This window comes from Delftia sp. (assembly GCF_059499305.1).
The window spans coordinates 56,745-110,863 of the sequence record NZ_JCABYI010000008.1 but is presented as its reverse complement, the minus strand read 5'-3'; the positions used below and the strand labels follow the sequence as shown (position 1 = coordinate 110,863).

Below are 54,119 nucleotides of genomic sequence, written 5' to 3'. Positions count from 1 at the left end.
CAGGTCCAGGAACTGCAGGCCGCGGTTCGTGTACTTCTTGGCGATGGAGATCACCAGGCGCAGGTTGGCCTCGATCATCTCCTTCTTGGCGTCACGGCTGGCGCGCTCGCCGTCGTTCATGCGCTTGTTGATGCGCTTGAGCTCGTCCAGCGGCACGACCACGCGCGATTGCAGGTCGATCAGGTTCTGCTGCAGTTCCTGCACGGGCGGGACATTGCGCTCCAGCACGCTGCTCCAGGGCTTGCCGGCCGCGACCTGCTCCACCACCCACTGCAGGTTCAGCAGGTTGGGCGGGAACTGGGCGATGAAGGTTTCCTGCGGCATGCCGCACTTGTCCACGATGATCTTGCGCAGCTCGCGTTCCTTCTTGCGCACGTCATCGACCTGGGCACGCACGAGGTCGCACAGCTTCTCGATGGTCTTGGCCGTGAAGCGGATGGTCATCAGCTCTTCGGTCAGGGCCTTCTGCACCTTGATGTACGTGGGCGTGCCGTAGCCTTCCTTGTCGTACACCTTGTGCATCTTGTCGAAGTTCTCGCGCATGGCGTCGAAGCGGCGCAGCGCCTCGTTCTTGAGTTCTTCGAGCTTCTTGGTCAGTGCCTTGGAGCCGCCCTTGCCGTCGTCGTCGTCCTCTTCGTCGTATTCGTCGAAGTCTTCTTCGGCCACGTAGTCGTCGTTCTCATTGGCGTTGACGAAACCGTCGACGATGGTGGAGATGACGACCTTGCCTTCGCGGATTTCCTCGGACATGGCCAGGATTTCTGCGATGGTGGCGGGCGAGGCCGAGATGGCCTCCATCATGTCCATCAGGCCGCCTTCGATGCGCTTGGCGATTTCGATCTCGCCTTCGCGCGTCAGCAGCTCCACCGTGCCCATTTCGCGCATGTACATGCGCACGGGGTCGGTGGTGCGGCCGAATTCGGAGTCCACCGTGGACAGGGCGGCTTCGGCCTCTTCCTCGGCTTCCTCTTCGGTGGTGGCGGATTGGCCCGTGTTGTTCAGCAGCAGGGTTTCCGCGTCGGGGGTCTGCTCGTAGACGGCCACGCCCATGTCGTTGAGCATGGAGATCACGACTTCCAGCGTCTCGGCATCGACCAGCTTGTCGGGCAGGTGGTCGTTGATTTCGCTGTGCGTCAGGTAGCCGCGCGTCTTGCCCAGCTTGATCAGCGCCTTCAGGCGCTGGCGGCGGGTGGACATTTCCTCTTCGGTCAGGACGGTTTCGTCCAGGCCGAATTCCTTCATCAAGGCACGTTCCTTGGCCTTGCTGATCTTCATGCGCAGGGGCTTGACCTTTTCAGCCGGGGCCGAGGAGGCCTCGACCTCGACTTCCACTTCGGTCTCGACTTCGCCTTCCACTTCGCCATCGATGTCGCCATCGATGTCCGACAGGTCGGCGTCGTCCATGTCGTCGCCCGCTTCCTTGGCCTTGGGCTTGCGGCCGCGCTTGGCGGGGGTCTTGGCTGCAGCGGTGGAAGTGGCGGCCTTGGCCGGCGCCTTCTTGGCGGCAGCAGGCTTCTTTTCTGTCTGGGCGGGGGCGTCGTCGCCTTCGGCTGCCTTCTTGCGGCCACGCTTGGGCGTCGCGGCGGCGAGCAGTTCGTCGGCCATGGCTTTGAGTTCGGCTTGGGACTTGGTTACCACGTCGGTATCTTTCTTTGCTTTGGCCGCAGATGCGGCGCTCTTCGGTCCTGCAGCGGCTTTGCCGGCACCGGCCTTGACGGCCGGGGCTGAAGAGGTTGTCGAAGTCTTGGGCTTCGCTGGAGCTTCGGGGGCCTGCTTGGACTTCACGGACTTTGAAACGGGCATGAGCACCTCACGGTCGGGAGCGAACACACACAAAGGGAAACTCAAACAAGCGCCGCCTAAGCGCGCGCGGACGGACTAGGCCCGCCAGGGAAGCGTACATATTCCAGGCAAGATGTCTGGGCGATCATTTGGTGTGCAGTCCTTGCGGGAAATTGGGCCGTGCAGTTGCTGCAATCACGTGAGTTCGTCACGGGGCCCGGTCCGGAGGTGCTGCTGTCGCTCTTGCCGATAGCCCCCAATTATATCTGCTTACCTCGATTTCAAGAGGAAGTGCGCATCTGGTTTTCCAGGGCCTGCTGTCGGGCAAAGAGATCGCGATAGCGCTGGGCGGCGCTGGGGTCCCGTGCCATGTCGCGCAAGGCTTCGTCGATCTGGGCCTTGATGTGGACGATGACCATGCGATTGAGGACATCACGCAACTCACGGCGCAGCTCGGGCAGTTCGCCCTCGGGATGCGCGTGGGGGCCGCTCATGAGCCTGTCTGCCAGCGTTTCGTGAGGCAGGCCGCGCAGTTGTTCGCGCAGCACGGCAAAGGGCCGGGCCCCGGATTCCTGGAACTGTGCCTCCATCCAGCGGAACATGGCGCCATGTTCGCCTGAGCAGTGCGCCAGTGCCTCGAAGTCCTCGTGGGTGAGTTCTTCCATGAATTCCATGTGCGCCATGAGCAGGCGTGCCGCCTGGTCGGTGCGTGTGGCTGGCGCGCCACGCGGGCCCATGGGGGGCGGGTTGAAGTCGGCCCGGCCATTCTTGTCCCAGGGTTTGCGCGGCCAGGGCTTTTTGCCGCCGCGCCCGGGCTCGCCGCTGCGCCAGCCGCCCGCGCCGCTTCCATGGCCGCCACGCTCGTGCCAGCCCGAAGGCGCGCCGTATTCGACAGGCTGGCCCCAGTCGGGCGCGGCCGGTGCATGGCCGGCCTGCTGGCCCGGATGGGAAGCACCGCCGGCCATGGAGCCCCGCGCCGGGCCGCTGCGAGCGGCTTCCTGCGACCACAGGTCGGAGAGGTCGCGCGCATCGAGCTGCACGAGTTCGGCGATCTCGCCCAGCAGCTGGCGCTTGAGCGCGCCGTCAGGCAGGGCCGTCCACAGGGGGCGGGCATTGCTGGCCATGTGGGCACGGCCTTCGGCCTGGCCCAGGTCGCAGCCTTCGCTGGCCGCCTCGATGAGAAAGCGGCTCAGCGGCAGCGCGTCGCCCACGTAGCGGGCAAAGGCTTCGCTGCCGTATTCGCGGATGAAGCTGTCCGGGTCGTGTTCGGCGGGCAGGAAGAGGAATTTGACGCTGCGCGTGTCGCTGGCATAGGGCAGGGCCGCATCGAGCGCCTTGCGCGCGGCGCGCCGGCCCGCCCCGTCGCCGTCGAAGCTGAAAACGACGGCGTCAGTAAATCGAAACAGTTTGTGAATGTGATCGGGCGTGCAGGCCGTGCCCAGCGTGGCGACGGCGTTGGCAAAGCCCAGCTGGGCCAGGGCCACCACGTCCATATAGCCTTCGGTGACCAGCGCATAGCCCATGTCGCGCAGGGCGGTGCGGGCCTCGAACAGGCCGTAGAGTTCGCGCCCCTTGTGAAACACCGGGGTTTCGGGCGAATTCAGGTATTTGGGCTTCTCGTCGCCGAAGACGCGGCCGCCGAAGCCTATGCACTCGCCCTTGACGTTGCGGATGGGAAACATCAGCCGGTCGCGGAAGCGGTCGTAGCGCTTGCCGTCGTCCTCGCCGACGATGACCAGGCCCGATTCTTCGAGCTGCGGATCGTCGTAATGCGCAAAGACGCTGGCCAGGTTGCGCCAGCCGGCGGGCGCGTAGCCCAGGCCGAAGCGCCTGGCGGTCTCGCCCGAGACACCGCGGCGCTTGAGGTATTCGATGGCCTGGGGGGAGGCCTTCAGGTGCTTGCGGAAAGATTCGCCGGCCTTTTCCAGCACGTCGGTGAGAGTGGCCTGTTTCTGCTTCTGGGCGGCCTGGCGCTCGCGCTCGGCCGGGCTGATGTCGTCCTGCGGCACCTGCAGGCCGACCTGGCCGGCAAGATCCTGAACCGCTTCGACGAAGCCCATGCCGGCATGGTCCATCAGAAAACCGATGGCGTTGCCGTTCTTGCCGCAGCCGAAGCAGTGATAGAACTGCTTGCTGGGGCTGACGGTGAAGGAAGGCGACTTCTCGCTGTGGAAAGGGCACAGGCCCATGAAGTTGGCGCCGCCCTTCCTGAGCTGTACGTAACGGCCCACGATGTCGACCACGTCGACGCGCGCGAGCAACTCCTGGATGAACGATTGGGGAATGGACACCCGCGTATTGTGCCTTCGCGGGGCCATCCGGCCGTGCCCCGGGGGCACTGGCCGGCAGCGCCCGGCCCTCAGCCCAGGCGCTGGAAGGTCAGCGTGAAGGCCACGCCATCGCGCGTGTTGTGGGCCCTGATCGTGCCGCCCATCTTGGCCATGTAGGTCCTGGCCACGAACAGGCCCTGTCCCCGGTGCTCGGCGCCGCTGGCGGCAGAAGGCTCCTGGGGCGCGGACACCCCCAGCTCGAAGATGCGCTCCAGCAGGTCCTCCGCAATGGTGGCGCCCTGGTTGTGCAGCGTGGCGCTGGCGGTGGACTCGGAGGCCGACAGCGACAGCGTGATGGCCGTGCCGGCCGGACGGTAGCTGTCGGCATTGCGCAGGATGTGGGTGACCACGTCCTCCAGGGCAAATTCGTCGGCGCGCACGATCACGGCGCCGGCGGCTCCCGCGCTCCCGCTCTTGTTCCCGCCTTCGTAGACCACATCGGCAATGCCCGCATAGTGCGCGTTGGCCGCCACGTGGCTGAGGAAGGCGTCCAGGTCCAGCCGGCCCTCCGGCACGGTGGCGGCCTGCAGCGCCTCGGCCGGCGATGCCGTGCCGTAGAGCACATGCACGGCCTGCTGCATGCGCTGCACATAGCGGTGGCCGGGGTCGTCGGGGCCGTACAGCACCATCAGCGATTGCAGGGGCGACATGATCTCGTGGCCCACGGCATGCCACATGTCCCGCTCCTGCTGGGCGCGCAGCTGCTCGCGCTGCAGGTCGTCCTTCACGCGCTGCAGCAGGTCGGCCAGGCCGCCGGCCAGAATGCCCAGCTCGTCGGAACCACGCAGGTCCGACACTTCGAGGTCGCCCAGGCGTGGGCCGACATGGCCGTCCTGCACGTTGTACGACACGGCGGCGGCGCGCCGGGTGAGGGCGGTCACGCGGCGGATCAGCCCCAGCTCGACGATCAGCCAGGCCAGCGCAATGGCGGCCAGCATGGCGCCCAGGTACCAGGACAGGCGCGTGGCCACGGCGGCCAGGCCCTGCTCCACATCGCGCGGGTGGCCGGTGAAGCTGACGGTGTAGTTGCCCGTGGGCGTGTCCAGAATGTCCTGGCCCGTGGGCACGGCCGGGGTCATGGTGGCGGCGGAGACGCCGGCCGCATGCAGCGGCAGCCAGCTGATCAGGCGCAGCAGCCAGGGCGCCGACGGCGCGGCCTGCACATCCACGCCCTTGAGGGTGATGGCGCTGGCCTCGTCGGCACCCACCTTGCGGATCTGCACGCGCTCGCCGGGCAGCAGGCTGCGCGAGATGTCGTTGAGCGAGGCGGCCAGCTGCGCCCCCGGCGCATTGCTGTCGAACAGGGGCGCGGCCGCCTCGCCCGGGGCCAGCATTTCCACGCGCACACGCATGCTGCCCAGGTCTTCGGGCGGCCAGACGGGGCGCACGTCCCTGCGAAACAGGGCCTCGCGGAACAGCTCGACCGGCAGGCGGATGGAGTAGTGCGTGCGGCGCAGGCAATCGGCTGCAGGGGGCGTCTTGTCATTGCCCGCATGGCCCTGCACGCCAGGCGGCAGGTCGCGGCAATGGCCGTTCTGCCAGAGCCAGCCACGGAAATCGCGCACGGGCCGCGCGCGGGCGTCAAGCTGGGGCGTGCCGTTGTCCACAAAGCCGGTGAGCCGGCCGTGCTCGCCGTTGCCGGACTTGTTGCCCAGCTGCGGCATGGCCTCATAGGGGGCGATCCAGCGGTAGGTGCTGCCGCGCATGTCCAGCGTGATGCGGGCGCGGTGCGCCTGGGCGGGCTCGCGCGAGCCGCGTTCGCGCGGTGTCAGCTCGCCTGCGAAGAAGCTGCCCACCAGATAGATGAAGCCGCCTGCGTAGGGGTTGTTGCCGATCGCTGCGCACAGCGAGGCGCCATCGGGATACTGCACCGAGCAGCCGGCCATCTCCACGGCCTGCTGGGACTTTTGCGGATCGTCGAAGTCGATGGCCGCATAGGGCAGCAGCAGCGGCGCCAGCGGCGTCACGCCCTGGCCCAGGTGGCCGGCGTTGAGCAGGGCCAGCCGGCCCGAAGGATGGCGCAGCCGCGCCATGACCTCGGCCTGGCTGCGCACAAAGCCGTGCTGGTAGGCCTGCCAGGCGCGTTCCTTCTCGTCCTTGAGCACCACCACGCTCAGCGCCACCGTGGCCACGGCCAGCAGCACGAACACGCCGCGCAGCAGGATGCGCTGGCGGAAGGCGGCCAGGCCCAGGCGCGGAACTTCCAGCCGGGGCAGCTCCAGTTTGGGGTTGAGCAGGCGCTTCATGCGCGGGCGGCGGCGCCGGCCTGGCCCACCCAGCGAAAGCCGCGCATGGGCACGTTCTCTATGCCTTCGAAGCCCGGGTCCACCTCGCGCAGGGCCTCGCGGATGGTGCTGACGTGCTTGCGCACGTTGTCGCGGTTGCGGCCGCTTTTGACCACCTCGAACAGCTCGTCGTAGGACACCACTTCGCCGCTGCGCTGGTGCAGCGTGGCCAGGATGCGCTGGGCCGTCAGCGGCAGGTTGATGCGCTCGCCGCGCCAGGTGGGCGTGCGCTGCCACAGCGGGTCCAGCACCAGGGCGTCGCCTGCAGTCGCTGCGGCTGCCTGCGCGGCCACGGGCGCCGCACGCTGCGTGGTGCGCAGGATGTCCAGGAAGGTCTCGATGAAGTCGGCCTCCTCGAAGGTGGTCTTTTGCAGGTAGTCCCAGGCGTCCAGCGCTTTCATGATGCTGCGGTAGATGGCGGCCGGCATGGCCGACACCACCAGCACCGGCGTGCCCTGGCCCAGCTTGTTGATGGCGTTGATCAGGGCCACGCCGGCATGGCGCTCGCGGCCCAGCTCGATGTCCAGCACCACGGCGTCGTAGTGCTCGCGGGCCAGGGCGGCCTCGGCCTCGTCGCGCGTGAACCACTGGTCGATCACGATGCCGCTGCGCGCACTGCGTATCCATCCCGCCAACTGGTTGCTGGTGGGAAGGTCGTCTTCGATCACGGCGATACGGGTCATGGGGCTGTGCAGGGGTGGGGTCGGGGAGGCCGCCGTGGCGGTGTTCGCGGGATTATCTCGGCCCTGCGCCGGCCCGGGTGTGAGTTTTTCTTCCGGGGCCGGAGCGTTTGCGCCGCCGGTGTGAGCGCTTTGGTCCGTGCGCTGCGTTGTTGCTTCCGGGGTGGATCCGAACAATCGGTCCTCAATGAGCCACCCCTGTTTCCGGTGCCTCAGAAACAACCAACAACAGCCATCACAGCCGAGAGAGAGAACACCATGAAAGCCACCTGGAACCGCATCATGCAGGCCCTGACGGGCCGCAAGTCCGCCCGCCTGGACGGAGCCGGCACCGCCGATTCCTCCGAGCCTGCAGCCGACGCCGGCACGCTGCCGTGCAACGCGCCCCGCCGCCAGCCCGTGGACTGGGCAGTCCTGCTGCCCACGGCACGTACCGTGCGCTGGCTGGCCATCGGCGCCGTGGTGGTGGCGGCCGGCCTGGTGGTGGTGCGCAACCCGCCCGTGCAGCACCTGGAGCAGGGCACGCTGGGCGTGCGCCTGAACCAGTTCACGGGCTCCGTCAGCCTGTGGCGCGATGGCAGCGTGTGGGTGGTTCCGGGCCTGCACACGGTGCGCGTGTTCTCCCTGCGCGACCAGAGCTACCGTCCGGAGGCCATGCGCCAGGCCAATGGCAGCGCCCCCCTGCAGTCGGTCGAGGGCCTGTCCTTGGGTCTGGACCTGAACGTGCGCTATGCGCTTGATCCCGCATCGCCCGCCGTCAAGGCCGGCAACCTGCCTCTGGACATAGGCGGCGACATCGTGGAGCCCGCCGTGCAGGGCCTGGTCTACAAGGTGTTCGCACGCTACACCGTGCGCGAGATTTTCTCGACCAAGCGTGCCGAGATCGCCCAGATCATGGAAACCGAACTGCGCACGCGCCTGGCGGCCGACGGCGTCACGCTGCGCAGCATCCAGATCGGCAAGGTGGACCTGCCCGCCGAGTACCGCCGCGGCATGGACAGCCTGCTGGCCGAGGAGCTGGCCTCCGAGAAGATGCGCTACACGCTGGAGCTCAAGGACAAGCGCGTCAAGGAAACCGAGCTGGACGCCAATGCCGACAAGGTGCGTCGCGAAGTGGCCGCCGAAGCCGCCGCACGCGAGCAGGTGATTGCGGCGCGTGCTCAGGAAGAGGCCATGAAGCATGTGCTGCCCTTCAAGCAGCGCCAGATCGAGCAGCGCCAGCTGGAGGCCGAGGCCGAGCGCGTGGCCCGCGTGAAAGCTGCCGAGGGCAGCGCCCAGGCCCGCCGCATCGAGGCCAATGGCGAAGCCGATGCACGCCAGAAGCTGGCCGAGGCCGAGGCCTTCCGCATGGACCGCCTGGGCAAGGTCAACGCCGAGCAGATGGCGCGCGAAGGCACCCTGGTCACGCGCTACCCGCTGCTCATCCAGAAGACGCTGGCCGACAAGCTCTCGGACAAGATCCAGGTCATCATCGCGCCCCCGCCGACCAATGGCGACTTCATCGGCGCGGCCCTGCTGGGCGGCAGCCGCAATGCACAGGCCGGCGCAGCCTCCGTGGCGGCCGAAGATGCCAACGCAGCCGTTCAGGAGCAATAAGCCATGCTGACCGTATCGACCTTGGCCGCCGCAGCGCTGGCCACCGGCATGGGCAGCGCCATCGTGGTGCAGGACCAGGCCAGCCTGCGCGCCGCGCCGCGCGATGGCGCCCAGCAGCAGGCCAGCCTGTGGCAGGGCGAGGTACTGGAGATCAGGGGCGAACGCCTGGACTACCTCCAGGTCTGGGACCACAAGCGCGAGCGCGGCGGCTTCATCCGCGCCAGCGATGTGCGCCGTGTGGCCCTGACAGAGGCCGATGCCCCCGCGCTGCTGGCCGTGCTGCGCTTCGTGCAGGACACGCCCGGTGCCGAGGCGCTGGGCATCGGCCTGGCGGCCGCCTACCTGCAGGCCGCGTCCGCCAGGACCCTGGCTGGCGCCGAAGGCGCGCAGGCCTTCGACGCACTGGGCGGCTTTGCCGACCGGCTGGCGCGGCGCGCCTCCGCCGCTGCGCCCGGCAAGGCCTCGGGCGCCACGCTGTCGGCCCACCTGGATGTGGCCAGCGGCTACGGCCTGCGCTTTGCGACCCATGAGGTCGAAGGCCGCATGCAGGTCTGCTACGAAGGGGAATTCTTCCGCCGCGTGCTCGCCATGCCCGCTGCCGACGCGCCGCAGCGCGCCCGCGCCGCCCTGGCGCTGACACGGCCCGAATGCGTGGACCCCGATCTGCCGGCCCATGAGCGCGCCCGTCTGTACGCCTGGCAGGCCGATGTGCTGGAGCGCGTGGATGTGACCGGCCTGCCGCCCTACCTGCGCGGCCGCGTGCAGATGCGCCGCGCCAGCGTGTGGGGCGCGCTGGCCTTTCAGCAGGCGCGCAAAAGCATGGCCGACCCTGCCGTGGCGGCATCGGCCGCCCGGGCGCTGGCCGAGTTCACGGGCGTCAGCAAGTCCGAGCTGCCCGATGAAGACCAGAGCGCCTACAACGACGCGGCCATGCGGGTGAGCGCCGTGCGCTGGGCGCTGGCGCCTGTTGCTGCTGCGGCTCCTGCTGCCGGAGCCCGCCCGACGCTGCTGACCGAGCCCGGTGCTGCCGGCGAAACCTGCGTGCTGCTGGTGGACGCCCAGCACGGCGCCAAGGCCCCTTTGCTGCGCCGCTGCACCTATGGCCTGGTGTGGGCTGCATCGGCCAGCACCAACCGCGAGGGCACGGCCGTGGCCCTGGCCGTGCAGCCGCTGGAAGGCTGGCGCGAACTGTGGGTGCTGCGCAAGACCGAAGGCGGCTGGCTGGCCGATGTGCTTCCCCCCGCCGCCACCGCGCCGGAGACCGGCGTGGCCGAATGGGCGGGCTGGGTGCCTGGCGGCCAGCTGATGCTGGTGGCGCGCGAGGCCCGTGGCCAGGGCCGCTACCGCAAGAGCTTCGAAGTGGTGCGGCTGGACGGCCTGGCCACCGAGCGCGTGACCGGCGATGTGTCTGCCCTGCCGCTGTTCCAGCGCTGGCAGGACCCGGCCTGGAAGCGCCAGTCCCTGAGCCTGCGCTGAAGCAAAAAAAAGCCTGCACCGGTGGGGTGCAGGCTCGTCTCCAACGATGCCTGGAGCGTTGCCAGGCGACTCCTCTAGGAACTCCTTGTTCGCCTTCCAGCGGTGCTGGCCGGCGAATCCAAGCGGCGATTCTACGAGTGAAGCCGGGGCCGTGCGGCCGAGTCATCTGATAAATGATGTCTTATAGAGGACTGTGGTTGTGCAGTCGCCTGGGGGACAGGCTGGGGCACGTCCGCAGGCAGGTCAAGTGATTGTTTTGCATGACTATTTTCAATTTCCATGAAATTCTGAAAGTTGTGATGCCCTGCAAAGACCATGCATGCCGCTTTGGTTATCCGGGCCTGTGCGGTGGCGCGCCCGGTGGTCGCGCATCAAGCTTGTGTAAGCCTGTCTTGCTATATCTTCAGGTTTCGCCAGTCTGCAATGGCAGACCTGCATCACACCAAGAACCCCAGCGAACCGGAGACCACGATGACCCACATTTACGACCAGCACCTGGACCGCAACAGCGCCAACCATGCGCCGCTCAGCCCCTTGGGCTTCATCGCCCGCACGGCCGAGGTCTATCCCGATCGGCTGGCCGTGGTCCACGGCACGCTGCGCCGCCACTGGGGCGAGACCTATGCGCGCTGCCGCCAGCTGGCCAGCAGCCTGCACAAGGCGGGCGTGGGCAAGAACGACACCGTGGCCGTGATGCTGCCCAATACGCCGCCCATGGTGGAGGCGCATTTCGGCGTGCCCATGGCGGGGGCCGTGCTCAATGCGCTGAACACGCGGCTGGATGCGGAAACCATCGCCTTCATGCTGGATCACGGCGAGGCCAAGGTGCTGATCGTGGACCCGGAGTTCACGGGCGTGGTGGCCAAGGCGCTGAAGCTGCGCCAGCGCAGCGCGCCGCTGCTGGTGATCCAGGTCGAGGACGCGCTGTACGGCCCGGCCGCCGAGCAGGTGGGCAGCCTGGACTACGACGATTTCGTGGCCGGCGGCGATGCCGGTTTCGACTGGCAGCTGCCCGCCGACGAGTGGGACGCCATTGCGCTGAACTACACCAGCGGCACCACGGGCAACCCCAAGGGCGTGGTCTACCACCACCGGGGGGCGGCCATCAATGCCATCAGCAATGTGCTGGAGTGGGACATGCCCAAGCACGCCGTCTACCTGTGGACCTTGCCCATGTTCCATTGCAACGGCTGGTGCTTTCCGTGGACGGTGGCGGCACGGGCGGGGGTCAATGTCTGCCTGCGCAGGGTGGAGGCGCAGGCCATCTTCGACGCCATCCGCAACCACGGCGTCACGCATTACTGCGGCGCGCCCATCGTGCACGGCCTGCTGGTCAATGCGCCGGCCGCCATGAAGGAGGGAGTGCCCGCCGGGGTCAAGGCCATGGTGGCGGGCGCGGCGCCGCCGGCGTCGATGATCGAGGGCATGGAGCAGCTGGGCTTCGACATCACCCATGTCTACGGCCTGACCGAGGTCTATGGCCCGGCCACGGTCTGCGCCAAGCACGCAGCCTGGGATGGGCTGGACATCGGCGAACGCGCGCGCCTCAATTCCCGCCAGGGCGTGCGCTACCACCTGCAGCGCTCGGCCAGCGTGCTCGATCCGGAGACCATGGAACCCGTGCCCCATGACGGCCAGACCATGGGCGAGATCATGTTCCAGGGCAACATCGCCATGAAGGGCTACTTGAAGAACCCGCAGGCCACGGACGAGGCCTTCCGCGGCGGCTGGTTCCACACGGGCGACCTGGCCGTGCAGCATCCGGACGGCTATATACAGATCAAGGACCGCAGCAAGGACATCATCATCTCGGGCGGGGAGAACATCTCGTCCATCGAGGTCGAGGACGTGCTCTACCGCCACCCGGCCGTGCTGGCCGCCGCCGTGGTGGCCAAGCCCGATCCCAAGTGGGGCGAGACGCCCTGCGCCTTCATCGAGCTGAAGGCCGGCGCGCAGACCACGGCCGAAGACATCGTGGCCCACTGCAAGAAGCACCTGGCCGGCTACAAGGTGCCGCGTGCCGTGGTCTTTGGCGAGTTGCCCAAGACCAGCACGGGCAAGATCCAGAAGTTCGAGCTGCGCCGCCAGGCCGGGTCGGTCCAGGCCATCACGGGCTGAGGGCCAGGCCGCAGCGCGGGCAGCGGCTCAGTGTCCGGCCGTCTTGGAAAACAGCTGGATGACCAGCACGCCCGCCACGATCAGGCCCATGCCCGCCAGCGCGGGCAGGTCCAGCGTCTGGCCCTGCCAGAGCCATCCGACCAGGGAGATCAGCACGATGCCCGCGCCCGACCAGATCGCATAGGCCACGCCCGTGGGCACCGTGCGCAGCGTCAGCGACAGGAAGTAGAAGGCCAGCGCGTAGCCCAGGACCGTGACCACGCTGGGCCACAGCCGCGTGAAGCCTTCGGACTGCTTGAGGCAGGAGGTGGCCGCCACCTCAGCGACGATGGCCAGGCCCAGGTATAGGTAGTTGGACGCCATGCTCAGATGGCCGCGTAGTTGCCCGTGCCCTCGGGCCAGCGCGTGAGCACGTCGAAGCCCGTGTCGGTCACCACCACCATGTGCTCCCACTGGGCGGACAGCGACTTGTCGTTGGTGATCACCGTCCAGCCGTCGGCCAGTTCGCGCGTGGCAGCCTTGCCGGCGTTGAGCATGGGCTCGATGGTGAAGATCATGCCGGCCTCCAGCACCATGCCCTGGCCGGGCTGGCCGTAGTGCAGCACCTGGGGGTCGTCGTGGTAGACCTTGCTGATGCCGTGGCCGCAGTACTCGCGCACCACGCTGAAGCGCTCGCGCTGGGCCACGGTCTGGATGGCATGGCCGATGTCGCCCAGCGTGGCGCCGGGGCGCACGGCGCGGATACCGGCCAGCAGGGCCTCGTAGGTGGTCTCCACCAGGCGGCGCGCCTGGTTGGAGGGCTGGCCCACGTAGTACATGCGGCTGGTGTCGCCGATCCAGCCCTCGGGCGTGGTCACGGCCACATCGACATTGAGGATGTCGCCCTCGCGCAGGATCTGACGGGCGTCGGGGATGCCGTGGCAGACCACGTGGTTGGGCGAGGTGCAGACCGTCTTCGGAAAGCCGTGGTAGCCCACGTTGGTGGGCACGCAGCGCAGTTCGTCGACGATGAAGTCATGGCAGAGCCTGTCCAGGTGCTCGGTGCTGACGCCTGGCTGCACGTGGGGCACCAGCATCTGCAGGACGCGGGCGGCCAGGCCACCGGCCTTGCGTGATTGCCCGATATCGAGGGCATCGTGCAGCGGAACGCTGCGCAGCTTGGCGCCCCTCATTGCAGGCCTTCCGACAGGCGCACGGGGCGCGGGCGGCGTGCTGCCGTATCGGCGGGAGCCGGCGCCGCTTCGGGCTCGCCCAGCTTCAGCGTGGCCGCGGCCTCTTGCAGCAGCAGGGCGCAGATGCCTGCGTAGTCGAGATGGGGATGGTGTTCGGCCAGCTGGCCGACACGCAGCCAATGCTCGGCCTGGGCGTTGATGGATCGACCCAGGGCCGCGCTGGACAGGCGGATCTGGTCGTGCAATTGGTCGGATATTTTGACGATTCCCATGGGGTGGCGATCATACGGGGAATATACGTTTCGTATATTGACAATCGCAAATCGCGGGCCCGGCAGCGGGGCATTCGTGCATGCCTGCAGATGCAGGCCGTCATGTCGTCGGCGATGCTGCGTGACGGACGGGGCGGATGCTCTTGTGTTGATAGCGCAATGATCAGGTCCGGCTGGCCATCCGACAGAGGTGATGTTTTTCCTGCGGCGCGGTCCTGTACAAGACCCTGCTCGGTGTGATCGGCGGTCTTCTATCAGATATCTGTTGCAGATCTAGGGCTTACCCCTAGCAAGTCGCCTGCTACCCAAACTGACAAGAATCAAGACTGTCTGGAAGCGAATGTCCTGCAAGCCGGCGCATGGTGCGGCCGGCCGGGCCTTCCGGCAGGGAGCAGCAATGGGCAAGGAACAAGAAGCGGGTTCGGCAACGGCATCGGGCGGGGCGCGCATCGTCGTCGTGGGCGGTGGCGTGGCGGGGCTGGAGATTGCCACGGCGCTGGGCAAGGGACGCACGGACGCCATCGGCTCGGTGACCCTGGTGGACAGCGATTCGGCCCATGTCTGGAAGCCCATGCTGCACACCATTGCGGCCGGCACGCGCGACCTGGCCCAGCAGCAGACCACCTACCTGGCCCAGGCCAGCGACGCCAGCTTTGCCTACCAGCCCGGCGAAATGTGCGGCCTGGACCGCGAGGCCCGCGAGGTGCTGCTGGCCCCCATCGAGGCGCCCGATGGCCGCGAGATCGTGCCGGGCCGGCGCATTGCCTACGACAGGCTGGTGATCGCCGTGGGCAGCGGCGCCAATGATTTCGGCACGCCGGGCGTGGACGAGCACTGCTTCATGATCGACTCGCGCCGCAAGGCCGATGCCTTCAACAGCGAGATCCGCCTGCGCATGGTGCGCTGCATGACCAGCGGCGAGCAGCTGCGCGTGGCCATCGTGGGCGGCGGCGCCACGGGCGTGGAGCTGGCGGCCGAGCTGGTGCAGCTGGCCGAGAGCGCCCGGGCCTACGGCGCGCTGGGCGAGGCCGCGCGCTTCGGCATCGTGCTGATCGAGGCCGGGCCGCGCCTGCTGCCCGGTTTTCCTGAAGAGATTTCCGAAGCCACGCGCCTGCGGCTGCAGGCCCTGGGCGTTTCGGTGATCGTCAACGGCCGCGTGCAGTCGGCCAGCGAAGAGGGGTTCGTGCTGGCCAGCGGCGAGTTCGTCCCCGCAGGCCTGCGCGTCTGGGCAGCGGGCGTGAAGGCCCCGGCCTTCCTGGCGCAGCTGGGACTGGAGACCACGCAAGGCAACCAGCTCAAGGTCAACGGCCAGTTGCAGACCAGCGACCCCCATGTCTACGCCGTGGGGGATTGCGCCAGCTTCACCCTGCCCGGGGCCAGCGTGCCGCTGCCGCCCACCGCCCAGGTGGCGCACCAGCAGGCCCGCTATCTGGTGGAGACGCTGCCGCGCTTGCTGAAGGAGCCGGGTTTCCGTCCCGAAGGCTTTGCCTACCGCGACTTTGGCGCCCTGGTGTCGCTGGCCCACTACGACGCCTATGGATCGCTGGGCAAATTCGGCCTGTTCAACGGCGGCGTGATCCGCGGGCGCATGGCCATGCTGAGCCACATCATGCTGTACCGCTCGCACCAGGCCCGCATCTACGGCTTTTGGCGCGGCGGGCTGCTGTGGCTGATCGATTTGATGAATTCGCGCCTGCGCCCGTCGATCCGGCTGGACTGAGCGGCCGGGCCCGGCATCAAAGCAGCCCCTCGATGGGCAGCCAGCCCAGCACGCGCAGCATCAGGCTCTTGAATGCACTGCTGCCGGGCTCGGTGGTGGTGGTGAGTGGCGCAGGCGGCGTGCCGCTTTCCGTGGTCCAGCTCAGGCGGCCCTGTGCATCGATCTGCACGTGGTAGGCGGCGGACGGCAGGCTCTGGTCAAGCATGCGGCTCATCTGCGAAGCCATCTCGGGGCTGTCGATCAGCAGGCCCATCTCGGTGTTGAGGTGGGCCGAGCGCGGGTCGAAGTTGAACGAGCCCACGAAGATGCGCTCGCCATCGACCGCAAAAGTCTTCGCATGCAGGCTTGAGCCCGAGCTGCCGGGGCGGCTGCCTGAGCCCACCCCCGCTTTCCCTGCCGATGCCGCTGCGGGCGAACGCGGGCCTGGGCTGGGTTCGTCGTCCTGCCTGCCGATCTGCCGGCGCAGCTCGTACAGCTGCACGCCTTCCTCGATCAGCGGGCGCCGGTAGCGGGCATAGCCGGCATGGACCACGGCCACGTCGGTCGCCTCCAGGCTGTTGGTGAGCACGCGCACGGCAATGCCCTGGCGGCGCAGGCCGGCCAGGGCGCGCACGCCAGCCTCGGTGGGCACGAAGTAGGGTGAGACCAGGTCCAGCTGGCGCTGTGGCTGGCCGATGGCCGGGGTCAGCTGGGTGATCAGCAGGCCCTCCTTGGGCACCTGGCCCAGCACCTTGGCCGGGTCGTCGCTGACCAGGGTGGCGCGGGCCCATTGCAGTGGCAGGCGGCCGGCCAGCAGCTCGCGCGTGAACGGGCTTTGCGCCACGGCGCGCACATAGGCCTGGGCTTCGGGGCGCTGCACTTCGGTGGCCAGGGCCTCGTAGGCGCGCGCCACCGCATAGTCGGGCAGCGGCGGCAGCAGGCTGGCCGCGGGATAGGCCGACGCGCTGGCCCAGTACTGGTCGAAAGCATGTGAAATGTCGGCCACCACCGGCCCCATGGCCACCACGTCCAGGTCGGCGAACAGCACGCCGTCGGTGGCCGCGAAGTACTCGTCGCCTATGTTGCGTCCGCCCACGATGCTGGCCTGGCTGTCGGCCGTGAAGCTCTTGTTGTGCATGCGCCGCTGGGTGCGCGAGAAATCCGTGACATAGCCCAGCGCCTTGGGCGTGCGCTGGGCAAAGGGGTTGAACAGCCGCACCTCGATCTGCGGATGCTGGTCCAGGGCGCCGAGCTGGGTGTCCAGTCCTGCCGTGCCGCCGTCGTCCAGCAGCAGGCGAACGCGCACGCCCCGGTCGGCGGCGCGGCGCAGTTCGTCGAGCAGCAGATGGCCCGTGGTGTCGCCGCGCCAGATGTAGTACTGCACATCCAGCGTGCGCTGTGCCACGCGGGCCAGCAGGGCGCGCGCGGCGTAGGCATTGCGTGCGTCGGACAGCGCGTGGATTGCGGTGAGCCCCGGATGCTGGTCCAGCAGCGGTGCCAGCGCCTGGCCCAGCAGCGTGGCCTGGGCGGCCTCGGGCGGCAGTGCCGTGGATTCGCTGCGGCCGGCCAGGGGCGGCAGGCTGCAGCCTGCCAGCAGCAGGGTCAGGACGAGCGCCTGGGTGGCGGCAAGGGCACGGCGCAGCAGGGGCATGGTGCGTTCGGTGTTCGTAGTGGTCAGTGCAGCCAGCGTATGAACAGCTGGATCACGGTGGCATTGACGATGTCGACGAAGAAGGCGCCCACCATAGGGACGATGAGAAAGGCCTTGTGCGATGGGCCGTACTGGTTGGTGATGGCCTGCATATTGGCCACGGCCGTGGGCGTGGCACCCATGCCGAAACCGCAGTGGCCGGCGGCCAGCACGGCTGCATCGTAGTTGCTGCCCATGATGCGGAAGGTCACCAGCGCGGCATACAGGCCCATGACCAGCGTCTGGGCCGCCAGGATCACCATCAGCGGCGCCGCCAGCCCCGCCAGCTCCCACAGCTTGAGCGACAGCAGGGCCATGGCCAGGTAGATGGACAGCGAGGCATTGCCGAAGACGTCGATGGCCCGGTCGAATACCTGGAAGTGAAAGACATAGTCCAGCGTGTTGCGGATCAGGACGCCACCGGCCAGCGCCCAGACGAAGGTGGGCAGGGAGAACAGGGTGCCGGCGGTGAACTGCGTCATGAACTCGGCAAAGCCCAGGCAGCCCGCGAACAGGGCCAGTGTTTCTATGGCCGCGCTGGTGGTGATCAGGCGCGTCTGCTCGGGGTTCTCGAAGCCGCCGTGGCTTGCGCTTTCGCCCAGCGGGGGCTGTTTTTCGGGGGCGGCTGCGGGGTCATGCACGGCAAGCCTGCGGCGCGTGATCAGGGCCTTGGCCAGCGGGCCGCCGATCAGGCCGCCGATCACCAGTCCGAAGGTGGCACAGGCAATGCCCAGGGTGACCGCGCCCTGGATGCCGTATTCGCGCTCGAAAACCTGGCCCCAGGCACCTGCCGTGCCATGGCCGCCCGTCAGGGTGACGGAGCCTGCGATCAGCCCGAACAGCGGATCGAGCCCGAGCATCTTGGCCAGGCTCACGCCGACCAGATCCTGCAGGCTGATGAAGACGGCGACCACGGCCAGGAACAGCAGCAGCGAACGGCCGCCTTCGCGCAGCTTGGCGAAATTGGCGCTCAGCCCGATGGACGAGAAAAACACCAGCATGAAGGCCATCTGCAGCTCGCTGCTGAAGCTGAAGGTGCAGCCCAGGGTCTGGTTGAGCACGAACAGGGCGACGGCCACGACCAGGCCGCCGGCCACGGGCTCGGGGATGTTGAATTCGCGCAGCAGGCGCAGGTGCCGTACCAGCCATTTGCCCAGCAAAAGGACGAGGGCGGCGAAGATCAGGGTGTAGTAGGCGCTGAAAGTCAGGTGCATGGCTTCCGTGTTCCGGTGGGCGGGGCAAGGCAGCGCACCATACGATAGGCGGCATGCCGGGGGGCGATGTCAGGATAGCCACTGATTGCCAGGCCTGCTGAAAGTGCCCTTTGGTCGTGCCCTGCGTCAGTGCCCTGTCAGCTGGCTACGGGGCCGGGCCGCCTGTCCTCGACGGTGAAGCGGGCCAGCGTGTAGATGCGGCTGTCGGCTCGCATCGGGTTGGCCACGGCGCGCAGCTCGCTGGTCCAGCGCTCGGGCGTGATGTCGGCCAGCCCGTAGCCGCGTTCCTCGCAGCGTGCGTACAGCACCTGAGGGTTGTGGTCGACGATGGCATCGACCTTGGCCTGGGTGGTGCCGCTGCGCGAGGTGATGGAGGTGCTGCAGAACTCGCTGGCCACCACGGGATTGCGCCGCTCGGGCGCGGCCTCGGGGTCTGCGTGCACGGCACAGACATAGTTCTGGTGCAGGTCGCCGCCCAGCAGCACGCTGTTGCGCGGCGTGGGCTGGGCGCCCGGCGTGAGGTGGCGCACCAGGCGCTGGCGCGCTGCAGGGTAGCCGTCCCAGCTGTCCGTGGCCTGCGATCCCGAGGGCGGCCGGTGCGCGGACACCAGGGTGGGCTGGGCCAGGATGCTCCAGCGCGGCCCCTCGCTTGCATGCTGGCGGGCATCTTCGGCCAGCTGGCGGTACAGCCACTGCTCCTGCGTCCAGCCCAGGAAGCTGCGCGCCGTATCCGACAGGGCTGCGCATTGCGCAGGGCGCACGCTGCCCTTGTCTGCCGCTCCCTCGGCGCGGCAGGCCTGGGCGCTGCGGTACTGGCGGCCGTCCAGAAAATGCAGCCGGGCCAGCCGGCCCCACTGCAGGCTGCGGTACAGCTGCAGCCCGCCGCCGCCATGCTGGGCGCCCGCGCCGGTCAGCGCGCTGGCGCGCAGCGGCATGTTCTCGTAGAAGGCCTGCCAGGCAGCCATGCGCCGGGCCAGGAAGCGCCCGGCATCGCCCTGGCCCTGGTCGCCGGCGTAGTTGTTCTCCACCTCATGGTCGTCCCAGCCCACGGACCAGTTGCACATGGCGTGCGCTGCCTGCAGCAGCGGGTCGCTCTTGTGCAGGGCGTAGCGGTCCCGGTAATCCTGCAGGCTTTGCGCGGCCCGCAGGTTGTGGGTGCGGGCCAGGCCCAGCGTCATGGCGGGCGTGGCGTACTCGTAGATGTAGTCGCCCAGGAAGAGCACCAGGTCCGGCGCGTCCTGCACCACCTGTCGCCAGGCTGCGTAGTAGCCGTGCTCCCAGCGCTGGCAGGAGGCATAGGCCAGGCGCAGCCGCTGGGGCAGGCTGCCGGGCGCGGGCGCCGTGCGGCAGCGGCCCGTGCTGCTCACGGCCTGGCCCAGCATGAAGCGGTAGTGGTACCAGCGGTCAGGCGCCAGCCCTCCCACCTGCACATGCACGCCGTGGCCCCATTCGGGCTGGGCCATGGCCTCGCCGCTGCGCACGATCTGGCGGAACAGCGGGTCGTGCGCCAGCTCCCAGCGGATCTTGAGCGCAGGCATGGCCGTGGTGTCGGTCTCGCCCAGCTGTGCAAGCGGCGGTGTGAGCCGCGTCCACAGCAGCACGTTGTCGGGTTCGGGGTCGCCGCTGGCCACGCCCAGCGTGAAGGGGTTGTGCGCAGGCCGCTCGCCCAGGCGGGCCCAGGCAGGCAACTGGCCCAGCGCCGTGGCCAGGCCCGCTGCGACCAGAAACTGGCGCCGCGGTGCAGGGACGGGGGCGCTGAAGGGCAGGGGCATGGCGGTTCGGGGGCAGGTGGCGCAAGAAAGCGGGGAGATACGGAGCGTGGCCTCGGTGGATCAAAGGCCGGCGCCTGCATTTCCAACTGGCTGCCATTGTGCGCCTGATGCCGTGGCAATGCTGTGCTTGCCGCGCTCCTTGGCCTGCAGCATGGCGGTATCCGCGCGGCGCAGCACGTCCATGCCGTTTTCGTGGCTTTGCAGCTGGGCCACGCCCGCACTGAAGCTCAATGGCCGGGGGGCCGGCTGGCCTGGCGTCTGCGAAGAGGCTGGCAAAGGCGTCTGCTCCAGCAACTGCAGCAGGCGCTGCAGCGCCTGGGCGCCCGCAGTCTCCGGTGTCTGGGGCAGCAGCAGCACGAAGGCCTGGCCCTCGTATCGGCCCACCACGTCCTCGGGACGCAGTCCCTGGCGTGCCAGCTGGGCCACATGGATGAGGGCGGCATCGCCCATGGCATGCCCCAGCTCGGCATTGAGGGCCTGCATGCCGTCCATGTCGAGCAGGGCAACGCTCAGCGGCTGGCCATGGCGCTGGGCGCGCGCCACCTCGCGGTCCAGCGCCTCGCTCACGCCCAGGCGGTTGAGCTGGCCGGTCAGCGGATCGTGGCGTGCACGGCGCGCCGCCTCGTCCAGTTCCTGCTGCAGGGCCTCCATGCGCGCCTCGCAGGCATCGACATGGCTGCGCAGCGATTGCAGCTCTTCCTGGGCCACGCGGCTGCCGGCGGCCATGGTGCGGGTGGCCTCCAGCACCTGTTGCAGCAGCGGGGCGGCATCCTCCAGGCGCTGGATGCCGTCCAGCTGGCGCGCGGCTTCCTCCATGCGGGCGCCCAGTGTTTCGTTGCTGCTCGTGATCTTTGCCAGATGCTGGACGAAGCCGCCCAGCATGTCCTTGAGCGCCTGCTGCGCGGCGGCCATGCCGTCCTGCAGCTGCATGCGCCGGTGGATCACGGTCTGCAGCTCGCGCCGCGCATCCACCAGGGGCGCGGGTGACAGCGGCGGCGTGATGGCCTGCTCGATGGCCGTGAGCTGCGGCACCAGCCAGCTGCCGTGCGTGGGGTCCTGGGCCAGATGCTGGATCAGGGTCTGCAGCAGCTCCTGCACCAACTGCAGGACCTGGAGCTGGTCGGCAATGGAGAACGACAGCTGGTAGTGCTGGTCATGCAGGCGCCGCGCCAGGGCCTTGGCGTCCACGGGCGGTGCCTGCAGCTGTTCCATGAGCTGCTGATGCAGTTGCCGGGTCTTGGCTTCCTGGGTGTTCAGCAGCGCAAAGAAGGCCTCGAAGCGCCGCGCCAGCTGCTGCGTCAGATCCTCGGGCAAAGCCTGCAGGGGCGGCGGCACGGGCAATTCCACGGGCCTGGCCTCATGGGTTGGCGGCTGCAGGGCCGCGTTGGCATAGGCGGTGATGACCTGCTGCAGGCCCTGCCAGTCGCTGCGTTCTATGGCGGCGCCCAACTGGTCGCGCAGGCGCTTCTGTCCGGGCGTCTGCGCAGGCAAAAGCGCATGGACGTGGCGCAGCGGCCCCTGGGGAAAGCTGGCGGGGCCGGGTTCGCCGGCTGCCTGCTCATAGAGGCGGGTGTAGTTTTCCGGGGTGGGCGGCAGGCGGTTCAGCGCCAGTTGCCGCAGGGTTTCGCGTGCCAGTTCGGAAGCGGAGCGCTCGGCCATGGGTGGGCAGTTGTTTCAGAATGCAATGCCCTCCAGTGTGGCATGGCCGGCGCCCGGTTCACTGCTCGTTGACCATGACCAGCTTGCCCTGGACCTGGCGCGATCCCATGCGTGCGTAGGCCGCGTGCAGCTCAGCCATGGGCATGGTGCGGTCGATCACGGGCTTGATCTTTCCCTGGCCGTACCACTGGGCCAGCTCCTGCATCATGGCCGCGTTGGCCTTGGGCTCGCGCCGGGAGAACTCGCCCCAGAAGACACCCACCAGCGATGCGCCCTTGAGCAGCGGCAGGTTCAGCGGCAGGGCCGGGATGGGGCCTGCGGCAAAGCCCACGATCAGATAGCGGCCGCGCCAGGCGATGGAGCGGAAGGCAGGCTCGGCGAAGTCGCCGCCCACGGGGTCGTAGACCACGTCGGGGCCCTTGCCGTCGGTGGCCTCCTTGATGGCCGCGCGCAGGTCGCCCTGGCTGTAGTTGATGGTGGCATCGGCGCCCTGTGCCTTGCACAGCGCGCACTTTTCGTCAGTGGAGGCTGCCGCGATCACGCGTGCGCCTGCCGCCTTGGCGATCTGGATGGCGGCCGTGCCCACGCCGCCTGCCGCGCCCAGCACCAGCACGGTCTCGCCCTCGCGCAGCTGGCCACGGTCGATCAGCGCATGGTGCGAGGTGGCATAGGTCATGATGAAGGCCGCTGCATCGACGAAGCTGAATCCATCGGGCAGCGGCATGCACAGCGCGGCCGGTGCCAGCGTATGGGTGCCAAAGCCCCCGGTGCCCGACAGGCAGGCCACGCGCTGGCCCACGCTGAGGTGGCTCACGCCTTCGCCCACGGCCTGGACCACGCCCGCGTATTCCGAACCCGGCACGAACGGCAGCTCAGGCTTCATCTGGTACTTGTTCTGCACGATCAGCAGATCGGGAAAGTTCAGGCTGGCCGCCTTCACTTCGAGCAGTACCTGTCCAGGGCCCGGTGCGGGTGTGGGCAGCTGCGTCCACTGCAGTTGATCGACGCCCGTGGGCGTTGTGCAAAGCCAAGCGTGCATGGTGGTTGTCTCCTGTGATTGAATGCCTGGCCGATGATAGGAGTGTGGCGGGAATGCCTCCTGTCCCTCGGGCGACGAGACGCCCGCCTACAATCGCCCGCAATCCCTGCTGTATCCATGAAGATTCTCATTTGTAACGACGACGGCTACCAGGCGCCCGGCATCCAGGCCTTGTACGAGGCGCTGCGCACGGTGGCAGACGTCGAGGTGGTGGCGCCGGAGCACAACAACAGTGCCAAGTCCAACGCCCTGACGCTGAATGCACCGCTGTACGTGCACCAGGCCCACAACGGTTTCCGCTATGTCAACGGCACGCCGGCAGACTGCGTGCACATCGCCCTGACCGGCCTGCTGGGCTACCGGCCCGACCTGGTGGTCTCCGGCATCAACAACGGCGCCAACATGGGCGACGACACCATCTATTCGGGCACCGTCGGCGCGGCCATGGAGGGCTTTCTTTTCGGCATTCCCGCCATTGCCTTCTCCCAGGTGGACAAGGGCTGGTCCGAGATCGAGGCTGCCGCCGCCGCCGCGCGCCAGCTGGTCATGGACATGCAGTCGCAGGAACTGATCGGCCTGTCGCCCTGGCTGCTCAACGTGAACATTCCCAACATGCCGCTGTCCGCGCTCAAGCCGCTCAAGCTGTGCCGGCTGGGCCGCCGCCATGCGGCCGAGCGCGTCATCACCCAGGAGAGCCCGCGCGGCGAAATGATGTATTGGATAGGCAGCGCAGGCGCGGCCATGGATGACTCGGAGGGCACGGACTTCCACGCCACGTCCCACGGCCACATGTCTGTCACGCCGCTGAAGGTGGACCTGACCGACCATGACAACCTGGGCTACTGGGCGCAGACGGCGGCCAGGCTGGCATCGGCCAGTCAGGCCGTGCTGCCTGCCCAGGGCGGGGCGGTGCAACCGTGAGCGAGCGCCGTCCCGGAGTTCCCTCGTGGGTGGCGCGCTCGGTGCAGAACCCTGCGCCGGCCTCGCGCGCGGTGCCCGCGCGCTCCGCGCTGGCCACCGCCGCCGCCCGTGCCCCGCAACAGCCCTCGGGCATCGGCATGGATTCGGCCGCCGTGCGCGCGCGCATGGTGCAACGGCTGGCCGCCACCGGCATCCAGTCGCCGGCCGTGCTCGCTGCCATGGGAGCGGTGGAGCGCCACCGCTTCGTGGACAGCGCCCTGGTCAACCAGGCCTATGAGGACACCAGCCTGCCCATCGGTCTGGGCCAGACGATCTCCAAACCCAGCGTGGTCGCCCGCATGACCGAGCTGCTGCTGGGTTCGGATGCCGCGAAGTCGGGCCTGGGCCGCGTGCTGGAGATCGGCACCGGCTGCGGCTACCAGGCGGCCGTGCTGGCGCGCGTGGCACGCGAGGTCTATTCGATCGAGCGCCTGCGCGGCCTGCACGAGAAAGCGCGCAGCAACCTGCGGCCCTGGCGCCTGACCAATGTCCATCTGATCTTTGGAGACGGCATGGAAGGCTATGGCAGCGGCGCGCCGTATGCGGGCATCATCTCGGCCGCCGGCGGCGAGAGCATGCCCTCGGCCTGGTGCGACCAGCTGGCCGTGGGCGGGCGGCTTGTCGCGCCCATGGTGGTTACGGGGGGTAAGCAGGCACTGCTGGTGATTGACAAGAGTTCACACGGGTTTACGCAATCGATTTTGGAGGCCGTGAACTTTGTCCCCCTAAAATCGGGCATCGCCTAGAAGGGAATAACTTATGTTGGTATCGCGAAGTCTTGGGGCTTGGGGAACGGTGGTGCTGGCCGGCATGGTTCTGGCAGGCTGCACATCCCAAGTGAACAGGGCTCCCGTGGAGGACCGCGGAACATCCACCTCCACTTCCACCTCTTCCTCGCCATCGGCGGCCGTCAAGCCGCTGCCCGGCGTCGAGAACGCCGGCAAGCCCGGCTACTACACCATCAAGCCTGGTGACACGCTGATCCGCATCGGCCTGGAGACCGGCCAGAGCTGGAAGGACATCGCGCGCTGGAACAATCTGGAGAACCCCAACCTGATCGAAGTCGGTCAGGTGGTTCGCGTCGTGCCGCCGACCAGCTCGTCCATGGCAAGTTCGGACAGCGGCAGCACACGTTCTTCGTCGTCGTCCTCGTCCTCCTCTTCCACGCCCAGCGGCTCGCCGGTGGTGGCAACGCCGCTGCCGCCCGTGGCATCCTCGGCATCGTCTGGCAGCTCCACCGCAACGCCTGCACCCGCGCCGACCCCGGCGCCGGCTCCTGCACCCGCAGCCGGCAAGGGCGCCGACGATGTGGACTTCATCTGGCCTGCCTCGGGCAGCCTGATTGCCGGCTTCGACGAGGCGCGCAACAAGGGCTATGACATCGCAGGCAAGGCCGGCGACCCCGTGATGGCCGCTGCCGATGGCCGCGTGGTCTATGCCGGCGCCGGCCTGCGTGGCTATGGCAACCTGATCATCCTCAAGCACAACAACACCTACCTCACGGCCTACGCGCACAACCAGACGCTGTTGGTCAAGGAGGACCAGACCGTGCGCAAGGGCCAGAAGATTGCCGAGATGGGCAGCACCGACGCCGACCGCGTGAAGCTGCACTTCGAGGTGCGTCGCCAGGGCAAGCCTGTCGATCCTTCGCGCTACCTGCCTTCGCGCTGATGAGCCGCAGCACCAGGCAAACCGGACAAGCCCCTGCCCCGCAGGGGCTTGTTTCTTCTGCGCCCGGCGAACCGCTGCCGGAATCGGTCGAGGACCAGGACGAGGCCGACGCCGAAGGTGGCGAGGTCGAGGCCGCCGCCGCCGAGCTGCGCGAAATCACCGTGCCGCCCGCCCAGCACGGCCTGCGCGCCGACAAGGTGCTGGCCGAATGCGTGGCCGAGTTCTCGCGCAGCTATCTGCAGCAGCTGCTTGCGCAGGGCGCGGTCGCCCTCAACGGGCGTGTGCTGGGCAAGCCTTCCGCCAAGGTCGCGGCCGGCGACCGCATGGTGCTGGAGATGCGGCCCACGCAGCAGAGCATGGCCTTCCAGCCCGAGGACATGGCGCTGGACGTGGTGCATGAGGACGAGCACCTGCTGGTCGTCAACAAGCCGGCTGGCCTGGTCGTGCACCCGGCGCCCGGCAACTGGACGGGAACCCTGCTCAACGGCCTGCTGGGGCGCGACCCCAAGGCGCGCGAGGTGCCGCGCGCCGGCATCGTCCACCGCCTGGACAAGGACACCAGCGGCCTCATGGTCGTGGCGCGCAGCCGCGCCGCCATGGATGCGCTGGTGGCCATGATCGCCGCACGCGATGTCAGCCGGCAGTACCTGGCGCTGGCCCACAAGGCCTGGGGCCCGCGCAAGCACCGCGAGGTCGATGCGCCCATCGGCCGCGATCCGCGCAACCGCCTGCGCATGGCCGTGGTCGACCTGGCCCAGCATGCCGGCAAGACCGCGCGCACCGACATCGACCTGCTGGCCGGCAACGACGAAGTCAGCCTGGTGCGCTGCACGCTGCATACGGGCCGCACCCACCAGATCCGCGTGCACATGGCCTCTCTGGGTCATCCGCTGGTGGCCGATGCCGTCTACGGCGGCAAGGACGCTGGCGGCATGACGCGCCAGGCCCTGCACGCCTTCCGGCTGGCCTTCACCCATCCCATGACGGGCCAGGCCCTGGTGCTGCATGCGCCGCTGCCCGCCGACATGGCGCAGGCGCTGGAAAATTGGGGGCTGAGCTACAATCCCGCCGAAAGCCTCTGACCATCTCTCGCATGGCATCTGTGGAGCGCTTGCTTCCTCTTCTTTGATTCGGCGCACCCTGGCTGCCACCCCTGGTGGCACGCGCGCCTTTGTTCCCGAGACGCTGAGCCATGAATACGGTAGATGCCAAGCGGGTCCTGGAAACTGCATTGATCTGCGCGCCGCAGCCTGTCACGCTGCGTGAGCTGCGCTCGCTGTTCGATGACGTGCTGGGCTCCGACACGCTGAAGGACCTGCTGCTGGACCTGCAGAAGGACTGGGCGCAAAAGGGCGTGGAGCTGGTGCAGGTGGCGTCCGGGTGGCGCTTCCAGAGCCGGCCCGAGATGCGGGTGTACCTGGACCGGCTGCATCCCGAAAAGCCGCCACGCTACACCCGTGCGACCCTGGAGACGCTGGCCATCATCGCCTACCGTCAGCCGGTGACGCGCGGTGATATCGAGGACATACGTGGTGTGACGGTCAACAGCCTGCTGATCAAGCAACTGGAAGACCGGGGCTGGATCGAGGTGATTGGCCACCGGGAAACCGTGGGCCGGCCCTCTTTGTTTGCCACCACGCGCCAGTTTCTGGACGACCTTGGCCTGCAGTCGCTGGACCAGTTGCCCATGCTTGAGGAGCCCGAATCCCAGCAAAGCCTGTTCAAGGCGCTGGAGGAGTCGGGCGAGCCTGAGGTGCAAGAGAGTGCGCCAGCCGGTGACGCCCCGCCGACCGAAGGCTGGGGTCCCGACGAAGTGCCGCCGGTCATCAGCGCGCAGGACGTGGGCGAGGAATTGCTGGATCAGGTGCCGTTGCAGGCCGATGAGACGGAGCTGCCGGAGCTGGTCGAGGATGGTGAAGACGACGCCCTTGCCGCTCTCTTGCCAGAGGCGCCCTCGGGCGAGGCTGAGACACCGGATGGGACAGATGCCGCGAGTGCCGCAGAAGCTGCGCAGACCGCAGACACAGCGGAAAAAGCGGACACCGCGGATACGACAGACACAACGGATACGGACGGCGCTGCACTGCAGGCCGAAGAAGGAAAGCCATGACGGGTAGTGATATCTCCAAGGACCAGGACGCCCAGCCGGCGTCCGACGAGGCTGGCGCACAGCGCAAGGCCCGCCCCGCGCGCTCGCGCGCTCCCAAGGCCGAGTCCCGGCCTGGCGCCAGGCCTGCGCGCAAGCCGCGCCCGGCCGCCGAGGCTGTGCCTGCCGAAGACACCGAGCAGGAGCTGGTGACGGCTGATGCATCAGAGTCAAGCGACTCAGGGTCTGCCGAAGGCTACGGTTTTGCGGACGTCATCTCGGGCGAGCTCGACGCCGCCGAAGAGCGCGACGATGCCGCGCCTGCCAAGCGCGTACTGCTGCCCCAGGTCGATTCGCCCAAGCTGCACAAGGTGCTGGCCCAGGCCGGGCTGGGATCGCGCCTTGAAATGGAGCAGCTCATTCTTGAAGGCCGCATCTCGGTCAACAACGAGCCTGCCCACGTGGGCCAGCGCATCCAGTTCGGCGACCAGATCAAGGTCAACGGCCAGCCCATCCGCTTTCGCATCGATCCGCCGCCGGCGCGTGTCATCGCCTACCACAAGCCCGTGGGTGAAGTCGTCACGCACGACGATCCCCAGAACCGCCCCACGGTGTTCCGCAAGCTGCCGCGCCTGCAGCATGGCAAATGGCAGTCCGTTGGCCGCCTGGACCTGAACACCGAAGGCCTGCTGCTGTTCACCAGCTCGGGCGAGCTGGCCAACTCCCTGATGCACCCGCGCTTCGGCCTGGAGCGCGAGTACGCGGCCCGCGTGCTGGGCGCGCTCAGCAAGGAAGAAAAGCAGCGCCTGACCGATGGCGTGCAGCTGGAAGACGGCGTGGCCGCCTTCGGCTCCATCGAGGATGGCGGCGGCGAAGGCGCCAACTGCTGGTACCGCGTGACCATTTCCGAAGGCCGCAACCGCGAAGTGCGCCGCATGTTCGAGGCGGTGGGCCATGCCGTGAGCCGGCTGATCCGCATCCGCTATGGCGCCATGGTGCTTCCGCGCGGCCTCAAGCGCGGCGCCTGGGTGGAGCTGGACCAGGCCGACATCCAGTCCCTGGCCTCCGCGGCAGGCATGCAGGCGCGTGCGCCTGCTGCACCCAAGCCTCCGGCCGGAGGCCGCCGTGGTGGCCCGGCCGACCGCAACACCGTCCGCCGCGAAGGCGGCGGCCGCTATTTCGACGGCAATCGCCCGGCACCCAATGCCATGCTGGACGGCCCGCGTGCCAAGCCCGCTGCCAAGGGTGGCAAGGAGGACGGCGGCCAGGGCAAAGGGCAGGGCGGTGCAGGCGGGCGGGGCAAGACAGGTGGCAGCCAGCAGCCCGATCCGATGCGTACATCGGTGGGCTACATCGGCTCCGACAGCCTGTCGCGTGCACGCCAGAACGCCAAGCGCAAGCCGGGAGGGCGCCGCTGAAATACGGCGGTCAGCCTCCCCTTTGGCAGCACCATGTCATCAAGGACTTTGATGGCACAGCTAGAATCAACGGTTTTGTCCAATTGACAAAAATCCATAGTAACCCTGATTAGGAACCATTCAAATGGCCATCGAACGCACTCTTTCCATCATCAAGCCCGACGCCGTTGCCAAGAACGTGATCGGCCAGATCTACGCTCGCTTCGAGGCCGCCGGCCTGAAGGTCATCGCCGCCAAGATGGTGCACCTGTCGCGCGGCGAAGCCGAGCAGTTCTACGGCGTCCACAAGGAGCGTCCCTTCTTCAAGGACCTGGTGGACTTCATGATCTCCGGCCCCGTGATGATCCAGGCCCTGGAAGGCGAGAACGCCATCCTGAAGAACCGTGAACTGATGGGCGCCACCGACCCCAAGAAGGCTGAGAAGGGCACGATCCGCGCCGACTTCGCCGACAGCATCGACGCCAACGCCGTGCACGGCTCTGACGCCGCTGAAACTGCAGCCGTGGAAGTGGCATTCTTCTTCCCCGGCATGAACGTCTACTCGCGCTGATCCCCGCGTCTTCCGCGGCCGTCATGGTCTGTCCGGTGCAGGCCATGCCTGCCGCGGAAGAGCCGAGAGCGGCGTGGCACCGGCCTGCCGACATGAATACCAATTTGCTAGATTTTGATCTCGACGGACTGGCCGCTTATTGCGAACAGCTCGGCGAGAAGCGTTTCCGCGCAACGCAGCTGTTCCGCTGGATCCACCAGCGAGGCGCCAGCGATTTCGACCAGATGAGCGATCTGGCCAAGTCCCTGCGCGAAAAGCTCAAGGCGCGTGCCCACATCACGGCCCTGCCGGTTCTGACCGAGCATGTGTCTGCCGATGGAACGGTCAAGTGGCTGTTCGACGTGGGGGGCGGCAATGCCGTCGAATCCGTTTTCATTCCCGAAGATGACCGGGGCACGCTGTGCGTGTCGTCCCAGGCCGGCTGTGCCGTGGGCTGCCGCTTCTGCTCCACGGGTCACCAGGGCTTCAGCCGCAACCTCAGCACGGGCGAGATCCTGGCCCAGCTCTGGTATGCCGAGCATGCGCTGCGCAAGCGCCTGGGCACGGGCGGCGAGCGCGTCATCTCCAACGTGGTGATGATGGGCATGGGCGAGCCGCTGCAGAACTACACGGCCCTGGTGCCGGCGCTGCGCGTGATGCTGGATGACCATGGCTACGGCCTCTCGCGCCGCCGCGTGACCGTGTCCACGTCGGGCGTGGTCCCGATGATCGACAGGCTGTCGCAGGACTGCGCCGTGGCCATGGCCGTGTCGCTGCATGCGCCCAACGACGAGCTGCGCGACCCGCTGGTGCCGCTGAACCGCAAGTACCCCATCCACGAGCTGCTCGATGCCTGCGAGCGCTACCTGGAGTTCGCGCCGCGCGATTTCATCACGTTCGAATATTGCATGCTCGATGGCGTCAATGATCAGCCCGAGCATGCGCGCCAACTGATAGAGTTGGTCCGCGCACGTGGCGACGGCCGCAGCTGGTGCAAGTTCAACCTGATTCCGTTCAACCCCTTCCCGGCCTCGGGCCTGCTGCGTTCACCTGCAGCGCGGGTGACGGAGTTCGCCAGCCTGCTGAGCAATGCCGGCATTGTGACCACGGTGCGCAAGACACGTGGCGACGACATCGACGCAGCCTGCGGACAGCTGGCTGGCGATGTCAAGGACCGCACGCGCGCTGCCGAGCGCATGGCAAAGCAGCGCACCATTGTTCTCAAGCAGATGCCTTGAGAGGACCTACGGAACAAAGGGACAGTTCATGAAGTCAGTGGCTCGGCGGCTGCGATCGGGGGGTATCGGTGGATGCATGCGCTGGGCAGTGCCGGTGCTGGTCCTTGCCTTGGCCGGCTGCGCCGGCAAGCAACCTTTGGTGCCTTCGGCGAATTCAGGCTCCGGCAATGCTTCGTCCGTCTCCAATGCCTCGATGGCCTCGGCCGCCGAGGTCGATCCCCGTCGCCGCGCGGCCATTCGCCTGGAGCTGGCGGCTTCCTACTTCCAGGCCGGCCGCATCGATGTGGCCCTGGAAGAGGTAAACCAGGCGCTGGCCTCCGACCCCGGTTCCGCCGATGGCTATGGACTGCTGGCCCTGATCTACATGCGCAACCAGGACTGGGACCAGGCCGATGCCAGCCTGCGCAAGGCCATGTCGCTGCGCCCCCAGGACGGTGACCTGCAGCACAACTACGGATGGCTGCTGTGCCAGCGCAAGCAGTATGTGCAGGCCCAGGAATGGCTGGACAAGGCACTGGCCCAGCCCGGCTACCTGGAGCGTCCCAAGACATGGATGGCCAAGGGCCTGTGCCTGCAGCAGGCCGGTCTGCTGGTCGAGGCCCAGCAGGCGCTGCTCAAGGGCTATGAACTCGACGCCGCCAACCCGGTGATAGCCTATCACCTGAGCAATGTGATGCTGCAGGGGGGCGACGCCAAGAGGGCGCAGTTCTACATCCGCCGCCTCAACAGCAGCCCCCAGTCCAACGCGGAAAGCCTGTGGCTGGGCATCAAGATAGAGAGGGCGCTGCAGCAATCTGCAGCGATGCGGCAGCTGGCCGACCAGCTGCACCAGCGCTTCCCGGAGTCCCGCCAATGGCTGGCCTACGAGCGTGGAGCATTCAATGAGTGAGGTGTTGGCGGTGCATGACGAAGCAGGTACGCAAGGCGAGAACGCCAAAACTTCCATGACGGCGGGCACGCTGCTGCGCCAGGCGCGCGAGGCGGCAGGCCTGTCGCTGGCCGGACTGGCGGCGGCGCTCAAGGTGCCGGCCCCCAAGCTGGAGGCCCTGGAGGCAGATGACTATGCCGCCTTCCAGGACCATGTCTTCATGCGGGCCCTGGCACAAAGCGTCTGCCGCACGCTGCGCGTGGACTCGGCCTCGGTGCTGGCCCTGCTGCCGCGCACCCAGCTCAAGAGCCTGGCCGATGATCGCGGCAGCATCAATGCCACGTTCAAGGAGCGCTCCTTCAAGGCCACCGGAACACCGCTGGGCCGCGAAAACGGTTCGCGCAAGGTCGCCATCATCGTGCTGCTGCTGCTGGCGGCCGCCGCCGCCGTGTACTTCCTGCCCAAGCACGAAGGCGATGCCGAGGAGCCGCAGGCCGGCTCTTCCGACGCCGCTGCCCTGGTGTCGCCGGCCGCAACCGTGTCCGAGCCCGTGGCTGCCCAGGAGCCTGTGGCGCCCGCAGTGACGGCGCCAGCCTCCGAAGGGGCGGCGCCTGCAGCCACGCCAGCCGTCCAGGCGCCTGCAGCAGCGGCTCCCGCAGCTGGCGTGCCTGGCGATGTGCCCGCCGATGCCGCAGCGGCGACTCCTGCAACCCAGGCCGCGCAAACGCCTGGTGGCGTGCTGGTCATGAAGGCCAGCGCACAATCGTGGGTGCAGGTCAAGGATGCCAACGGCCGCGTGGTGCTGCAAAAGACGCTGGCTGCAGGTGAGTCGGTTGGCGCCGAAGGTGCGCTGCCGCTGTCTGTCATCGTCGGCAATGCCAGCGGCACCGAAGTGCGCGTCCGTGGTGAGCTGCTGGAAGTGGCCAAGACCACCCGTGACAACGTGGCCCGCTTTGAGGTGAAGTGACCGTGCAAGATTTCCTATCCACGCAGCAGCCGATAGCGATTGCCTCGCCGCTGCCGCGCAAGTCCCGCCAGGCCCGCGTGGTCTGGCGCAACAATGTCGTCACCGTGGGCGGCGATGCGCCTGTGCGCGTGCAGTCCATGACCAACACCGATACGGTGGACGCGGTCGAGACGGCCATACAGGTGCGCCAGCTGGCCCAGGCCGGCTCGGAGATGGTGCGCATCACCGTCAACACGCCCGAGGCAGCCGCTGCCGTGCCCTACATCCGCGAGCAGCTCGACCGCATGGGCGAGTACGTGCCGCTGGTGGGCGACTTCCACTACAACGGCCACCGCCTCCTCACCGAATACCCGGCCTGCGCCGAGGCGCTGTCCAAGTACCGCATCAACCCCGGCAACGTCGGCAAGGGCGAGAAAAAGGACAAGCAGTTCGGCCAGATGATCGAGGCGGCAGCCCGCTACGACAAGGCCGTGCGCATCGGGGTCAACTGGGGTTCGCTGGACCAGGAGCTGATGGCGCGCCTGATGGACGAGAACTCGCGCCGCGCCCAGCCCTGGGATACGCGCCAGGTCATGTTCGAGGCGCTGATCTCCTCGGCCGTCGATTCCGCGCGCCTGGCCGAGTCCATGGGGCTGAACGGCGACAACATCATCCTGTCGTGCAAGGTCAGCGGCGTGCAGGACCTGATCTCGGTCTACCGGGCCCTTGCGCAGCGCTGCGACTATGCGCTGCACCTGGGCCTGACCGAGGCCGGCATGGGCACCAAGGGCACGGTGGCCTCGGCCGCCGCGCTGTCCGTGCTGCTGCAGGAAGGCATTGGCGACACCATCCGCGTCTCGCTCACGCCCCAGCCCGGTGAGGCGCGCACGCAGGAAGTGGTGGTCGCCTCCGAAATCCTGCAGGCCCTGGGCCTGCGCGTTTTCGTGCCCAGCGTCACGGCCTGCCCTGGCTGCGGCCGCACCACCAGCACCACCTTCCAGGAGCTGGCCAAGCGCATCGACGACTACCTGCGCGGCCAGATGCCGCTGTGGCGCATGAAGTACCCCGGCGTCGAGGCCATGAAGGTGGCCGTGATGGGCTGCATCGTCAACGGCCCTGGCGAGAGCAAGCACGCCAACATCGGCATCAGCCTGCCCGGGACGGGCGAGGCGCCCGCTGCCCCCGTCTACATTGACGGCGAGAAGGCGTTGACGCTGCGCGGCGAGCGCATTGCCGAGGAATTCCAGACCCTGGTCGAAGACTATGTGGCGCGCACCTATGGCACCACCGCTGCCGCACCCGCCTGAGCGGCTGCGCCAGGCATTGCAGTTATTGCAAAATAGATAGCACACCACGCTTTGTTTCATGGGGTCTCACGCGGGATGCGCGTGGGAGCATGGAGCGCAAAAGGCGGGGTCCGCTCCTGTTTCCGAGCATTCATCGAACGAGAACAACGTGGCCAAACCCGAAAAACTCTCCGCCGTCAAAGGCATGAACGACATTCTTCCCGCCGAGTCCGCTCGCTGGGAATGGCTGGAGGCGCAGGTGCGCGAGCTGATGGCGCGCTTTGCCTACCGCAACGTGCGCACGCCCATCGTCGAGCACACGCAACTGTTCGTGCGCGGCATCGGCGAGGTGACGGACATCGTCGAAAAGGAGATGTACTCCTTCGAGGACAAGCTCAATGGCGAGCGCCTGACGCTGCGCCCAGAAGGCACGGCGAGCCTGGTGCGCGCCACCATCGAAAACAACCTGCTGTACGACGGCGGCAAGCGCATGTGGTACATGGGGCCCATGTTCCGCCACGAGCGCCCGCAGCGCGGCCGCTACCGCCAGTTCCACCAGATCGGAGCCGAGGCCCTGGGCTTTGCCGGCCCCGATGTCGATGCCGAGCTCATTTTGCTGGCCGTCTCCCTGTGGAAGCAGCTGGGCCTGACGCAGTGGCGCCTGGAAATCAACAGCCTGGGCCAGCCCGAGGAGCGCCAGGCCCACCGCAAGGCCCTGATCGCCTACCTGGAGCAGCACCAGGACGTGATGGACGAGGAGGCCAGGCGCCGCATGTACAGCAACCCGCTGCGCGTGCTGGACACCAAGAATCCCGCCATGCAGGCCATGGTCAACGGCGCGCCGCGCCTGCTGGACTTCCTGGGCGAGGGCTCGCTGGCCCACTTCGACGGACTCAAGGCCATCCTGGACGCCAATGGCGTGCCCTGGACCGTGAATCCGCGCCTGGTGCGCGGCCTGGACTACTACAACCTCACGGTGTTCGAGTTCATCACCGACATGCTGGGCGCGCAGGGCACCATCTGCGCCGGCGGCCGCTACGACTACCTGATCGAGCAGGTGGGCGGCAAGAGCGCGCCGGCCGTGGGTTGGGCGCTGGGCGTGGAGCGCGTGCTGGAGCTCGTCAAGGAGCTGGGCACCGACATCCCCGCGCCCACGCTGCATGCCTACGCCATCGTTCCCGACGTGTCGGCCATGCCCGTGGCCCTGCGCACCCTGCAGCAACTGCGCGAGGCCGGCGTGCGCGTGCAGATGCATGCGGCCAGCGCCGAAGGCCTGGGCAGCATGAAGTCGCAGTTCAAGAAGGCCGACGCCAGTGGCGCGCATTTCGCATTGATCTTCGGCTCCGACGAGCTGCAGCAGGGCCTGGTCACCGTCAAGTCGCTGCGCGACGGCACGGGCCAGCAGGTGCAGCAAGCCCTGGCCGATGCGGCCCAATGGGCTGCCACCCTACAATCGGCGGTTTGACCGTCATCCGCAGCTTTCCAGGCCACCGCTCCAGCGGCGTCCTCCATACACAAGGCGACACAGGCGATTCATGGCAAACCATTTCGATCTCGAAGAACAAGAGCAGATAGAGCAGCTCAAGCATTTCTGGAATACCTGGGGCACGTTGATCACGGGTGTGCTCGTGGTCATCTTTGTCGGCTTTGCCGGCTGGAATGGCTACCAGTACTGGGAAAAGCGCCAGGCCACCCAGGCTGCCGCTCTGGCGCATGCCGTCGATGTGGCGCTGTCAGGCAAGGATGCGGCGCGCGCCGGCCAGGCCTTTGCCGATCTCAAGGACAAGTACGCCGGCACCACGCAGGCAGCCCAGGCCGGCCTGCTGCTGGCCAAGGCCGCAGTGGACGAAGGCAGGCTCGATGATGCCAAGGCAGCCCTGACCTGGGTGGCCGACAAGGGCGACGAAGGCTACAAGGCCCTGGCCAAGCTGCGCCTGAGCGCCGTGCTGGAGCAGCAAAAGCAGTACGACGAAGCCCTGAAGGCGCTGGATGGCAGCATGCCCGAATCCTTCGCCGGCATCGTGGCCGACCGCCGCGGTGACATTCTTGCGGCCCAGGGCAAGACGGCCGAGGCCATCGACGCCTACCAGCGCGCCCATGCGCTCCTGGACAAGGGCGTGGACTACGGACGCCTGATCGAATTCAAGCTCAACGCCCTGGGCGCCACGCCCACCATGCTGGCACAGGCCAAGACTTCGACCTCGGAGAAGCAACCTTGAAAACTTCGGCAGATCAACTGATGGCAATCTCGCGCCCGCGTGGCGTTGCGCGCTGGATGGCTCTGGGCCTGCTGGCCGGTGCCCTGGGCGGCTGCTCCACGGTCTCTTCGTGGTTCAGCAGCGACACCAAGCCCAAGCCCAAGGAACTGGGGGCCAACCCCGGCCTGCTGGCAGTGCACCAGGCCTGGACGGCCAAGCTGGGCGCCGAAGTGCCGCTGGCCACCGACATCCATGTGCAGGGTGACACGCTGCTGATCGCGGCCAAGGACGGCAGCGTCACGGCCCTCGATGCGCGCAATGGCAGCCAGCTGTCGCGCTTCACCGTTGGCGAGCCGCTGACTGCCGGCGTGGGTGGCGACGCCCAGCGCCAGGCCGTGCTCACGCGCAGCAACCAGGTCATCGTCTACTCGCAAGGCAAGCAGCTGTGGAAGCAGCCGCTGCCCGCAGCCGCCTACACGCCGCCGCTGGTGGCGGGCGGCCGCGTCTTCGTGCTGGCGGCCGACCGCTCGCTGGCCGCATTCGATGCCGCCAATGGCCGCAAGCTGTGGACCGCGCAGCGCCCTGGCGAACCGCTGGTGCTGCGCCAGCCCGGCGTTCTGATCGCCGTGGGCAACACCCTGGTGGCCGGCCTGTCGGGCCGCATGGTGGGCATCGATCCCGACACGGGTGCCGTGCGCTGGGAGGCCCCGCTGGCCAGCCCGCGCGGCACCAATGACGTGGAGCGCCTGGTGGACCTCGTCGGCCGCGTCAGCCGTGTCGGCGACAGCGTCTGCGCGCGCGCCTTCCAGGCGGCCGTGGGCTGTGTGGATACGCAAAATGCATCGGTGCGCTGGACCCAGCCGTCCAAGGGTGCCGACGGCATCGACGGCGATGGCGAGACCGTGTTCGGCGCCGAAAGCAATGGCACCGTCCAGGCCTGGCGCCGCGGCGACGGCTCGCGCGTGTGGTCCATCGACCAGTTGCAGCACCGCCGCCTGACGGCGCCGTTGATGCTGGGCCGTTCGGTGGTGTTTGGTGATGACTATGGTGTGGTGCACCTGCTGTCCAAGACGGACGGACAGGCGCTGGCACGATTGAAGACGGACGACTCCGGTGTGGCCTCGCCCCCGGTATCGGCTGCCAATACGCTGGTGGTGGTAAGCCGCAGCGGAACTGTGTACGGCTTCCGGCCGGATTGATAGGTATTTTCGGGAATGAAGCCAGTTATTGCCCTGGTAGGGCGACCCAATGTGGGCAAATCGACGCTGTTCAATCGGCTGACCAAGTCGAGGGATGCAATCGTCGCGGATTTCGCGGGCCTCACGCGTGACCGCCACTATGGACAGGGCCGCCAGGGCAAGCACGAATACATCGTGATCGACACCGGCGGCTTCGAGCCTGATGCATCCAGCGGCATCTTCAAGGAGATGGCGCGCCAGACGCAGCAGGCCGTGGCCGAGGCCGACGTCGTGGTCTTCGTCGTCGATGCGCGCCTGGGCATGTCTGCCCAGGACCATGACATCGCCAAGTACCTGCGCCGTCTGGGCAAGCCCTGCGTGCTCGTGGCCAACAAGGCCGAGGGCATGAAGGAAGGCGTGCAGCTGACCGAGTTCTATGAACTGGGCCTGGGCGAAGTGCTGCCGGTTTCCGCCGCGCACGGACAGGGTGTGCGCGGCCTGGTCGACCTGGCCCTGGGCCAGCTCAACCTGCCCGAACCCGAGGAAGACGACCCCTTCGACGATGTGGCCCAGAAGCCCATCCGCCTCACCGTGGCCGGCCGCCCCAACGTCGGCAAGTCCACGCTGATCAACACCTGGCTGGGCGAGGAGCGACTGGTCGCCTTCGACATGCCGGGCACCACGCGCGATGCCATCTCCGTGCCCTTCGAGCGCGCCGGCCAGAAGTTCGAACTCATCGACACGGCAGGCCTGCGCCGCAAGGGGCGGGTGTTCGAGGCCATCGAGAAGTTCTCCGTCGTCAAGACGCTGCAGGCCATCGAGAGCGCCAACGTCGTGCTGCTGCTCATCGATGCCACGCAGGGCGTGACCGACCAGGATGCGCACATTGCCGGCTACGTGCTGGAAAGCGGCCGCGCCGTGGTGCTGGCCGTGAACAAATGGGATGCGGTGGACGACTACCAGCGCCAGATGCTGGAGCGCTCGATCGAGACGCGCCTGTCCTTCCTGAAGTTCGCTCCCATGCACTTCATCTCGGCCGAAAAGCGCCAGGGCCTGGGTCCGCTGTGGAACTCCATCATCCAGGCGCACAAGGCAGCCACCTGCAAGATGCCCACGCCGGTGCTCACGCGCCTGCTGATGGAAGCCGTGCAGTTCCAGACGCCCAAGAAGACAGGCATCTACCGACCCAAGATGCGTTACGCGCACCAGGGTGGCATGAACCCGCCGGTCATCGTCATACACGGCAATTCGCTCGAGCATGTGACGGAGGCCTACAAGCGCTTCCTCGAAGGGCGGTTCCGCAAGGAATTCAATTTGGTCGGCACGCCGTTGCGGATCGAGTTGAAAACCTCTCATAATCCTTTCGCCGACAAGGACAAATAACAAGCCACGGAATTTGGGGAAAACCCTTGTGCAGACAGGGGGCCCAAAACACTGTGGTAAGGTGTCGGTTTACAACAACACTCTTCGAACACGGAGAATATCGTGAGCAACAAAGGCCAACTCCTCCAAGACCCGTTCCTGAACGCGCTGCGCCGCGAACATGTGCCGGTGTCCATCTACCTCGTCAACGGCATCAAGCTGCAAGGCCAGATCGAATCCTTCGACCAGTACGTGGTTCTGCTTCGCAACACCGTCACCCAGATGGTTTACAAGCACGCCATCTCCACCATTGTTCCCGGCCGCGCCGTGAACTTCTCCACGGCCGAAGCTGCCGGCAGCGACGCCAGCGCTTGAGCTCGCTGCGCCCTGATGCCTCCCCGCACAGCCGGGGAGCTTCCTCACCCTTCGGGAGAGGTTTTTCTTGAGTTCTGAATCTTTTGACCGGTCCACGCCAACGCCAGTGCTGCTGGTGGGCGTGGATTTCGGCTTTCCCCATTTCGATGGCGAGTTGGAAGAGCTGGGCCTGCTGGCCGGCACGGCCGGCCTGCGTCCCGTTGCACGCCTGACCTGCAAGCGCAAGGTGCCCGATGCGGCGCTGTTCGTGGGCAGCGGCAAGGCCGACGAAATCCGCATGCTCGCCCAGATGCACGGTGCCCAGGAAGTGCTGTTCGACCAGGCCCTGAGCCCGGCCCAGCAGCGCAATCTGGAGCGCCATCTGCAGATGCCGGTCAACGACCGCACCCTGTTGATCCTGGAGATCTTCGCCCAGCGCGCCCGCAGCCATGAAGGCAAGCTGCAGGTGGAGCTGGCGCGCCTGCAATACGTGGCCACGCGCCTCGTGCGCCGCTGGACCCACCTGGAGCGCCAGATGGGCGGCATCGGCGGGCGCGGCGGCCCTGGCGAAAAGCAGATCGAGCTGGATCGCCGCATGATCGACGAATCGATCAAGCGCACCAAGGAGCGGCTGCTGAAGGTCAAGAAGCAACGCGCCACGCAGCGCCGCCGGCGCGAGCGCCATGGCATCTTCAACATCTCGCTGGTCGGCTACACCAATGCCGGCAAATCCACGCTGTTCAACGCGCTGGTGAAGGCGCGGGCCTATGCGGCCGACCAGTTGTTCGCCACGCTGGACACGACCACGCGCCAGCTGTATTTGAACGAGGCCCGGCAATCGGTGTCCCTGTCGGACACCGTGGGCTTCATCCGCGACCTGCCGCACGGCCTGGTCGATGCATTCCAGGCCACGTTGCAGGAGGCGATCGATGCCGATCTTCTGCTGCATGTGGTTGACGCCTCCAATCCGAATTTCCCGGAACAAATCCAACAAGTCCAGAAAGTTCTGAAGGAAATCGGTGCCCAGGAGGTGCCTCTGGTACTGGTTTTCAACAAGCTCGATGCCGTCGATGAAGAGCGGCTTCCAGCGCAGTTGCAGGACCAGTACGAGCTTGACGGGCTACCTGTTTCACGGGTGTTTGTCAGCGCCCGCTCCGGTGAGGGGCTGCCGCAGCTGCGGCAGCTGCTGGCCGACCACGCACTGCGCGCAGAAGCGGAATACGCCGAAGCGCATGGTGGTGAAGAGCGGGGCGAAGGGGAGGTGGATGGCGCGATGCCCCCTGGGCAGGACGCCGAATACTAGGGGCTAGCGCCCTGATTGGGCAAAATGCCGATTGGGTCCCTGTCTTTACCGAAGAAACCGAGACTTCTCGCATGAATCTTTCACAACGCGCCCATCGCTGGGCGATGCTGCCGCAGCGCCTTCGCGGGATGTTCAACCTGAATGATCCGCGCTGGGGACGTGGCGACGACAAGAACGACGATGCCTCGCGCCCCGATGCCGACCGTCCCGCTGCGCCGCCGCCTGCGGAACCCGCACGCGACAACCGCGACAGCCGTGACAACCGTCCCTCCTCGGGTGGGGGGGGCCAGCCGCCGGATCTGGACGAGCTGTGGCGTGACCTCAACCGCAAGCTTTCGGGCCTGTTCGGCGGCAAGCCGGGCGGTGGCCGCGGGCAGCCGCCCGTGCGCAATGGCGGTGGCAGCCAGCCGCCGGACATGCGCAGTGCCGGCATGGGCGTGGGCCTGATTGCCGGCATTGCCTTCATCATCTGGATGGGCACGGGCATCTTCATCGTCCAGGAAGGCCAGCAGGCCGTCATCACCCAGTTCGGCAAGTACAAGAGCACGGTGGGTGCCGGCATCAACTGGCGCCTGCCGTACCCGATCCAGCGCCATGAACTGGTGTTCGTGACGCAGATCCGCTCGGCCGACGTGGGGCGCGACACCATCATCAAGAGCACGGGCCTGCGCGAGTCGGCCATGCTCACCGAGGACGAGAACATCGTCGAGATCAAGTTCGCCGTCCAGTACCGTCTGAGCGACGCGCGTGCCTGGCTGTTCGAGAGCAAGAACCCGTCCGAGGCCGTGGTCCAGGCCGCCGAGACCGCCGTGCGCGAAGTCGTCGGCAAGATGAAGATGGACACGGCGCTGGCCGAGGAGCGCGACCAGATCGCGCCGCGCGTGCGCGACCTGATGCAGACCATCCTGGACCGCTACAAGGTGGGCGTGGAAGTCGTGGGCATCAACCTGCAGCAAGGCGGCGTGCGTCCGCCCGAGCAGGTGCAGGCCGCCTTCGACGACGTGCTGCGTGCCGGCCAGGAGCGCGAGCGCGCCAAGAACGAGGCCCAGGCCTATGCCAACGACGTGGTGCCCCGCGCAGCCGGCTCGGCGGCACGTCTGCTGGAAGAGGCCAATGGCTACAAGGCCCGCATCGTGGCCCAGGCCCAGGGTGATGCGCAGCGCTTCAGCTCGGTGTTCACCGAGTACCAGAAGGCGCCCCAGGTCACGCGCGACCGCATGTATCTGGAAACCATGCAGCAGATCTACGGCAACGTGACCAAGGTGCTGGTGGAATCGCGCCAGGGCTCCAACCTGCTGTACCTGCCGCTGGACAAGATCATGCAAGGCGTGAGCGGCAATGTGCCGGCAGCCGATGGCTCGGCTGCCCCCAGCACCCAGGCGCCTGCGCCTGCCGCCATTCCCGGCCTTTCGAACGATGCGCGCAGCCGCGACAGCAGTCGCAGCCGTGACCGCGAAGCACGCTGAGGAGCAGCCCAAGTGAACCGAGTTGGATTTTTCATCACCAGCATTCTTCTGGCGCTGGCGCTGCTCAGCTCCATGCTGTTCGTCGTCGATCAGCGCCAGTTCGGCGTGGTCTATGCCCTGGGTCAGATCAAGGAAGTGATCACCGAGCCGGGCCTGAACATCAAGATGCCGCCGCCGTTCCAGAACGTGCGCTACATCGACAAGCGCCTGCTCACACTGGACAGCACCGACACCGAGCCCATGCTCACTGCCGAAAAGCAGCGCGTGGTCATCGACTGGTACGTGCGCTGGCGCATCTCCGATCCGTCGGAGTACATCCGCAACGTGGGCCTGGATGAATCGGCCGGTGCCATGCAGCTCAACCGCGTGGTGCGCAACGCCTTCCAGGAGGAAATCAACCGCCGCACCGTGCGCGAGCTTCTGTCCAGCAAGCGCGACGCGCTGATGAACGACGTCAAGCGCGAAGTGCTGGAGACCGTGCGCGGCGCCAAGCCCTGGGGCGTGGACGTGGTCGATGTGCGCATCACGCGCGTGGACTATGCCGAGACCATCACGGAATCGGTCTATCGCCGCATGGAGGCCGAACGCAAGCGCGTGGCCAACGAGCTGCGCTCCACCGGCGCCGCCGAAGGCGAGAAGATCCGCGCCGAGGCCGATCGCCAGCGCGAGATCACCATCGCCAACGCCTACCGCGATGCCCAGAAGCTCAAGGGCGAGGGCGATGCGGAAGCCGCCCGCACCTATGCCGATGCCTTTGGCAAGGACCCGCAGTTCGCGCAGTTCTACCGCAGCCTGGAGGCCTACAAGTCCAGCTTTGCCAAGAAGAGCGACGTGCTTGTGCTCGATCCTTCGCAGACCGACTTCTTCAAGGCCTACCGCAACGGCGGCAGCTCTGGAAAGTAAGAACGCCTGAGCGGCAACGCCGCCCGGCCCATGCACGGCGCCCCTGTTGGGGCGCCGTTTTTTCTTGCGCTGCCGCTGGCGCCCGCACACCGAATCGATTCGGAATACCGAACGCTCCTCGCGGGCCTTGGGACACCCCCAATTTGGGCTGGCCCGCAACAGCCGGTAGAATCACGTTTTTAACAGCCTCCCCCTTTTTCCATGTCTGCTTGGGTCCTGCCGGATCACATCGCCGATGTCTTGCCTTCCGAGGCCCGGCACATCGAAGAATTGCGTCGAGGCCTGCTCGATACCGCACGTGGCTATGGCTATGAACTGGTCATGCCGCCCATGCTGGAGTACCTCGAATCCCTGCTCACCGGCACAGGGGAGGCGCTGGACCTGCAGACCTGCAAGCTCATCGACCAGCTGACGGGCCGCACCATGGGCCTGCGTGCCGATACCACGCAGCAGGTGGCTCGCATCGACGCCCATCTGCTCAACCGCAAGGGCCTCACGCGCCTGTGCTACTGCGGCCCCGTCGTCCATGCCCGCCCTGATCGTCCCCGCGCCACGCGCGAGCCGCTGCAGTTCGGTGCCGAAATCTACGGCCACCAGGGCATGGAAGCCGACCTGGAGGCACTGCACCTGGCGCTGGACTGCCTGCGCAGCGCGGGCGTCACCGACATCAACGTCGATCTGGCCGATGTGCGCATCGTGCGCAGCCTGCTGGCTGGCGTGATGGTGGACATGCAGGTGCTGCGCGGCGTGCATGCCGCGCTGGCCGCCAAGGATGCGAGCGAACTCGAGCGCCTCACCCGGGACTTCCCCATCGCCTCGCGCGAAGGCCTGATGGCCTTGCTGCAGCTGTACGGCGGCATCGAGGTGCTGGACCGCGCCGAGAAGCTGCTGGCGCGCACGGCAGGCGTGCAGCCTCTGCTGGACCAGCTACGCTGGCTTGCCCAGCGCCTGGAAGGCGTGAACGTGAGCTTTGATCTGGCCGATCTGCGCGGCTATGCCTACTACAGCGGCACGCGCTTCGCCATCTATGTTCCGGGTGCCAGCGACGCGCTGGTGCGCGGCGGCCGTTATGACGAGGTGGGCGCGGTCTTTGGCCGCAACCGGCCCGCCGCCGGCTTCAGCCTGGACATCAAGCAGCTCGTGGCCGTCGTGCCCGAGCGCCCGCTCAAGGCTGCCATCCGTGCGCCCTGGGGCGACGATCCCCAGGTGGCAGCCGCCATCGCGGCATTGCGCCGGCAGGGCGAGACCGTGGTCTGCGTGCTGCCAGGCCATGAAAGCGAAGTGGACGAGTTCCACTGCGACCGTGAGCTCGTGCAGGTTGCCGGGCAGTGGGCCGTGCAAGCCATCTGACGCATTTGTCAATTTCTTCGGATTTCATCGGATTTGAATATGAAAGCTACCAAAGGTCGCAACGTGGTCGTGGTCGGCACCCAGTGGGGTGACGAAGGCAAGGGCAAGCTGGTGGACTGGCTGACCGAAAGCGCCCAGGGCGTGGTCCGCTTCCAGGGTGGCCACAATGCGGGCCACACGCTGGTCATCAATGGTGTGAAGACCGCGCTGCACCTGATTCCCAGCGGCATCATGCGCCCCGGCGTGAAGTGCTATATCGGCAACGGCGTGGTGCTGTCGGCCGCCAAGCTGTTCGAGGAAATCGAAGGCCTGGAGAAGGCCGGCGTGCAAGTGCGCGACCGCCTGCGCGTGTCCGAAGCCTGCCCGCTGATCCTGCCCTTCCACTCGGCGCTGGACGTGGCGCGCGAAGCGGCGCGCGAGCAGGGCGGCGCCGAGAAGATCGGCACCACCGGCCGTGGCATCGGCCCCGCCTACGAAGACAAGATTGCCCGCCGCGCACTGCGCGTGCAGGACCTCAAGTACCCCGAGCGCTTCGCCACCAAGCTGCGCGAACTGCTGGCCCTGCATAACCACATCCTGGTCAACGTGCTGGGCTCGAAGAACTTCACCTTCGGTGACGCGCTCAAGCCGTACATCAAGGATGGCGAAGTGCAATTCGACGCGGTGTACGAAGAGGCCATGCGCCATGCGGAGCTGCTCAAGCCCATGATGGCCGATGTCTCCCGCGAGCTGAACGCCGCGCACGCCGAAGGCGCCAACCTGCTGTTCGAAGGCGCGCAGGGCACGCTGCTGGACGTGGACCACGGCACCTATCCCTACGTCACCTCGTCCAACTGCGTCGCCGGCAATGCGGCTGCCGGTTCCGGCGTGGGCCCTGGCATGCTGCACTACATCCTGGGCATCACCAAGGCCTACTGCACCCGCGTGGGCGGCGGTCCTTTCCCCACCGAGCTGGATTGGGAAAAGGAAGGCACGCCAGGCTGGCACATGAGCACCGTGGGCGCCGAAAAGGGTGTGACCACCGGCCGCTCGCGCCGCTGCGGCTGGTTCGACGCCGCGCTGCTCAAGCGCAGCGCCCAGGTCAACGGCCTGTCGGGCCTGTGCATCACCAAGCTCGACGTGCTCGACGGCCTGCAGGAACTGCTGCTGTGCGTGGGCTACGAGCTGGACGGCGAAAAGATCGACCTGCTGCCCATGGGCGCCGACGAGATCGCCCGCTGCAAGCCCATCTATGAATCCATCCCCGGCTGGACCGATTCCACCGTGGGCGTGACCGACTACGACAAGCTGCCGGCCAATGCCCGCCGCTATCTGGAGCGCATCGAGGAAGTGACGGGCGTGCCCATCGCCATGGTTTCGACCAGCCCCGACCGGGATCACACCATCCTGATGCAAAACCCCTACGCCGCCCAGTGAACTGCTGGCGTTTGAACCCCAAGATTGAACCAGGAGCCATTCCATGCTGACGGAAGACGGTCAACACCTGTATGTGAGCTACGACGAATACCACGGACTGATCGAAAAGCTCGCGATCAAAGTGCACCAGTCCGGCTGGGAATTCGACACCATTCTCTGCCTGGCCCGTGGCGGCCTGCGCCCCGGTGACATGCTCAGCCGCATCTTCGACAAGCCGCTGGCCATCATGTCCACCAGCTCCTACCGCGCCGAGGCCGGCACGGTGCAGGGCCATCTGGACATCGCGCGCTTCATCACCACGCCCAAGGGCGAGATTGCCGGCCGCGTGCTGCTGGTCGATGACCTGGCCGATTCGGGCCACACGCTGAATGCCGTGATCGCCATGCTCAAGACCAACTACCCGCCGATCACCGAGCTGCGCAGCGCCGTGATCTGGACCAAGGGCCTGTCGGCTTTCACGCCCGACTACTCGGTGGACTACCTGCCGACCAACCCCTGGATCCACCAGCCTTTCGAGCACTACGACACGCTGCGTCCCGAAAAGCTCATGGAAAAGTGGAAGATCTGAGAGCCGTTGCGCTTTCCAAGGTCCTTGCCTGCAAAGGGAGCCAACCGGCTCCCTTTGTCGTTGTGGCCTGCGTTTTCATGCGTTGTCGTCATGCCTTGATGCAAGTCATGGGTTGGCGCGCTTGTCGCGATATCTCGGGCCAACGTCGCGTAAATGTCGGTTTTTTGCACAGCTTCAAAAGCCGATGCCCTAGAGCGTCCGAGGGCTGAATGGCGCGGCTACACTGCGCAGATTCTCAGAAGGTGGTGCTTTGTGAAACGTCTTTCCGTCGGGCGCTTGGGCGCGGCTGTGGCTTTGGTTGTGGGCGGCGGTGCGCTGGCCTGGCTGGCCGTGGCGTCCCTGCCCGGATCCAAATCGGCCCGTGCGGCCTCAGCCACGCCTGCAGCCGTCCAGGCGCAGGCTGCATCGGCTCAGGCCGCTGCCGTTCCCGCCGCGCCTTCCGTGCCTGCGGCCTCTGCTGCCCCGGTAGCACCAGTTGCGCCTGTTGCGCCTGTTGCGCGTGTCACGCCGCCGCCGCAGACCCAGGGCCCCACGCCCATCTTCGTGCTCAACTCGCTCGATGCCAACATCAGCATCGTGGACCCGGTCACCTGGCAGGAGACGGCCCGCATTCCCACGGGCAAGGAGCCGCACCACCTCTACCTCACGCCTGACGAGAAATCGCTGGTCGTGGCCAATGCGCTGGGCGATACCCTGACCCTGGTCGATCCGCGCACGGGCGAGGTGCAGCGCGTGATCCGCGACATCATCGACCCCTATCACCTGCGCTTCAGCCCGGACATGAAGTGGTTCGTCACGGCGGCCAACCGCCTCAACCACATCGACATCTACCGCTGGGATGGCCAGAACCCGCAGTTGGTCAAGCGCGTGCCCACGGGCAAGACGCCCAGCCATCTCTGGATCGATGCCAGGAGCACGACCATCTATTCCACCATGCAGGACAGCGATGCCCTGGTGGCCATCGACATCGCCACGCAGACCATCAAGGCCCGCGTGCCCACCGGCCCCATGCCGGCCGATCTCTATGGCAGCCCGGACGGCACCAAGCTGTTCATCGGCCTGACCGGCAGCGATGGCGTGGAAGTGTTCGACATCACCGGCCCCGAGCCGCGCAGCGTGGCCCGCATCAAGACAGCCGCTGGCGCCCACGCCATGCGTGCCGCCGGCGATGGCCGCCACCTGTATGTGAGCAACCGCGTGGCCAACACCATCAGCAAGATCGACATGCAGACCAACCAGGTCGTGGCCAGCTACCCGGCCCCGGGAGGCCCGGACTGCATGGACGTTTCCGCCGACGGCCGCTACCTGCTGGTCAGCTCGCGCTGGGCGCGCAAGCTGTCGGTGATCGACACCGTCGAAAAGAAGGTGGTCCAGCAGGTCAAGGTCGGCAAGTCGCCCCACGGTGTCTGGACACTGGCCCACGCGCAGCGCTGATGGACCGCAGACTCTTTGCGCAATCGCTGGCTGGCGCCGCCGCCTTCAGCCTGCTGCGCCCCGCGATGGCCGCAGGGCAGGGCACGGGCTGCGCCAAGACCGTGTACCTGACGTTCGACACGGGCCACATGGGCATTGCCGACCTGGTGGCCGAGGTGCTCAAGCGCCATGGCGTGCCAGTGACCTTCTTTGCCGCCAACGAGCGCACGCAGCAAGGCGACGGCAGCCTGGGCGAGACCTGGGCGCCCTGGTGGCGCGCACGCGCCGCCGAAGGCCATGAGTTCGCCTCGCACACCTACGACCACATGTACTGGCGCGGTGATCTGCGTGCCTCGAAGAACGGTCCGGTCACGGGCTTTCGCGTGCGCCCCTCGGCCGGGCCACGCGCCAACGAGAGCTTCACGGTCGATGCGGCAGGCTATTGCGACGAGATCCGCAGGGCTGCACAGCGGCTGCAGCAGATCACCGGGCGCAAGCCCCTGCCGCTGTTCCGTGCGCCCGGCGGCAAGACCTCGCCCGCGCTGCTGGACGCCGCGCGGCAGGGCGGCTACATGCATGTGGGCTGGTCCAGCGCAGGCTTTCTGGGCGACGAGCTGCCCAGCGACCGCTACCCGAATGCGCAGCTGCTGGCCCAGGCGCTCAAGAACATCCGCAGCGGCGACATCCTGCTGGCCCATCTGGGCATCTGGTCACGCAAGGACCCCTGGGCACCGGCCGTGCTGGAACCTTTGATCACGGGCCTGCTCAAGCAGGGGTTCTGCTTCCGCACGCTGCGGGAGCACCCCGACTATCGGGATTGGATAGCAAAATTCGCATGACGTCCGCGCGCGCAGCGCGGCGGGCGATGGGAGCGTGGTGTGGACTGGTGGATTCAGTGGTTCGGTAATGCGCAGCAGCGCCTGTTCGAGGGCGTTGTCCAGCCTGTGCTCTTTTGGCTGGGACAGGCCAGCCTGCTGGAGGATGCCTACGACGCCACAGGCTGGCTGCTGGTGGGCCTGCTGCAGATCTTCATCATGGTGGCCGTGATCGCGCCGCTGCAGTACTGGCGGCCCGTCGAGCCCGTTACCGACCGGCGCGCCATCCATGTGGACATCATCTATACCGTGGTGCACCGGCTGGGCCTGTTCAGGCTGGCGCTGTTCTTCACGCTGGACCCGCTGTGGGACGAGCTCATGGGCCGCCTGCATGTCTGGGGCCTGCCGAGCTTTCACCTGGACGGTGTCTGGCCCGGCGTGACCGATCTGGCCTGGGTCAGCCTGATCATCTACCTGCTGGCCTTCGACTTCCTCGACTACTGGATACACCGGGGCCAGCACAGCATCGGCTGGTGGTGGAAGCTGCATGCGCTGCACCACTCGCAGCGCCAGATGACGGTCTGGAGCGACAACCGCAATCACCTGCTCGACGATGTGATCCGCGACACCATCATCGTGCTCGTGGCCCAGTTCATCGGCGTGGCTCCAGGCCAGTTCGTGGCCATCGTGGCCTTCACCCAGCTCAGCGAGAGCTTCCAGCATGCCAACCTGCGCGTCTGGTTCGGCACCATCGGCGAGCGGCTGTGGATCAGCCCGCGCTTTCACCGCCGCCACCACGCCATCGGCATTGGCCACGAGCCCATGGCGCCCGTGCGCAACAAGAAGGCGCATGGCAACAACTTCGGCGTGCTCCTGCCCTGGTGGGACATGCTGTTCGGCACCGCCAATTTCGAGCTGCGCTTCGATCCCACCGGCGTGCGCGACCAGGTCCAGCCCAATGCCCAGGGCCAGCTGCGCGACTACGGCCAGGGCTTTTGGGCCCAGCAATGGCGTGGGTTCCTAAGGTTGATGGGTCGCGCTTGAGGCTGGGCTCGGGGTATGCTTGCCGGCATGGGCTTGCTACTCGATTCCTTCTGGCGTGCGACGGCGTATTGCCTGCATAAGCGGGTGATTGCATGGTCGCTGTTTCCCCTGCTCTTCATGGCCATCACGGCCTGGCTGCTGGGTTACTTCTTCTGGGCCGATGCCGTGGTCTGGACGGAAGGAGTCCTGCAGGGCGTGGGCTGGCTGCACACGGTCTGGTCCTGGATGGGCGTGCAATCGCTGCCCGAGCTGGTGGCGCCGGTGCTGGTCGTTCTCTCGGTCACGCCGGTGCTGGTCGTGGTCTCGCTGCTGCTGGTGGCGCTGTTCATGACGCCGGCCCTGGTCGAGCTGGTGGCGCAACGGCGCTTTCCGGCACTCGAGCGCAGGCAGGGTGCCACCCTGATCGGCAGCCTGCTGTGGTCGGCCGGCTCCTCGCTGATCGCCCTGATCGCGTTGCTGGTATCGGTTCCATTGTGGTTCGTGCCTCCCCTGGTGGTGGTGATCCCCCCGCTGATCTGGGGCTGGCTGACCTACCGCGTCATGGCCTTCGACGCGCTGTCTGCCCACGCCAGCAAGCCAGAACGCCGCAGCCTGTTCCTGCGCCACCGCCTGGCGCTGATGCTCATGGGCGTGGTCTGTGGCTACCTGGGGGCGGCTCCGGCCATTGTCTGGGCCTCGGGCGTGGTCTTCGTTGCAGCCTTCTGGATACTGATTCCGGTGGCCATCTGGATCTATGCGCTGATCTTCGCCTTCTCCTCGCTGTGGTTTGCCCATTTCTGCCTGGCGGCGCTGCAGCGCATGCGCGAGGAGGAGCCGGCGCTGCCCGAAGCACCCATCATTCCCTACGCTCCCGACGCGCCGCAAGGCTCCGGCACAGCCCCTGTTCCCCCCACCCCGCAAGAAAAGACCACATGACCCTTCAAGTTGGCGCACTCATCATCGGAGACGAAATCCTGTCGGGCAAGCGTGCCGACAAGCACCTTCCCAAGCTGATCGAGCTGCTGGGCGCGCGTGGCCTGTCCCTGGCCCATGCCGAGTACGTGGGTGACGATAGGGCACGCATCACCGACGCCCTGCGCCGCGCCTTCGCATCGCAGGCCGTGGTCTTCAGCTTTGGCGGCATAGGCGCCACCCCCGACGACCACACGCGCCAATGCGCGGCCGAGGCCCTGGGCGTGCCGCTGGCCCTGCACCCGGAAGCCGTGGCCCTGATCCGCGAACGCATGCGCGATGTGGCCACCGAGGAAGGCAAGCCCTACGAGCCCCAGCGGGCCGACAACCTGCACCGGCTGCAGATGGGCAACTTCCCCGAAGGCGCGCGCATCATCCCCAACGTCTACAACAAGATCCCGGGCTTTTCCTGTTCGGGCGCCAGCGGCACGGTGCACTTCGTGCCCGGTTTCCCTGTCATGGCCTGGCCCATGGTCGAGTGGGTGCTGGAGCAGCGCTACGCCAAGCATTTCCACAGCACGGTGCAGCGGGAGCATTCGGTCATCGTCTACGGCGGCATGGAAGCCACGCTGACGCCGCTGATGGTGGCCATAGAGCGCGACCACCCGGGCGTCAAGGTGTTCAGCCTGCCCAGCGTGGATGATTCCAAGCACGGCCGGCACATAGAACTTGGTGTCAAGGGCGAAGCTGGTGCCGTCACCAAGGCCTGGCCCACGCTGCTGGAAGGTCTGCACTCATTTGGTGCAAGTCTTGGCCCTGAATTGGTGCGCAATATCTGATTTACGGCCCTTCATCCAAATCTGCACCGATTTGGTGAGTGGTCACTCGGGCCGGGCCAGGCTGCAATGTCATCCACAACGCCCACGCAAGGCGGCAGAATCACGGGGCTGGCGCGCCAAGCAGGTGCCAGTCTGCGGGCATGCACTCAATGGATGCAGCCTGGCACGCAAACTGCTTAAGAGTATTTATCTTTTTTGATCAGCCAGATTGGCAGGAGAGATCTGATGGCAAAGACCGTTGCAGACGTGTTGAACATGGTGAAGGAGAACGAGGTCAAATTCGTGGACCTTCGTTTTACGGACACCCGTGGCAAGGAGCAGCACGTCACGGTGCCGGTGTCGCACTTCGACGAAGACAAGTTCACCTCGGGCCACGCCTTCGACGGCTCGTCGGTGGCAGGCTGGAAGGGCATTGAAGCATCGGACATGCAACTGATGCCCGATCCCGCCACCGCGAACATCGACCCCTTCTTTGAAGAGACCACGCTGTTCCTGCAGTGCGATGTGATCGAACCCGGCGATGGCAAGGCCTACGACCGCGATCCCCGCTCGGTGGCCAAGCGTGCCGAAGCCTATCTGAAGGCCTCGGGCCTGGGCGATACCGCCTACTTCGGTCCCGAACCTGAATTCTTCATCTTCGACGGCGTGCGCTGGAACACCGAACCCGGCAGCACCTTCTACGAAATCGAAGAGTACGAAGCCCCCTGGAATTCCGGCGCCAAGTTCGAGTCCGGCAACCGTGGCCACCGTCCGCGCAACAAGGGCGGCTACTTCCCCGTGCCGCCTGTGGACAGCACACAGGACCTGCGCGCCGAGATGGTGCTGCTGCTCGAGCAGCTGGGCATTCCCGTCGAAGTGTTCCACCACGAAGTGGCTGGCGCCGGCCAGAACGAGATCGGCACCAAGTTCTCGACCCTGGTGGAGCGCGCCGACTGGACACAGGTCATGAAGTACGTGATCTGGAACGTGGCCAACACCTACGGCAAGACCGCCACCTTCATGCCCAAGCCCTATCCGGGCGACAACGGCTCCGGCATGCACGTGCACCAGTCCGTCTGGAAGGATGGCAAGAACCTGTTCGCAGGTGACGGCTATGCCGGCCTGTCCGACTTCGCGCTGTACTACATCGGCGGCATCATCAAGCACGCCCGTGCCCTGAACGCCATCACCAACCCCGGCACCAACAGCTACAAGCGCCTGGTGCCCGGCTTCGAGGCTCCGGTCAAGCTGGCCTACTCGGCCAAGAACCGCTCGGCATCGATCCGCATCCCCTACGTGGCCAACCCCAAGGGCCGCCGCGTCGAGGCACGCTTCCCCGATCCGCTGATGAACCCCTACCTGGGCTTCTCGGCCCTGCTGATGGCGGGTCTGGACGGCGTGGAAAACAAGATCCATCCCGGCGAAGCCGCGACCAAGGATCTGTACCACCTGCCCCCGGAAGAGGACAAGCTGGTGCCCACGGTCTGCCACAGCCTGGACCAGGCCCTGGAAGCACTGGACGCAGACCGTTCGTTCCTGACCAAGGGCGGCGTGTTCTCGGACAGCATGCTCGATGCCTACATCGAGCTGAAGATGGGCGAAGTGACCCGTTACCGTCAGGCCGTGCACCCGGTCGAGTACGACATGTACTTCTCGCTGTAAGGCGGGTCGGCAAAAAGGCGGCGCAAGCCGCCTTTTTTGCTTTCGGCCAGGACCTGGGTATGCTGGGCGTGGAACCAAAAGGGGTTGTCCCGCTCAAGAAATGACGTCCAGCCCGGAAGATGGAGCGATACTTGCCCGGACAAGCCGGGCCCTTCCGATCTGGCTACCCGAGGGAATGGAATGAAGAAACTGTTTGTGTCGCTGCTGCTGCCGCTGCTGTCGGCAGGAGCCTGGTCCCAGGACGTGATCTACCGCTGCGGCAACGAGTACACCAACAACGTCAGCCAGGCCAAGGCCAAGGACTGCAAGCCGGTGGACGGCGGGCATGTGACGGTGATCCATGGCGGCAGCAAGCCGGCGGCCTCGGGCGGCGGCCAGGCACCGCGCACCTCCGCCGCTCCTGCGGCAGGATCGCCCGCTCCGGCCAAGGTCAACAGCAGCGCCCAGAAGGCCCGCGACTCCGATGCGCGGACCATCCTCGAAAGCGAGCTGGCCCGCGCCCAGGAGAAGCTGACACAGCTGCGTCAGGAGTACAACGATGGCAATCCCCAGCGCACCGCATTGGAGTTGCGCAATCCCCAGGGCTATCTGGAACGTGTCGAGCAGCTCAAGAGCAGCATCTCGCGGCAGGAAGGCGATGTCGCCGGCATCCGCCGCGAACTGGATCGACTTCCCAAGAACTGACGGGCCCGAGCGGCCCATGCGAGCCCGGCCATGATCCAGGACGACCGGCCGGCGCCCCCGGCCTCCTATCAGGCGCTTGATCTGCTGTGCACGCTGATGACCGTGCTCGACGAGCAAGGCGCCGTGCTTTTCGCCAACGCGGCCCTTGAGAACGCATTGGGCCTGTCGCGCCGCATGCTCGAAGGCAGCGAGCTGGCTGCCTGCTTCACCGAGCCGGCCTTGCTGGACAAGGCCTTGCGCGGCGCCCAGGACAACGACTTCGCCGCCCTGCGCTTCGAGGCCAGCCTGCACCGCGTGGGGGGCGATGCGCTTCCTGTGCACGTCACGGTTTCCCTGGCCGAGCGGCCCGGCCATGTGCTGGTGGAGTTCTGGCCGCTGGAGCAGCAGGCCCGCCAGGACCGCGAGGAGCGTTTGCGCGAGCAGGCCCAGGCGCACAAGGAGCTGATCCGCAACCTGGCCCACGAGATCAAGAACCCGCTGGGCGGCATCCGTGGCGCGGCCCAGCTGCTGCAGATGGATCTGGACGCGCCCGAGCTGCGCGAGTACACCGAAGTCATCATCCACGAGGCCGACCGTCTGCAGGCGCTGGTCGACCGGCTGCTGGCGCCGCACCGCCATCCGCACGAGGTCGGTGACGTCAACATCCACGAAGTCTGCGAGCGCGTGCGTTCGCTGGTGCTGGTCGAGCATCCTGCAGGGCTGACCATTACGCGCGACTACGACATCTCCATTCCCGAGTTCCGGGGCGACAGCGCACAGCTGATCCAGGCCGTGCTCAACATCGTCCAGAACGCGGCGCAGGCCTTGCACGAACGCATCGCGGCCGGCGATGCCGAGATCATTTTGAGAACCCGTGTGGCGCGCCAGGTAACTTTTGGTCGCCAACGCTACCGGTTGGCATTGGAATT

General features: G+C 67.0%; 46 protein-coding genes (1 of these 46 only partly in view). 34 read left to right on the top strand and 12 right to left on the bottom strand.

Annotated features, from left to right (window positions below; translation table 11 throughout):
• The 4 genes from AC5I49_RS06050 to AC5I49_RS06035 all read right to left on the bottom strand — a co-directional run.
• On the bottom strand, positions 1 to 1,803 hold a 1,803-nt coding region (locus tag AC5I49_RS06050; RefSeq protein ID WP_495788987.1), incomplete at its 3' end, for an RNA polymerase sigma factor region1.1 domain-containing protein.
• 260 nt (positions 1,804 to 2,063) lie between these two features.
• Positions 2,064 to 4,100, bottom strand: coding sequence for a DNA primase (dnaG, locus tag AC5I49_RS06045; RefSeq protein WP_016447583.1), 2,037 nt, complete (start codon positions 4,098 to 4,100; stop codon positions 2,064 to 2,066).
• Between the two features lie 41 nt (positions 4,101 to 4,141).
• On the bottom strand, positions 4,142 to 6,358 hold the full coding sequence (locus AC5I49_RS06040) for a sensor histidine kinase (RefSeq protein ID WP_495788986.1): 2,217 nt from the start codon (positions 6,356 to 6,358) through the stop codon (positions 4,142 to 4,144).
• Complete coding sequence (locus AC5I49_RS06035) at positions 6,355 to 7,080, bottom strand: response regulator transcription factor (protein WP_392456190.1); 726 nt, start codon at positions 7,078 to 7,080, stop codon at positions 6,355 to 6,357. Before AC5I49_RS06035 ends, AC5I49_RS06040 begins: the two co-directional genes overlap by 4 nt.
• A 255-nt stretch (positions 7,081 to 7,335) precedes the next feature.
• Between AC5I49_RS06035 and AC5I49_RS06030 the strand changes: the two genes are divergently transcribed.
• The 3 genes from AC5I49_RS06030 (at position 7,336) to AC5I49_RS06020 (ending at position 12,267) form a co-directional block, all read left to right on the top strand.
• Entirely contained in the window at positions 7,336 to 8,673 is a 1,338-nt protein-coding gene (locus tag AC5I49_RS06030) for an SPFH domain-containing protein (protein ID WP_392456188.1), read from the top strand.
• A gap of 3 nt (positions 8,674 to 8,676) precedes the next feature.
• Positions 8,677 to 10,149, top strand: a complete 1,473-nt coding sequence (locus tag AC5I49_RS06025; RefSeq protein ID WP_313280765.1) for a hypothetical protein — start codon at positions 8,677 to 8,679, stop codon at positions 10,147 to 10,149.
• A 471-nt stretch (positions 10,150 to 10,620) separates the two neighbouring features.
• A complete protein-coding gene (locus AC5I49_RS06020; protein ID WP_495788985.1) occupies positions 10,621 to 12,267 on the top strand; it encodes an acyl-CoA synthetase in 1,647 nt (548 codons plus the stop codon).
• A 27-nt stretch (positions 12,268 to 12,294) separates the two neighbouring features.
• Here the strand turns inward: AC5I49_RS06020 and AC5I49_RS06015 are convergent, their stop codons facing one another.
• The 3 genes from AC5I49_RS06015 to AC5I49_RS06005 are packed head-to-tail and all read right to left on the bottom strand — an operon-like array spanning position 12,295 to position 13,711.
• Positions 12,295 to 12,630: an SMR family transporter gene (locus AC5I49_RS06015; protein WP_012206837.1), complete on the bottom strand. Its 336-nt coding sequence runs from the start codon at positions 12,628 to 12,630 to the stop codon at positions 12,295 to 12,297.
• Positions 12,631 to 12,632: 2 nt separating this feature from the next.
• Positions 12,633 to 13,439, bottom strand: coding sequence for a type I methionyl aminopeptidase (gene map, locus AC5I49_RS06010; RefSeq protein ID WP_203400549.1), 807 nt, complete (start codon positions 13,437 to 13,439; stop codon positions 12,633 to 12,635).
• Entirely contained in the window at positions 13,436 to 13,711 is a 276-nt protein-coding gene (locus AC5I49_RS06005; protein WP_016447576.1) for a ParD-like family protein, read from the bottom strand. Before AC5I49_RS06005 ends, map begins: the two co-directional genes overlap by 4 nt.
• A gap of 397 nt (positions 13,712 to 14,108) precedes the next feature.
• Here AC5I49_RS06005 and AC5I49_RS06000 point away from each other — a divergent pair, with 397 nt between their 5' ends.
• Positions 14,109 to 15,431: an NAD(P)/FAD-dependent oxidoreductase gene (locus tag AC5I49_RS06000; protein ID WP_046986655.1), complete on the top strand. Its 1,323-nt coding sequence runs from the start codon at positions 14,109 to 14,111 to the stop codon at positions 15,429 to 15,431.
• A 16-nt stretch (positions 15,432 to 15,447) separates the two neighbouring features.
• Here AC5I49_RS06000 and AC5I49_RS05995 read toward each other — a convergent pair whose 3' ends face one another.
• The 5 genes from AC5I49_RS05995 to AC5I49_RS05975 all read right to left on the bottom strand — a co-directional run bounded on the left by AC5I49_RS05995 (position 15,448) and on the right by AC5I49_RS05975 (position 22,784).
• Positions 15,448 to 17,061 (bottom strand): phospholipase D family protein, encoded by a 1,614-nt coding sequence (locus tag AC5I49_RS05995; protein ID WP_016447574.1) that lies wholly within the window; start codon positions 17,059 to 17,061, stop codon positions 15,448 to 15,450.
• A 23-nt stretch (positions 17,062 to 17,084) separates the two neighbouring features.
• Positions 17,085 to 18,314 (bottom strand): sodium/glutamate symporter, encoded by a 1,230-nt coding sequence (gene gltS, locus AC5I49_RS05990; RefSeq protein ID WP_016447573.1) that lies wholly within the window; start codon positions 18,312 to 18,314, stop codon positions 17,085 to 17,087.
• A 137-nt stretch (positions 18,315 to 18,451) separates the two neighbouring features.
• On the bottom strand, positions 18,452 to 20,086 hold the full coding sequence (locus AC5I49_RS05985; RefSeq protein WP_046984216.1) for an alkaline phosphatase D family protein: 1,635 nt from the start codon (positions 20,084 to 20,086) through the stop codon (positions 18,452 to 18,454).
• Between the two features lie 60 nt (positions 20,087 to 20,146).
• Positions 20,147 to 21,745 carry a GGDEF domain-containing protein gene (locus tag AC5I49_RS05980; RefSeq protein ID WP_495788984.1) on the bottom strand — a complete coding sequence of 533 codons (1,599 nt, stop codon included), beginning with the start codon at positions 21,743 to 21,745 and terminating at the stop codon, positions 20,147 to 20,149.
• 58 nt (positions 21,746 to 21,803) lie between these two features.
• Positions 21,804 to 22,784, bottom strand: a complete 981-nt coding sequence (locus AC5I49_RS05975) for an NADPH:quinone oxidoreductase family protein (RefSeq protein WP_016447570.1) — start codon at positions 22,782 to 22,784, stop codon at positions 21,804 to 21,806.
• Positions 22,785 to 22,901: 117 nt separating this feature from the next.
• On the opposite strand from AC5I49_RS05975, the gene surE reads away from it, so the two are divergent.
• From surE to glnL, 30 genes are all read left to right on the top strand, one after another.
• On the top strand, positions 22,902 to 23,705 hold the full coding sequence (surE, locus tag AC5I49_RS05970) for a 5'/3'-nucleotidase SurE (RefSeq protein ID WP_016447569.1): 804 nt from the start codon (positions 22,902 to 22,904) through the stop codon (positions 23,703 to 23,705).
• Positions 23,702 to 24,490, top strand: coding sequence for a protein-L-isoaspartate(D-aspartate) O-methyltransferase (locus tag AC5I49_RS05965; protein ID WP_495788983.1), 789 nt, complete (start codon positions 23,702 to 23,704; stop codon positions 24,488 to 24,490). The genes surE and AC5I49_RS05965 overlap by 4 nt, the downstream gene beginning before the upstream one ends.
• Positions 24,491 to 24,503: 13 nt before the next feature.
• On the top strand, positions 24,504 to 25,415 hold the full coding sequence (locus AC5I49_RS05960; RefSeq protein ID WP_016447567.1) for a peptidoglycan DD-metalloendopeptidase family protein: 912 nt from the start codon (positions 24,504 to 24,506) through the stop codon (positions 25,413 to 25,415).
• On the top strand, positions 25,415 to 26,497 hold the full coding sequence (locus AC5I49_RS05955; protein WP_495788982.1) for an RluA family pseudouridine synthase: 1,083 nt from the start codon (positions 25,415 to 25,417) through the stop codon (positions 26,495 to 26,497). The genes AC5I49_RS05960 and AC5I49_RS05955 overlap by 1 nt, the downstream gene beginning before the upstream one ends.
• Before the next feature lie 110 nt (positions 26,498 to 26,607).
• Complete coding sequence (gene scpB, locus AC5I49_RS05950) at positions 26,608 to 27,525, top strand: SMC-Scp complex subunit ScpB (protein ID WP_495788981.1); 918 nt, start codon at positions 26,608 to 26,610, stop codon at positions 27,523 to 27,525.
• Positions 27,522 to 28,919, top strand: coding sequence for a pseudouridine synthase (locus AC5I49_RS05945; RefSeq protein WP_495788980.1), 1,398 nt, complete (start codon positions 27,522 to 27,524; stop codon positions 28,917 to 28,919). The genes scpB and AC5I49_RS05945 overlap by 4 nt, the downstream gene beginning before the upstream one ends.
• Positions 28,920 to 29,043: 124 nt before the next feature.
• Complete coding sequence (ndk, locus tag AC5I49_RS05940; RefSeq protein ID WP_016447563.1) at positions 29,044 to 29,469, top strand: nucleoside-diphosphate kinase; 426 nt, start codon at positions 29,044 to 29,046, stop codon at positions 29,467 to 29,469.
• Positions 29,470 to 29,561: 92 nt separating this feature from the next.
• Positions 29,562 to 30,686 (top strand): dual-specificity RNA methyltransferase RlmN, encoded by a 1,125-nt coding sequence (rlmN, locus tag AC5I49_RS05935; RefSeq protein WP_017404144.1) that lies wholly within the window; start codon positions 29,562 to 29,564, stop codon positions 30,684 to 30,686.
• A gap of 28 nt (positions 30,687 to 30,714) precedes the next feature.
• Positions 30,715 to 31,575 (top strand): type IV pilus biogenesis/stability protein PilW, encoded by an 861-nt coding sequence (gene pilW, locus AC5I49_RS05930; RefSeq protein ID WP_174538864.1) that lies wholly within the window; start codon positions 30,715 to 30,717, stop codon positions 31,573 to 31,575.
• Positions 31,568 to 32,521 (top strand): RodZ domain-containing protein, encoded by a 954-nt coding sequence (locus AC5I49_RS05925; RefSeq protein WP_495788979.1) that lies wholly within the window; start codon positions 31,568 to 31,570, stop codon positions 32,519 to 32,521. Before pilW ends, AC5I49_RS05925 begins: the two co-directional genes overlap by 8 nt.
• Before the next feature lie 2 nt (positions 32,522 to 32,523).
• Complete coding sequence (ispG, locus tag AC5I49_RS05920) at positions 32,524 to 33,807, top strand: flavodoxin-dependent (E)-4-hydroxy-3-methylbut-2-enyl-diphosphate synthase (RefSeq protein WP_016451290.1); 1,284 nt, start codon at positions 32,524 to 32,526, stop codon at positions 33,805 to 33,807.
• Between the two features lie 184 nt (positions 33,808 to 33,991).
• Entirely contained in the window at positions 33,992 to 35,251 is a 1,260-nt protein-coding gene (hisS, locus tag AC5I49_RS05915) for a histidine--tRNA ligase (RefSeq protein WP_495788988.1), read from the top strand.
• A gap of 70 nt (positions 35,252 to 35,321) precedes the next feature.
• Positions 35,322 to 36,005, top strand: coding sequence for a YfgM family protein (locus AC5I49_RS05910; RefSeq protein WP_374007176.1), 684 nt, complete (start codon positions 35,322 to 35,324; stop codon positions 36,003 to 36,005).
• A 20-nt stretch (positions 36,006 to 36,025) separates the two neighbouring features.
• Positions 36,026 to 37,183, top strand: coding sequence for an outer membrane protein assembly factor BamB (gene bamB / locus AC5I49_RS05905; protein WP_016447556.1), 1,158 nt, complete (start codon positions 36,026 to 36,028; stop codon positions 37,181 to 37,183).
• 15 nt (positions 37,184 to 37,198) lie between these two features.
• Positions 37,199 to 38,545 carry a ribosome biogenesis GTPase Der gene (gene der, locus AC5I49_RS05900; protein WP_016447555.1) on the top strand — a complete coding sequence of 449 codons (1,347 nt, stop codon included), beginning with the start codon at positions 37,199 to 37,201 and terminating at the stop codon, positions 38,543 to 38,545.
• Positions 38,546 to 38,647: 102 nt separating this feature from the next.
• Positions 38,648 to 38,899: an RNA chaperone Hfq gene (gene hfq / locus AC5I49_RS05895; protein ID WP_012206813.1), complete on the top strand. Its 252-nt coding sequence runs from the start codon at positions 38,648 to 38,650 to the stop codon at positions 38,897 to 38,899.
• 67 nt (positions 38,900 to 38,966) lie between these two features.
• Positions 38,967 to 40,181, top strand: a complete 1,215-nt coding sequence (hflX, locus tag AC5I49_RS05890; protein WP_016447554.1) for a GTPase HflX — start codon at positions 38,967 to 38,969, stop codon at positions 40,179 to 40,181.
• 71 nt (positions 40,182 to 40,252) lie between these two features.
• Positions 40,253 to 41,647: an FtsH protease activity modulator HflK gene (gene hflK / locus AC5I49_RS05885; protein WP_016447553.1), complete on the top strand. Its 1,395-nt coding sequence runs from the start codon at positions 40,253 to 40,255 to the stop codon at positions 41,645 to 41,647.
• A gap of 12 nt (positions 41,648 to 41,659) precedes the next feature.
• Entirely contained in the window at positions 41,660 to 42,550 is an 891-nt protein-coding gene (hflC, locus tag AC5I49_RS05880; RefSeq protein WP_016447552.1) for a protease modulator HflC, read from the top strand.
• A gap of 201 nt (positions 42,551 to 42,751) precedes the next feature.
• The gene (locus tag AC5I49_RS05875; protein ID WP_034364148.1) at positions 42,752 to 43,900 is read left to right on the top strand and encodes an ATP phosphoribosyltransferase regulatory subunit; all 1,149 of its coding nucleotides are present in this window, start codon (positions 42,752 to 42,754) and stop codon (positions 43,898 to 43,900) included.
• A 39-nt stretch (positions 43,901 to 43,939) separates the two neighbouring features.
• Positions 43,940 to 45,316, top strand: coding sequence for an adenylosuccinate synthase (locus tag AC5I49_RS05870; protein ID WP_043790770.1), 1,377 nt, complete (start codon positions 43,940 to 43,942; stop codon positions 45,314 to 45,316).
• A gap of 43 nt (positions 45,317 to 45,359) precedes the next feature.
• Positions 45,360 to 45,884 carry a phosphoribosyltransferase gene (locus AC5I49_RS05865; protein WP_012206807.1) on the top strand — a complete coding sequence of 175 codons (525 nt, stop codon included), beginning with the start codon at positions 45,360 to 45,362 and terminating at the stop codon, positions 45,882 to 45,884.
• A gap of 441 nt (positions 45,885 to 46,325) precedes the next feature.
• The gene (locus AC5I49_RS05860; RefSeq protein ID WP_441588111.1) at positions 46,326 to 47,318 is read left to right on the top strand and encodes a YncE family protein; all 993 of its coding nucleotides are present in this window, start codon (positions 46,326 to 46,328) and stop codon (positions 47,316 to 47,318) included.
• Positions 47,318 to 48,136, top strand: coding sequence for a polysaccharide deacetylase family protein (locus tag AC5I49_RS05855; protein WP_046984225.1), 819 nt, complete (start codon positions 47,318 to 47,320; stop codon positions 48,134 to 48,136). The genes AC5I49_RS05860 and AC5I49_RS05855 overlap by 1 nt, the downstream gene beginning before the upstream one ends.
• A gap of 39 nt (positions 48,137 to 48,175) precedes the next feature.
• Positions 48,176 to 49,156, top strand: a complete 981-nt coding sequence (locus AC5I49_RS05850; RefSeq protein WP_016447547.1) for a sterol desaturase family protein — start codon at positions 48,176 to 48,178, stop codon at positions 49,154 to 49,156.
• 15 nt (positions 49,157 to 49,171) lie between these two features.
• On the top strand, positions 49,172 to 50,071 hold the full coding sequence (locus AC5I49_RS05845; protein WP_016447546.1) for an EI24 domain-containing protein: 900 nt from the start codon (positions 49,172 to 49,174) through the stop codon (positions 50,069 to 50,071).
• Positions 50,068 to 50,886 carry a competence/damage-inducible protein A gene (locus tag AC5I49_RS05840; RefSeq protein ID WP_016447545.1) on the top strand — a complete coding sequence of 273 codons (819 nt, stop codon included), beginning with the start codon at positions 50,068 to 50,070 and terminating at the stop codon, positions 50,884 to 50,886. Before AC5I49_RS05845 ends, AC5I49_RS05840 begins: the two co-directional genes overlap by 4 nt.
• A gap of 225 nt (positions 50,887 to 51,111) precedes the next feature.
• Positions 51,112 to 52,527, top strand: coding sequence for a type I glutamate--ammonia ligase (gene glnA, locus AC5I49_RS05835; RefSeq protein ID WP_016447544.1), 1,416 nt, complete (start codon positions 51,112 to 51,114; stop codon positions 52,525 to 52,527).
• 180 nt (positions 52,528 to 52,707) lie between these two features.
• Positions 52,708 to 53,211, top strand: coding sequence for a hypothetical protein (locus AC5I49_RS05830; RefSeq protein ID WP_017404153.1), 504 nt, complete (start codon positions 52,708 to 52,710; stop codon positions 53,209 to 53,211).
• 30 nt (positions 53,212 to 53,241) lie between these two features.
• Positions 53,242 to 54,119, top strand: partial view of a nitrogen regulation protein NR(II) gene (gene glnL, locus AC5I49_RS05825; RefSeq protein WP_016447543.1) — the 5' portion only. It continues 199 nt past the right edge of the window; 878 of the gene's 1,077 nt are visible here — the first part of the coding sequence; it begins with the start codon at positions 53,242 to 53,244; its stop codon lies off the right edge, out of view.

What these genes read in the sequence shown, in the direction of transcription:
- dnaG (WP_016447583.1), bottom strand. Translation starts at nt 4,100, where the DNA reads ATGGCCCCGCGAAGGCACAATACGCGGGTGTCCATTCCCCAATCGTTC.
- AC5I49_RS06040 (WP_495788986.1), bottom strand. Translation starts at nt 6,358, where the DNA reads ATGAAGCGCCTGCTCAACCCCAAACTGGAGCTGCCCCGGCTGGAAGTT.
- AC5I49_RS06035 (WP_392456190.1), bottom strand. Translation starts at nt 7,080, where the DNA reads ATGACCCGTATCGCCGTGATCGAAGACGACCTTCCCACCAGCAACCAG.
- AC5I49_RS06030 (WP_392456188.1), top strand. Translation starts at nt 7,336, where the DNA reads ATGAAAGCCACCTGGAACCGCATCATGCAGGCCCTGACGGGCCGCAAG.
- AC5I49_RS06025 (WP_313280765.1), top strand. Translation starts at nt 8,677, where the DNA reads ATGCTGACCGTATCGACCTTGGCCGCCGCAGCGCTGGCCACCGGCATG.
- AC5I49_RS06020 (WP_495788985.1), top strand. Translation starts at nt 10,621, where the DNA reads ATGACCCACATTTACGACCAGCACCTGGACCGCAACAGCGCCAACCAT.
- AC5I49_RS06015 (WP_012206837.1), bottom strand. Translation starts at nt 12,630, where the DNA reads ATGGCGTCCAACTACCTATACCTGGGCCTGGCCATCGTCGCTGAGGTG.
- map (WP_203400549.1), bottom strand. Translation starts at nt 13,439, where the DNA reads ATGAGGGGCGCCAAGCTGCGCAGCGTTCCGCTGCACGATGCCCTCGAT.
- AC5I49_RS06005 (WP_016447576.1), bottom strand. Translation starts at nt 13,711, where the DNA reads ATGGGAATCGTCAAAATATCCGACCAATTGCACGACCAGATCCGCCTG.
- AC5I49_RS06000 (WP_046986655.1), top strand. Translation starts at nt 14,109, where the DNA reads ATGGGCAAGGAACAAGAAGCGGGTTCGGCAACGGCATCGGGCGGGGCG.
- AC5I49_RS05995 (WP_016447574.1), bottom strand. Translation starts at nt 17,061, where the DNA reads ATGCCCCTGCTGCGCCGTGCCCTTGCCGCCACCCAGGCGCTCGTCCTG.
- gltS (WP_016447573.1), bottom strand. Translation starts at nt 18,314, where the DNA reads ATGCACCTGACTTTCAGCGCCTACTACACCCTGATCTTCGCCGCCCTC.
- AC5I49_RS05985 (WP_046984216.1), bottom strand. Translation starts at nt 20,086, where the DNA reads ATGCCCCTGCCCTTCAGCGCCCCCGTCCCTGCACCGCGGCGCCAGTTT.
- AC5I49_RS05980 (WP_495788984.1), bottom strand. Translation starts at nt 21,745, where the DNA reads ATGGCCGAGCGCTCCGCTTCCGAACTGGCACGCGAAACCCTGCGGCAA.
- AC5I49_RS05975 (WP_016447570.1), bottom strand. Translation starts at nt 22,784, where the DNA reads ATGCACGCTTGGCTTTGCACAACGCCCACGGGCGTCGATCAACTGCAG.
- surE (WP_016447569.1), top strand. Translation starts at nt 22,902, where the DNA reads ATGAAGATTCTCATTTGTAACGACGACGGCTACCAGGCGCCCGGCATC.
- AC5I49_RS05960 (WP_016447567.1), top strand. Translation starts at nt 24,504, where the DNA reads ATGTTGGTATCGCGAAGTCTTGGGGCTTGGGGAACGGTGGTGCTGGCC.
- AC5I49_RS05955 (WP_495788982.1), top strand. Translation starts at nt 25,415, where the DNA reads ATGAGCCGCAGCACCAGGCAAACCGGACAAGCCCCTGCCCCGCAGGGG.
- scpB (WP_495788981.1), top strand. Translation starts at nt 26,608, where the DNA reads ATGAATACGGTAGATGCCAAGCGGGTCCTGGAAACTGCATTGATCTGC.
- AC5I49_RS05945 (WP_495788980.1), top strand. Translation starts at nt 27,522, where the DNA reads ATGACGGGTAGTGATATCTCCAAGGACCAGGACGCCCAGCCGGCGTCC.
- ndk (WP_016447563.1), top strand. Translation starts at nt 29,044, where the DNA reads ATGGCCATCGAACGCACTCTTTCCATCATCAAGCCCGACGCCGTTGCC.
- rlmN (WP_017404144.1), top strand. Translation starts at nt 29,562, where the DNA reads ATGAATACCAATTTGCTAGATTTTGATCTCGACGGACTGGCCGCTTAT.
- pilW (WP_174538864.1), top strand. Translation starts at nt 30,715, where the DNA reads ATGAAGTCAGTGGCTCGGCGGCTGCGATCGGGGGGTATCGGTGGATGC.
- AC5I49_RS05925 (WP_495788979.1), top strand. Translation starts at nt 31,568, where the DNA reads ATGAGTGAGGTGTTGGCGGTGCATGACGAAGCAGGTACGCAAGGCGAG.
- hisS (WP_495788988.1), top strand. Translation starts at nt 33,992, where the DNA reads ATGAACGACATTCTTCCCGCCGAGTCCGCTCGCTGGGAATGGCTGGAG.
- AC5I49_RS05910 (WP_374007176.1), top strand. Translation starts at nt 35,322, where the DNA reads ATGGCAAACCATTTCGATCTCGAAGAACAAGAGCAGATAGAGCAGCTC.
- bamB (WP_016447556.1), top strand. Translation starts at nt 36,026, where the DNA reads ATGGCAATCTCGCGCCCGCGTGGCGTTGCGCGCTGGATGGCTCTGGGC.
- der (WP_016447555.1), top strand. Translation starts at nt 37,199, where the DNA reads ATGAAGCCAGTTATTGCCCTGGTAGGGCGACCCAATGTGGGCAAATCG.
- hflK (WP_016447553.1), top strand. Translation starts at nt 40,253, where the DNA reads ATGAATCTTTCACAACGCGCCCATCGCTGGGCGATGCTGCCGCAGCGC.
- AC5I49_RS05875 (WP_034364148.1), top strand. Translation starts at nt 42,752, where the DNA reads ATGTCTGCTTGGGTCCTGCCGGATCACATCGCCGATGTCTTGCCTTCC.
- AC5I49_RS05870 (WP_043790770.1), top strand. Translation starts at nt 43,940, where the DNA reads ATGAAAGCTACCAAAGGTCGCAACGTGGTCGTGGTCGGCACCCAGTGG.
- AC5I49_RS05865 (WP_012206807.1), top strand. Translation starts at nt 45,360, where the DNA reads ATGCTGACGGAAGACGGTCAACACCTGTATGTGAGCTACGACGAATAC.
- AC5I49_RS05855 (WP_046984225.1), top strand. Translation starts at nt 47,318, where the DNA reads ATGGACCGCAGACTCTTTGCGCAATCGCTGGCTGGCGCCGCCGCCTTC.
- AC5I49_RS05845 (WP_016447546.1), top strand. Translation starts at nt 49,172, where the DNA reads ATGCTTGCCGGCATGGGCTTGCTACTCGATTCCTTCTGGCGTGCGACG.
- AC5I49_RS05840 (WP_016447545.1), top strand. Translation starts at nt 50,068, where the DNA reads ATGACCCTTCAAGTTGGCGCACTCATCATCGGAGACGAAATCCTGTCG.
- glnA (WP_016447544.1), top strand. Translation starts at nt 51,112, where the DNA reads ATGGCAAAGACCGTTGCAGACGTGTTGAACATGGTGAAGGAGAACGAG.
- AC5I49_RS05830 (WP_017404153.1), top strand. Translation starts at nt 52,708, where the DNA reads ATGAAGAAACTGTTTGTGTCGCTGCTGCTGCCGCTGCTGTCGGCAGGA.